We start from the raw sequence: 57,671 nt of genomic DNA on the forward strand, positions 1-57,671 counted from the left end.
GCTGACCCCTTTGCGGTACAATTCTTCTATGTACTGATGCGCGTTGCGCCGCGGGCTAACCAATGAAATAAACAAAGATGTTTCGGGGAAGCTGAGCTTCCGGCTGTCCAATAAAAGATGGTCAATTTCAGAAAATCCGGTCTCTTGCAACAATTCCCCTTTCAAAGTCTTGTTGATACTTGCTGCGTTATACACGTTTATCAGGTTTGAATAATCACTTAACTGCTGCAAAATTGCTGTTTGCGCAGCTTTTTACTTCACGTCTGCTTCGGTAATTCTTTTTTCTGATGATAGAGAGAATAGAGGATAGAACCTCCAAGGCATAGTACAATCACTATCAACGATACATATACCGGTATTTGAATATCATGCTTGTGCAGGAAATATTCTGCCAGCATTTTCAGTCCAATAAAAACCAGGACAATGGCAATACCCTGGGGCAGATAATCAAATTTATCAACCGCTCCCCTCAGTAAAAAGAACAGGGACCTGAGTCCCAAAACCGCAAATATGTTAGAGGTATATACTACCATCGGATCCCGTGAAATAGCAAATACAGCCGGGATAGAATCTACCGCAAATAGGATATCTGTTATTGCCAGCATCACTACAACCAGTGATAACGTGGTGAGATAAGCCTTATTATGTTTACGGATCAGGAACCTGCCCTTAGGCTCTTCCATGGTTACCCGCATGTATTTGTTCATAAAACGGTAAATCACATTTTCTTCCGGTTTAAATTCATTATCCTCTTTCGTGATAAACATTTTAATACCGGTATAAATGAGAAAAGCACCAAAAATGTATAAAACCCATTCAAATTTTTCTATAAGCGCAATCCCCAGCCAGATAAATATGGCCCTGAAAATGATCGCCATCAGGATACCTATGAGTAACACCCGGGAATAATACTCTTCTTTTATTTTAAAAAAACTAAAGATGAGTACAAACACAAAGATATTATCTATCGACAGGGATTTCTCCATCAGGTATGCGCTCAAAAAGCTGATGGCCGGTTCTGCGCCGTCTTCCAGCCACATGAACCCAAAAAAGAGCATAGATAAAACTACCCAGAAAATGCTTTGCCAGAGCGCTGTTTTTAAACTTGTTTTTGTATTCTTCCTGCTAAAAAAGCCAAGATCAAATACAACCGCCAGGATGATCACAATAAAAAATACCAGATATGTTATCTCTGTTTTTCCCACGTGATTGCATTTTGTGAGCAGCAAAGATAGGAAAACGGCGGCTAGGTTTCCGGTTTAAGCTGGCCTTTTCCTCTAAGCAGATGCTGCAGTAAGCTCTGTAATACAGCGCCTTACAGCATTTCAGGCTATTCAGTAAATTTACGTTGCCGTATAAACTGGAATACCATGGCAAATAGTAAAACCAGTCCTACCGGCACCAGGAAACAGATCACCTGCCATTTGGTCTTTTCCTGTCTCACCTTCTCCCCATCCAGCAAACGCAGTGTCAGCTCCTTGTTCCGGGCTTCCATGATACCGCTGTTTCCGCAGAGATATTCCAGGCAGTTGAGAAAAAATTCCTTATTGGCGAAGGCAAAGCCCGGGTTAAATTCATTGATGCCCATTTGCAGCGGTCCTTCTTTACGCGATACTGCATTGGCAATTACGTCGCCATCACTTACTACAATCATTTTGTTGATAGTATCGGCAGATTCCCTGAAAGGCTGTCCGGATGCATGAAACAACTGGCTTACGGCTTCGGGGTTTTCCCTGTTGCGGAACAGCGACGTGAATTTACCTTCCAGCAGTACAGCTGCAGGCAGGTAACGTTGCCGGTAGTCGCGCGGGTTAGGCTGTGTTTTTACAATATCCCAGCTTACCTGCGCCGGCAGCCGTGTGGTACGGCTGTTCCTGGAAGTGGTAAGCAGTATGGTTTTACGGATGGCGTCGTTTTTTATAGTATCGATGGAACTTGCAAAGCGGCTCAGTACCATATCCAGGTTCTTTACTATGGGATGCGCTTTGGTGGGCATCAGCATAGGAAAATATGGGAAAGGCATGGGCTGTATCTGTGGCCGGTTGCCCACATTGCCCACTACCAGTGGTACCACATCGCTCTGCAGATCCAATACGAGGTCCTGGTTAATACGTACGCCATAGCGGAACAGAAGGTCTTCCAGGTTCAGTCCCCAGTCCATGGCAAAAAATTCAGGATGCTCATGCAAACTGTCCATACTGGCGCTGGATTCATCGATAAACCACAGCACTTTACCCCCATTCATCACGTATTGATCTATCTTAAACTTATCTGCATCAGAAAAGGCGCCGGCAGGTTTCGCAAACAGGATCACATCAAAATCGCGGGGAATATAGGAAGCGGCCTGCAGGGTAAGGGTATCCAGGCCATAATTGGTTTGCAGGGTGCTGAGAGCATCGTATACTTCGGCTCCAAGCGATTCGCCATGGCCAAGCATATAGCCTACCAGTGGTTTTTCTTTTTCCTGCAGTTTGTGGATTGCATAGGCAAACTGGTATTCCAGCAAGGCTTCCGAGCTGTTCATGGTTTGCATGGGATCCTGTCCGCCCTGGTTTTTCAGGAGATTTATTCCCAATGTTTTGCCTTTGTAATGTACCAGTGCGCCCGGAAAGATAAGTTTCTCCGCAAAGCCGTCGTTGGCTTCCTGCTGTACTTTCATATTAAAAGGCATGATACCCTGGGCGGTGAGTTCGCCGAGGAACTTCATGCGTGCGGAATCCGAAAGGCCCTGCCCGGGATTCACAAAGGTGAACCGGAGATTTTGCCTGCCGTATTCTCTGAATTCTTCCAGCAGTTCGGAGGTTGACTGTGCCAGTTGCCGGAAGCTGGCCGGGTAATCACCTTTAAGGAATACCTCGATTTCCACCGGGCTGTCCAGTTTGCGCAGCATTTGCCGGGTGCTGGCGGTGAGCGTATAACGCTTTTCCGCTGTCAGATCCCATCTGCCGTGAAAATAGGCTGCTGCTATATTAATGCCCGTGAGTACCAGTATTACTGCTATTGCACGTTGTATGTATTTTTTTCGTGTAACCATGTTATTTAGTAAGAACGGTTGTTAACCGTTTTGCCAGAGTTTTCTTTGGAGGGATAATTTAGTGAGATAAAGCATCAGGCCTATAATGCTGATAAAGTAAACAATATCGCGGCTATCAATTACGCCGCGGCTGATAGAGGTATAATGGAATTTGATCCCCGCCATCTGCAGATAGTAATCGGCGCCGCCGCTAAAGGCCGGTATTTTGCTTATTGCATCAAAGCCGTTATACAGTATAAAGCAGGTAAACAATGCAATGAGAAAAGCGATCATGGCATTGTTGGTGAGGGATGACGACCAGATGCCTGTGGCGGTGAATGCGGCTCCCAGCAGCAACAGGCCTATGTAAGAGCCGGCGATACCACCGGTATCGAGCTGCTGGTTATCTACACTTAATTGTTTTATCGCGAAATAGTAAATGATGGTGGGAAGCAGGGAAATGGCCACAATAAGCAGGCTGCCCCAGAATTTACCCATTACAATCTGCCAGCCGGTAAGTGGTTTTGTGCTCAGTAATTCCATAGTACCGGTTTTGAATTCATCTGCGAAGCAACGCATGGTAATGGCAGGTATAAGCAGCAGGTAAATAAGCGGCGCCAGGTTGAACAGCGGATCCAGGTTGGCATACCCGGTATCCAGCAGGCTGGTTTCCGGGAAAACGAACAACATTAATCCATTCGCCAGTAAAAACAGTATGATGGCCACATAGCCGGTAACACTGCTGAAAAACTGGTTGATCTCTTTCTTAAAGACGGCTAGCATGAACAGTTTGTAAGGATTAGGATATTAGTAAAGATACAAATATAGGGTAAACGCTATTACCTTGCCGCCTATTGTACGGAGGCGCCGGAGTGCCTGTATCCTTTACGTGTACATGGGGTAAAAGTGAGCTTAAAGTACTCCATCCTTGTACATTTCCCAGATGGGGCTTACTTTTCTCAGTTCATTTACCGATTCGGTAATGGTTTGGATGGTAAAATCGATTTGTTCCTCCGTGGTGAACCGTCCGAGGCCAAAGCGGAGCGACGCATGGGCGAGATCGTCGCTAAGCCCCATTGCCTTCAGAACGTAGCTGGGTTCCATGGAGGCGGAGGTGCAGGCCGATCCGGAGGAGACTGCAATCTTTTTATTAAAGCCCATCATGAGGGTTTCGCTCTCCACATACTTAAACGACAGGTTAGAGGTATGTGGCAGGCGTTGGAGGGGGGTGCCGTTTAAAAAGGTTTGTTCTATTGTCAGCAGGGCTTTTTCCAGCCTGTTCCTCATGGGAAGGATACGTTGGGCATCCGCTTCCATTTCCTCCAGGCATAGCTCGCAGGCTTTTCCCAGTCCTACAATGCCGGGCACATTCAGGGTACCCGAGCGCATGCCTCTTTCATGACCGCCTCCATCGATTTGCGCATTGAGCTTTACCCGGGGAGAGCGCCGGCGAACATATAAAGCGCCCGTTCCTTTAGGCCCGTACATTTTATGGGCGCTGAGGGTGAGCAGATCTATGCCGTCGTTGTTTACATCTACCGGGATTTTTCCGGTTGCCTGGGTGGCATCCGTCATGAACAGCACGCCGTGTTTCCGGGCAATATCACTGATAGCGCGCACCGGGTGAATAACCCCGGTTTCATTATTAGCGTACATCAGGCTTATCAGGATGGTTTGGGGCGTAATAGCAGCTTCCAGTTGCTGAAGGTCAATAAGCCCCTCATGGTTTACCGGGAGCCAGGTAACATGTGCGCCCAGTTTTTCCAGGTGTTTGCAGGTATCCACTACTGCTTTATGTTCGGTAATGGCAGTTATGATATGATTGCCTTTACCGCTATACACTTCGTATACGCCTTTAATAGCCAGGTTAACGGCTTCTGTAGCGCCGGAGGTAAAAATAATTTCTTTAGGTTCGGCGCCAATCAGCCTGGCCACCTGTTCCCGGGCATTATCTACTGCTTCCTCTGCCGCCCACCCCAGCGGATGGCTCCGGCTGGCGGCATTGCCAAACATCTCCGTGAAATAGGGTAACATAGCAGCTACCACTCTGGGATCGCAGGGTGTAGTGGCATTATTATCAAGATAAACGGGCAACTGCAGCATATCTTTCTGTTTATATTAAGGTCCGGGCCAAACAAAATTACAACATAAGTTCTATTTTTACCGGGTTAAGCTATTCCGGAAAGTCGGTACGGATACCGGGTTCCGCGCATCTATAAATAATTGTAAACATGCTCAGGGTAGAACATATAGGCATTGCCGTTAAGGAATTATCTGTATCCATTCCATTATTTGAAAAACTGCTGAACGCCTCTTGTTATAAGCAGGAGGTGGTAGACAGTGAACAGGTACAGACCGCTTTCTTCCGGCAGGGGGAAACCAAAATAGAATTGCTGGAAGCCACCGGACCAGATAGCGTTATCGCAAAGTTCCTGGAAAACAAAGGTGAAGGAATGCATCACATCGCATTCGAGGTGGAAGATATCCAGGCAGAAATGAAACGGTTGCAACAGGAAGGTTTCGTTTTATTACAGGAAACACCCAAAAAGGGAGCTGATAATAAGCTGATCTGTTTCCTGCATCCTAGGCATAGTAACGGGGTTTTGATCGAAATATGCCAGGATATCAAGTAAGCATTTACTTATATATTTAAAATATAAATAATAATATTTTTTTTAATTTTTTTTCCATTTTAGCAATCCAAAGGAAATTCTGATCCGTAAGTAATATCAAACACCCCGGAAAGAAGGGCCCAAAATGTTAAGACCAAAAATATTTTTTATAAATTTTTGAACAAATACATTTTCCATAACGTTATCTCATTATACACAAATAGACAGAACATCAATACTCAAAATATTACAAAACTTAGGCTTTATAGGTTACTAGCGGTTTAAGTTTTTATGATTACTCTAAAGTTGGCATAGGTTATGAACACCTGCGGGTTTTTTAGCTTGCAGGTCTTTTTTTTTAGCCACTTCTTCCACTAAGGGTAGATTCATTTCAAAATATAAGGGAATTACTTCGGGCAGGATAGGTCTTTCTTGCTTACTTAACGCTCAATGAGTTCAATAAATTGTGTATCGCATATTTGTCTTGGAACACTGATTACGGTGATTTTGATGATTACGCTGATGTTATTTTGAATTTTCTGTAATAATTAAGGGAGATATATGCGACATCTTGTACTGCCCCCTAAAAGTTAGACACTTTTAGGGGGCATTTTTTATGGATAAACGCAGGAAATACAGTTTTGAGCAAAAATTAGCAATTGTGAGGGCAGTTTGGAATGATCATCAGTCCGTTAGTTCAGTGGCCAGACGTTATGGATGTAGTCGTTTTTGTATCCAACAATGGCTTGAGCATTATCGAATCGCAGGTAAAGCAAGCCTAAAGTTGCAGGTTGGTTTAAAGGTGTACACGAGTAGATTCAGGGTCAAAGTAGTTGAGGAAATTTTAAATAAGCCCTTATCTTTGATGGAGGCCAGCGCTATTTTCGGTATCTCAAGTGCTCCTACCATCTATAACTGGTTATGTATATACAAGCGTGAGGGCCGCCAGGGATTACTAATGGTGGGAAGTGGTCAAAAGAAACAACCCATGAAACGTAAAACATCGAAAGTAGATCAGAACTTAACAACTGAACAACAAGAATTAGCAGCCCTGAAAGCGGAAAATGAATGGCTGCGCACCGAAAATGCGTACCTAAAAAAGTTGGATGCCTTAATGAAGGAAGAACAAGCTCAAAACAAAAAGAAAAAAGAGCAAAAGCCATCAGGGAATTAAGGCGCGATTACAACCAGGATCTGCTTTTAAAAGCAGCAGGGATGGCAAGAAGTACATTTTACTATTATCAGAAAACGCGACAAGACAAAAGAACAAATCTAAAAACTCAAATCCTGCAGATTTATCATCATCATCAAGGCAGATATGGCTATAGACGAATTATGCTGGCTGTAAGAAAACAAGGCATCATTGTTAACCATAAAACTGTACTGCGAATCATGAGAGAATTGGGGATTAAGTCATTGGTAAAAGTAAAGAAGTACAAATCCTATAAAGGGGAACTTGGTAAAATAGCCCCCAATCTGCTACAACGTAATTTTTATGCTGCCAAGCCCAATCAGAAATGGGTAACAGATGTAACGGAGTTTAGTGTAGGAGGGGAAAAATTGTATTTATCACCAATCATGGACTTATATAACGGTGAAATAATCAGCTATACATTGGATAGACATTCCAGAGGTAATCAGACTGTAGAAATGCTAAAGAATGCCTTGACTAAGCTGCCAAAAAAAACAAAATTAATCATTCACTCTGATCAGGGATGGCAATACCAAATGAAGGCCTGGCAACGATTATTTAAGGGCAATAAAATCAGGCAAAGTATGTCTAGAAAAGGGAATTGCCTCGATAATGCAGCTATGGAAGGCTTCTTTTCAATATTGAAGTCAGAGTTGTTTTATCTGAAAAAATATGATTCCATAATTACACTGGAAAAGGATATTCGAGAATATATAGAATATTATAATAATGATAGAATCAAATTAAAACTAAACGGCTTGAGTCCAATACAATATCGAACTCAAGCCGCCTAATCAAAAAAAGTCTAAACTTTGGGGTGCAGTACAATCTATTCGCCTATATCTCCCTTCTTATTTAAAATAACATCAGCGTAATCATCAAAATCACCGTAATCAGTGTTCCAAGACAAAATACGCGTTAGTTAAACATATACCGGATACCCAGTTGCCCCTGCCACCTTGAAATAGTGCCGGTATTATCCCTCCATGAATTGGTGAGCGGAATCTGGTTTGCTGCATCCAGGTAAGGGAAAGAATAAGCGGCTGCCGCAGTAGCATTGCCGGAGGCGTCCCTGTATTGTCCTTCATATTTCAAGAATGAAGGCTGGTTCGGTATTTTAGAAATTCCCCAGCGTTTATTGAGGAAGTTTCCAAAGTTGATGATATCAAAACTGATACGCAGGGTATGTTTGGTTTTTTCCTTGCCGCTGAAAACAAAGATATCCTGGGTTATATTCAGGTCCATACGTTTTGCGAATGGCAGCACCACTGCGTTACGTTCTGCATATTCACCCCGGTGGCTGCTCAGGTAATTATCCTGTTTGATGAAATTGTCGAGCTGGTTCCAGATGATATCTGTAGTACGTTTGTCCGCATTGGTTGCAGGATTGTAGGTTTTATCGCCATAACCTACAGGTACCAGTTTGATATCATTCCGGGTTTTAGGAACATAGATCAGGTCGTTGTTGCCACCGGAAGCATCATTGTTCACATCACCATTGTAGGTGTAGGAAGTGGTGCTGTAAAGACCGTTAACACTTGGCGCCGCTTCATATACCACCCCTACAGAAGTGGCGAAATGTTTGGCCCAGGTAAAGCGGTAGGTAGCAGCAGCAATGATACGGTGAGGCATATAGTAATTGGAATAACCCAGTACATTGGCATTAGGATCGCCGGCTACGGGGCGGTCGCGCCAGTTGCTCTGTGCAATGGTACCACCATCATTTACGCTACGGGCCTTACTGTATGTATAGGCTGCGCTGAGGTAAAGATTGGGCAGGTTCTTCTGTAACTGGATAGTAGCAAAATAAGAATAGCCTTTATTGGTATTCCGCATCAGGATGGCATCGCTGATGTTAGGGTTGCTCAGGCTGTTTCCTGCGTATATTTTGGAGGAGTTATAGCGCGTGCGGTGGTCCGGGGTGCTATCCAGCTGGAACCCTGCAGCAGGAAGGTTCACGTTCTGGAAATATACGGCGTTGATATCCTTGGAATAATTGAATTCCAGGGTACCAATTACGCCCCATGGCAACTGGCGGTCTACCGCCAGGGTTGCTTTCAGCACCTGCGGATATTTGAAGTTCCTATCGGTAACGGCTATATTATATTGATAAGATAGCTGGCTGCCACCTTTGTAAGCATTGGGATCAGGATTGAAGGGATAGGGAATAACAGGCGTAGAGGCACTTGTTTGTGCTACAAATGATCCAAACTGTACGCCGTTGTTTCCTGCCTGGTTACTCAGCCATACTGCGGGAGGCGGTCCTGCAAATAAACCGGCGCCTCCACGGAGCTGCGTTTTACCGTCATGGGTAACATCCCAGTTAAAGCCAACTCTTGGTGATAAGAGCGGTGTTGTTTTTGGCGCCTGGCCAACATCTATCTTCACACCATCTCTGAAAGTGAGCGCAGCAAGGGAGTCATTTTTATCAAATGTGCTGCCTATAACAGGAACGTCTATACGCAATCCATAGGTAAAGGTAAAGAAGTTGGTAACGCTCCATTTATCCTGGATAAATGCGCCCAGCTCCAGCATGTTGATCTTGGCGTAAGGGAAGGATTTATCTTTGGTAGTAGCATATGACACCGTATAACGTACCGCGTTTGCCAGTCCGTTGTTTGCGCTGGCATAAAAATCCGAGAGTGTATTAAAGCGGTAGTTACCATTATAGTTAGGCGCGAAACCATTCAGGAATGTTTTATAATAGTTTTGCGTTCCTATAGTGATCTCATGTTTTCCTTTGTACATGGTGAAGATATCAGACAGCTGGTATACATCGGTATTGAGCTTGTTGTTATAGGTAAACGGCTCATAACCGAAGGCGGTATAGCTGGCGCCCTGCCCGTTCATAATATCTACGAGCGGGAAGTTGCTTTGTGACAAGGCATTCCTGAAATCGCGCATAGCGGAGTAACCGATCTGCAGTTTGTTGGATGCACGGTTACCGATACGGGTATTCAGCTCGGCAATAAAGATGTTGAAATTATTGTTGATAGTATAGCCGCTTCCGCTGAAAGGAAGACCGGTAGCGCTGGGCTGACGGCCGCTTCCTACAGCGCCGCCACCAGGTGCTCCGCTGTTGCTGGCGGGAATATCTTTAAATGATTTCAGGTAGCTGTATTTGAAGGTAAATGTGTTGTGATCATTTACGTTCCAGTCGACCTTAAAAGTTACTTTATCACTTTGCGTACGGTAACTATAATTCTGATAATCGCCCGGGTCGTATCCATATTTGCTTATCAGGAATTGTTTCAGCGCATCCAGTGTATCTGCTACTGCCTGTGATACGTTGCCGCCGGCCACGCCCCCGGGTTTGTTGGCTACAAGGCTGGTTGCCGGCGCTTTGATCCTTTCCTGCTCGGCACTTACAAAGAAGAACAGTTTGTTGGGAATGATAGCTCCGCCCACGTTGAAGCCGCGCAGGTTATAATTGAAATCGGGTTTAGGTACGGTGGCATTGCCTACCTTAAGGCCCTGTAACCCCGGTGTTTGAATATATGTATAAACAGCTCCTTTGAAAGTATTGGTACCGCTTTTGGTAACGCTGTTGATCCCCGCACCGGAGAAGCCTCCCTGCCTTACATCGTAAGGGGATACGTTTACCTGGATCTGTTCCAGGGCTTCCAGGCTGATGGGCTGTGAGGCTGTTTGCGAACCCAGTGTGGGCTGCAAACCGAATGAGTTGTTGAAGTTGGCGCCGTCAACAGTAATGTTGTTCAGCTGGTTGCTTCTGCCACCGATGTTAAGGCCATTGGCGGAAGGGGTAAGCTTCGTAAAGTCCTGCATAGACCTGCTGATAGTAGGCAGGCGATCCATTTGTGAACGGGTAATCACTTCCTGGCTGCCAGTGCGGGCCCGGTTGATCACTTTATTCTGGGCCACAGAGGTGACTACTATTTCCGTAAGGCTGCTGGTGCTGGATTGCAGGTTAATGTCTGTTTTGAAATCCTGACCGAGCGAGAGGAAAATATTGTCGCGCTTTTCGTCTTTAAAGCCAATGTAGGAAACAGACAAGGTATAAGGGCCGCCTACACGGAGGTTAGGCAGGTTATAACGGCCGTCTTTACGTGAAACGGTGTTATATTTTGTGCCGGTGGGCACATGGGTGGCTGTAATACTTGCGCTGGGAACAGGCCCTTCTTTACTTAAAATAATACCCGCTATATCAGCGGTTGTTTCCTGGGCAAACAGGGCAGCAGGGATTATCAGTACGCAACAAAGCATACTAATGAGGTAGCGCCAGATTTTTTTGTGCATTGCGATTCAGATTTTGGTAAAGTTCAAATGACAGATTGAAGTATTAAAAATAATACAATTATGAAATCGTTAACAAATATTTTAATGATTCCTTTCCGCCAGCTGAATCGCCTTGTTATCAGGCCAGCACCTTTTCCATGCCGGTACTCCTGGAGCCTTTGATAAGGATGTGCGTATCCTGATACTGCTGTTGCTGCAGCCATTTCCCGGCTTCTGCCGCATTTTCCAGGAAAATATAAGGGTGTGTTACTTTTCTGAAATCGCCGCCAACCAATACTACCGCTTCCCAGTGTGTGCGTTCCAGTAAGCTCACCAGTTCCTGGTGCTCTTTTACGCTGTCTGTTCCGAGCTCCATCATAGCGCCCAGCAGCAATACTTTTTTATTGGCCTGGATGCCGGCAAAATTTTCGATAGCAGCTTTCATACTGGAGGGATTGGCGTTATAAGCGTCCATGATAATGGTGTTGCTTCCCTGTTGTATTACCTGTGAGCGGTTATTGGAAGGGGTATAACGCGCAATGGCCGGCGCAATGGCCGTTTCAGGCACGTTGAAGTGGCTGGCTACTGCTACAGCTGCCATTACATTGGGGAAGTTGTAGGCGCCTACCAGTTGTGTTTGAATAAACCCAACCTGGCTGCTGCCCCGTACCTGCACAGCCAGGAAAGCGGTGTCGGTAATGGCTTCGCCTGTGAAATCCGCCTCACTGCTGCCGTAGGTAATGATGTGAGGGATACCTTTCGCCATTTCAAGCAGGTAGCCATAATCATTGCATACGAATACGGTTCCGTTGTTGGCACGCAAAAAATCATACAATTCCCCTTTGGCTTTTTTAACGCCTTCCTCGCCGCCAAAGCCTTCCAGGTGCGCCTTCCCGATATTGGTGATAATACCGTGGGTCGGCAGGGCAATTTCACAATACGCCGCAATTTCTTTCTGGTGATTGGCGCCCATTTCTATTACCGCTATTTCCACATCGGGAAGTATACTTAAAATAGTAAGGGGCACACCGATATGGTTATTGAGATTGCCAACGGTGGCGTATGTTTTTAGGCCGGCCGACAGTGCAGCACTAACCAGTTCTTTCGTAGTGGTTTTACCGTTAGTACCTGTAATGGCAAGAAAGGGGATGCTCAACTGTTTGCGGTGATGCAAAGCCAGCTGCTGCAGGGCGGTGAGGGCATCTTCTACCAGCATCATCCTGTCGGGCACCGTAAAATAAGCCGCTTCATCTACTACTGCAAAGGCGGCCCCCATTTCCAGCGCCCGGGCTGCAAATTCATTACCATTGAAGTTACCGCCTTTCAGCGCAAAGAAAATATCATTGGCCTTCAGCTTACGGGTATCTGTTTGTATGGAGCGGTGTTGCTCATAGATGCTGTATAGTTGTTCAATATTCACGGTCAGATCTTATTTGATACAAAAATAAGTGGTTAATCATGTAATATAGCAGAATTTTATGTGCCTTTGAAAGCAACCTATTCTATCATTATCCCGTATAAGCCAACAGGAATCAAATTTGAAAGACCTATGACAAGGATCAAGCTTTTTTTTATGGCCTGCCTGCTGCTGGCTGCCTGTAAAAATGAACAGGCCCCCGCGCCGGTAAGCGGAGGTGTAGACTGTGACGCAGCCCATATCACAACAGCCACCGTTTTTGCTATTATCCAGGCTAACTGTACCAGCCGTGGCTGTCATCCGGGCGGCAATGCCCCTGCGCTGGCAGATTTTTCCACGGAGGCAAAACTGAAAACGTTTATCAACGCCAATCGTACTGTTTTTGAAGCGCGCGTTACCGGCCCACAGGCGGATATGCCGCAATCAATGTCTTTTCCCGCGCTCAGCCAGGGTATAAAGGACTCAATCGCTTGCTGGATCGCCAAAGGACTCCCGGATCAATAACCTAAAAAAAGATAAACATGAAATACTTATTGCTTTTTGCAGTTGCCGTGCTATCAGCAGCTACTGCATCTGCACAGGATGTTTACTCCTGCAAAAACACCCGTTTATCATTTTTTTCGTCTTCTCCGCTGGAAGACATAGAAGCGAAAACAGATAAAGGCGCCTCCGCACTTAATACAAAAACGAAGGAAGTTTTTTTCAAAGTACCTATCAGCTCTTTCCAGTTTAGGAAAAAGCTGATGCAGGAACACTTTAATGAAAATTATCTCGAAAGCGATAAATACCCTTTCGCAGAGTTCAAAGGGAAAATTAACGAATCGCCGGAGCTCAGTAAAGACGGCACTTACCCGGTAACGGTTACGGGCACACTGAACATCCACGGGGTAGAAAAAAGCTACACCGCCAAGGGCACTATTACCACGCAGGGCACCACAATTACGGTTGCTTCCACCTTTAATGTACGTGTAGCCGATCACGGTATAAAAATACCGTCGCTGGTAGTGCAGAATGTGGCGGAAGTGGTAGCTGTTACCGTTAATGCGATTTATACACCTTACAGTAAATAATACATCACTCCATGAAGTATATATCAACCATTTTATTATGCTGTGTCTTTTCGGTTTATGCACATGCACAGAGCCTCGACAAGCTTTTTGATTCTACGGCAACCGGTCATACCAAAGTGAGGGATACTTATAAAAGTACCCGCATTGTACAGGGGCAGTCTACCGAAATGCTGCGTAAGCACGAACTCGATTTCCGCGTTACACACCGCTTTGGCGATGCCGGTGGTGAATTTGGAGGTACCAAAACATTTTTTGGCACCGACAATTCCACTGATATCCGTATTGCTTTTGAGTATGGTATCAGCGACAACCTGATGGTGGGTATCAGCAGAAGCAAGGGCAGCGGGGATTTACAGCAATTGTATGAAGGACTGGTGAAGTACCGTTTCCTGCAGCAAACAACCGATAACCACGTACCGGTATCACTGGCGGTTTTTGGTAATGCGGTGATCAGCGGGATGCCTTCCGCCACGGACAAAACGTCGGCCGCCTATTTTGAAGACGGTGCGGACCGCCTCATGTATGTAGCCCAGGCCCTTATATCAAGGAAATTTGGCGACAGGTTATCACTAACCCTGGCCCCTACCTACGTACACCGCAACCATGTGGCCTATATGGACATGAACAACATGTTTGCCCTGGGCGGCGCCGGCAGGCTGAAGCTCAGCAAAAGAATAGGTATCCTGGCCGAATATTATTACCCGTTCCGTTCGCAGGAGAGCAAAGACTACTTTAAATCCGCAAAAGGCATTTCTTTTTATAACCCGCTGGGCGTCGGCCTGGAAATAGAAACAGGCGGCCACGTATTCAGCATTACTTTTACCAATTCCACTGCCATCCAGGAAAGCCAGTTCATTCCTGAAACCACTACTTCCTGGTTACAGGGGCAATTCCGGTGGGGTTTCAATATTTCCCGTAGATTTACGTTATTCGGGAAGAAAGATTGGAAAAAATAAAATGCCGCATACGTGAAAATTCATGGTTAGCCAAAATAGCCGCCCGCTTTATGCGGGTGCAGTCTGTAGCCATGGTCCTGGGACGCACCATACACCTGCATGGAGCGTCCCGGGAACGCTTTTTAGCGGATACAGCCTGGATGCGGCATGAAGCTTGTCATATCAAACAATACCAGCATCTGGGCTTTTTTGGTTTTTTATGGAGATATCTGTCTGAATACCTGCGCAGAGGCTACTATAACAATACTTTAGAGGTGGCTGCCAGGGCTTCAGAGGAGGATCCGGACATCCTCAGCGATATTGAAATAGTCTAAAGAATCGTTAAAGTCAGAATTTTTCCAGCCGCTGGTTTTATTTTTCTTATTTTTACGTTAAAGGTTGATTTTATGGTTAAGAAGGTAACAGAGGGCATCACCATCAGCGTGGAGACATTCTACCAGCCGGATTATTCAAATCCTATTGGAAGCGAATTCATGTTTGCTTACCGTATTACCATTGAAAACAACAATATTTTCCCCATCAAACTGCTTCGCCGTCACTGGTACATTATTGATTCCAATGGCACACACCGTGAAGTAGAGGGAGAAGGTGTTGTAGGTGTTCAACCACTGCTGGCGCCAGGTGAAACTTACCAGTACGTCTCGGGATCCAATCTCCGGACTGAGATCGGCAAGATGTACGGTACTTATCAAATGGAAAACCAACTGGACAAGAAAATACTGGAAGTAAAAATTCCCGAATTCCAGATGGTTGTTCCCTTTAAGCTGAACTAATTCCCCGTATTCGTTTAACCTGTAACTCTCTGTTCTCAGGGCCTGTACTTCGAGGCTTTGAAGATCTCTGTCACGTTTTTGGATTCCATTAATTGCTGCAAGGTCATATCCTTGTGCTCACTCATATACTTTTTTATGATCTGCCAGCCCACAAAATTGGCAATTTTACCCGGGGCGCCCTCGGGCATTCCCTGTGTAGACGGCCCATCGCCCACAAAATGATTGATCTGCTGCCAGTCGCTGGAGTATACGAGGTTATTTTGCACAAAAAACTGCCAGATCATCCGCTCGTTTTCCCGGCACCAGTCCAGCTGGCTTTTCGTATAGCCCAGTTTGATAGTATCCGGTGTTTCCGGTAATACCTTATCCAGGAAATATTGCTGTTTCCCTGCTTCCATCATCTGTTCCAGCAGGTTACCGTTTTTACGCGCCGGCGGATACAGCTGCTGCTGGATCACCTGCATACAATTGGTGGTAATATACTGGGGGGCAAAGCGATGAATCATATAATCCGGGTAGTCGGGGATCTGGGCATAGGGAGGAAAGTCTTCTCCCATATACATATCCAGCCCAATACCCAGGATAGAGTCTACTGTGATAGCGCCGTAGTTGGCGATACCGGAAATAAAAGTGACCACCCTGGGCGGATGAAAAGATGGAATGTAGTATTTGATATACCGGAAGCATTGCTCCAGGTCCGCTTTCAGAGTGGAGTTGCTGCCGTATTTCGCCGCCACTGATTTTTCCAGTTGCCGGAAATCGGGAGTGGTTAAAAACAGGTGCAGTTGTTGCTGTACTGCTGCGTTGCTGTCGGAATAGGCGCCCAGGTTCAGGATATCCGTAATATACAGGGGCAGGAACACAGGGTATTCGGCATGCAGCTTTGCCAGTCCGGGTTGTATATTGTTGGTATCAATAGTGAACAGGGCCGAGTCGAAACGCGATAAACTAACGTTCATGGCTATATGACTTACATCCGGCGCTTTATTGCCGGAATTGCAGGCAACGGTACCCAGTAAGGCTACCACGCAACTTATCAGCAGGGTATATTTATTAATGTAACTTTGCATCGCTCTTAAAACTCATCTAAGGTAAAATTATTATTTACCTTGTATTATAAAAAATTAAGAATTAGCATCATCTATGAAGAAGATCATCTTTTTATTGGCGATAATAGGAGTAGCGAAAGCAGGAATGGCTCAATATGGCGGTAATTCTTTCAGGGATAAAGTGAAGCTTGGGTTCACCGTTAGCCCGATGGTTTCCATCCTGAAACCACAGGAATCGGGGGTAAACAGGAACAGCGCCAAAGCCGGGCTGAACTTCGGTCTGATGGCCGATTTTAAGCTGAATGAACAAGGCACTTACGCATTTTCCTCGGGGTTCCAGGTATTACTGGCCGGCAGTAAGCTGAAATATGATGCGGGTAAGGGTTTGAGCGATTATAAAGCCAATCCTGCTGAATATAATATGAAGCTTACCTATATAGAAATACCACTGGCATTGAAGCTAAAAACCGCTTCAGCCGATGAGGGTGGTGTTGGTTTCTGGGGCCAGTTTGGTACCTATCTCGATTTCCCTATAACCGGCCGTGCGGATGTAGTGTCAATGGGGCAAACCTATGATAAGGTGAACATCTTACCGGAAATGAACCGTATCAACATCGGAATGTTATTGGGAGCAGGAATAGAATACCCACTGGGCGCCAATCTTACCGGAACAGCCGGGATTACCTACCAGAACGGTTTTGTGGATGTGACCCGCAATGGCAAATGGGACGACGGGCGGGTAAATATGAACAGCTTTACGCTCCGGCTGGGCGTATTCTTTTAGTTTTGACCTGAATATCTTTTTATCATGAATATTATACTGGCACAGCAGAATTATCATATCGGCAATTTTGAAAAGAATATAGCGAAGATCATTGATGGCATTCATGCCGCAAAAGCCCAGGGGGCAGACCTGGTGGTGTTTTCAGAATTGTGCGTATGCGGTTATCCTCCCCGTGACTTCCTGGAATTTGAAGATTTTATTGCGCAGAGCTATCACGCGATAGACGTTATAAAAGCGCATACCAAAGATATTGCAGTATTGGTGGGCGGCCCGGCCCGCAACCCCCAGCGCGAAGGAAAAGACCTGTTTAACGCTGCCTGGTTTTTATATGGGGGAGAGGTAAAACAGGTGGTACATAAAACCCTGCTGCCTACCTACGATGTATTTGATGAGTACCGGTATTTTGAGCCATCTATCGAATGGAATGTTATCCCGTTTAAAGGAAAGAAGCTGGCGGTAACCATTTGTGAAGACATCTGGAACCTGGGAGATAATCCCCTGTACCGTGTTTGCCCGATGGACCAGCTGATTGCCCAGGAGCCGGATGTGATGATCAATCTCTCTGCGTCCCCGTTTGATTATGATCATGATGAAGACCGCAAAGAGATCATTCTTTCGAATGTACTGAAATACAAGATCCCGATGTATTACTGTAATACCGTGGGATCCCAGACGGAGATTGTGTTTGACGGAGGTTCTCTCATCTATGATGCGCAGGGTAACATTGTGAAGGAGCTTCCCTATTTTGAAGAAGCAATGGGTGGCATAGAGCTGGAAAAGCTTACCGGTAAGGATCTTCCACCGGTGAAGCCCGCCGTTTTTACGCCGCTCACTGAACTGGTGTTTGATCATAATATAGACAGGATCTACGATGCGCTGGTACTTGGTATTAAGGATTATTTCGGGAAGATGGGCTTTACAAAAGCCATCCTGGGATCTTCAGGCGGTATCGACAGCGCCGTAACACTGGCTATTGCCTGCGATGCGCTGGGTAAGGAAAACGTACGGGCTATCCTGATGCCTTCTCCCTACTCTACCAGTCACTCTGTAGATGATGCCGTAGCCTTGTCCAAAAACCTGGACAATCCCTATGATATTATCCGTATCAACAACATTTATGAAACCTTCCTGGACACGCTGGAACCTTATTTCAAAGGATTGCCCTTTAACGTGGCAGAGGAGAATACGCAGTCGCGCATACGTGGCAACCTGCTGATGGGACTATCCAACAAGTTTGGTTATATCCTGCTCAATACATCCAACAAAAGCGAACTATCCACCGGCTATGGTACCTTATACGGTGATATGGCAGGCGGATTGAGTGTTTTGGGAGATGTATACAAAATGCAGGTATATTCCCTGGCAAGGTATATCAACCGGGAGAAAGAGATCATACCGGTAAATATTATCGATAAGGCGCCTTCTGCAGAGCTGCGGCCGGATCAGAAAGACAGCGACAGCCTGCCGGATTATGCTATTCTCGACAGGATCCTGTACCAGTACATAGAGCGTCGCCAGGGGCCGCGTGAAATAGTAGCTCAGGGCTTTGATGCCGCTTTGGTTTCGCGGGCCTTAAAGATGGTGAACACCAATGAATACAAGAGAAATCAATTCTGCCCTATTATACGGGTCTCGTCCAAAGCCTTTGGTGTAGGCCGCAGAGTGCCCATTGTAGGGAAGTACCTGAGTTAAGCTATTTTAATATATTTGCAAAAATCTGATCATACAACATGTTACAAGTACCGTTTATACGTCAAAATAAAGAATTTGTTTTAGAGCGACTGGCATTTAAGAATTTCAAGGAACTGGAGGTAGTGGAAGAAGTGCTGGCACTGGACGACAAGCGTAAGAAATTAACCCTTGAATACGATGAAACACAGGCCCAGGTAAATAGTTTATCCAAAGAAATAGGTAAGCTGATGGCCCAGGGCAAAAAGGAAGAAGGAGAAGCGCAGCGCGCTGCTGTAGCGGCATTGAAAGACCGCCTCGGCCCTGTGAATGAAGAGCTGAACGCCACTGAAAAAGCATTGCAGGATGCCCTCGTAAAGCTTCCCAATCTCCCATCCGCCCAGGTGCCTGCGGGGAAAACACCGGAAGAAAACGTGGAAGTGCGCAAGGGAGGTAAAATTCCTGACCTGTATGCAGACGCTGTTCCTCACTGGGATTTAGCCAAACAGTACGACCTTATCGACTTTGAACTGGGTAACAAAATTACCGGCAGCGGCTTTCCTGTTTTCAAGAACAGGGGCGCCCGGTTACAACGCGCCCTGATACAGTATTTCCTGGATTACAATACCATCAATGGTTATACCGAGTATGCGCCGCCTTACCTGGTAAATGAAGCATCTGCCTATGGTACCGGTCAGCTGCCGGATAAAGAAGGCCAGATGTATCATGCCACGGCAGATAACTACTATCTCATCCCAACTGCAGAAGTACCGGTAACCAATATTTACCGCGATGAGATCCTGAAAGATACCGACCTGCCGGTGAAGATGACGGCTTATACGCCCTGTTTCCGCCGTGAAGCGGGTTCCTATGGTAAGGATGTGCGTGGGCTCAACCGTGTTCACCAGTTCGATAAAGTGGAAATTGTTCAGCTGGTACATCCCGATAAATCTTATGAGGCGCTGGATGAAATGGTAGCACATGTGGAAGCCCTGCTGAACCAGCTGGAGCTGCCTTACCGCATTCTTCGTTTATGCGCCGGCGATATGGGCTTTACATCCGCCATTACCTACGATTTCGAAGTATATAGCGCCGCCCAGCAGAAATGGCTGGAGGTGAGCTCTGTGAGTAACTTTGAAGCCTATCAAACCCACCGTATGAAAATACGGTTCAAGGAAAACAATGGTAAGCCGCAGTTATTGCATTCCCTGAATGGAAGCTCCCTGGCGTTGCCGCGCATTCTGGCCTGCCTGCTGGAAAACAACCAGACAGTTGAAGGCATAAGGATACCAACCGTGTTGCAGAGCTACTTCGGCAGCCACATGATATAACCTATTGGGGATAATCTTTTAACGGATGACGGGTTCGCGTAAAGATGCTCAGGGAATAATATCCGCTGACATCTGCCGCAAATCCGTCATTCGTCGTTTGGAATTCGTAATTTCCACTGCCAATGCTCCTTATGAAACATTTCCTGCCCACCGGCGACGAACTCATCATTCGTCCACCTGAACATAACGATGCAGCTGGTTTGCTGGCCAGTTTCCAGCGCCTGACGCGGGAAACAGACTACCTGCTCTTCACCCGCAGTGAGTCGATGGAGCTGGATATTGCTTCAGAAGAGGATTATATCCATTCTTATCTCGATAATCCAAATCAACTTTTGCTGGTGGCCGTAGTACAAGGCCAGATCATAGGTTCCATTAATGTGAACCATAGTGGTTTGCATAAAAAAGCACATACCGCAGAAATAGGCATTGCCGTGGAAAAGCAATGGAATAACATGGGCATCGGCCGCCGCCTGCTCACGGCCATGCTGCGCTGGGCTGAATCGCGCAGTAACCTGCGTATGGTATACCTGCATGTTTTTTCTACCAATGAAAAAGCGATGCAGCTGTACCGCAATTTTGGCTTTATGGAATGCGGGCGTCTGCCAAATGCTATTCTGCAAAAAAATGGTAGTTATGTAGACCTGGTAACCATGTACCTGGAGTTGAAACGCTAAACTCAAAGCCTTCATTTACTTTTGACAGGCCCCTCTTAAAAAAATAGTTATTATTGTCCGGTGACGGCATGAATGGGATCATAGATGCTTCCCGCATACTTCTCAGTTGCTTCGGAGTCGCCTATATGTAATACTCACCATATAGTCTTTATATAGTCCTCATACACTCTCCATACGGTAATCAGGCACTAATGATGCACTTTTAATGCTTAGTGCATGCATTCAGGATACTCAGGTCCAGAAATTGTTTTCCTCTGCCATTCCCACGAAATCCGGCAAAAAGCGGCAAAACCGGCGGATTGGTTTTGCCGCTTTTTGTCCTGATGGTAATTTAGCGGTAGACTTTATTTCAATCTGTGTACCGGTATCCTGTTGCAATTATCCGCAGAGCGGCACCTGAGCGCCTTCAGCGGCTGATATTGCGGATCAGGAGATTTCAGGAAATGTAAGCGAATTACTTATATCTTCTAAAATCCTTTAAAATCCAAAGTAATCAAATCAATGTAATCAGTTTAATCCAGAGTCAGATAGCTTCCGCTACAATCATTATAAAAAATTCTCCCGAATACAATTAAATTTAGGGTCTTAAATGAAGCAGTATGGACAGATATGACAGGCAAACGAGATTGGAAGGATTTGGCCCCGCAAAACAGGCATTACTGCAGCAGGCAAAAGTGCTGGTAATTGGCGCCGGCGGCCTCGGGGTGCCGGTATTACAATACCTCACCGCAATGGGGATCGGGACTATCGGCATCGTGGAACATGATGTTGTTTCCATCACCAACCTGCAGCGGCAGGTATTGTATACTACTGCAGATCAGGGTAAGCCCAAAATTGAACAGGCCGTAAAGCGGCTTCAGGAGCTGAACCCGGAAGTAACCCATATCCTGCACGATACCTGGCTCACCACTGATAATGCCCTGGAACTTTTCAGTAAATATGATGTAATTGTAGATGGTTCCGATAACTTCGGTACCCGTTACCTGGTGAATGATGCCTGTGTAATTACCGGCAAACCACTGGTGTATGGAGCTATCTATAAATACGAAGGGCAGCTGAGCGTATTCAATTACCAGGAAGGCGCCACTTACCGTTGTATTTTCCCTGAAGCACCGGAAAGCGGGGAAATGCTCAACTGTAATGACATTGGCGTGTTGGGTGTATTGCCTGGTATCATTGGATGTTATATGGCCAATGAAACCGTGAAAGTAATTACCGGTATAGGCACTCCGCTGCGCAACCAGTTGATGACGATTGACACCCTGAACAATACCCATCTAACTTTTAATATCACTCCGGTAGCGGCTAACCGGCAAATCACTGCCCTGCAGGAGAACTACCAGCAAACGGTTTGTGAACTGGAAGGGGTACAATCATTGTCTGTACAGCAGTTAAATGACTGGTTACAACGTGACCTGCCTTTTATGTTGCTGGATGTGAGAGAAGATGATGAATGGGAGATCTGCCATATCCCGAGATCCGTGCATATCCCCATGGGGCAGGTGTTACAGCAGGTAGCTGCCATCCCGGACGATGTGCCGGTGGCGGTGCTATGTCACCATGGTATGCGAAGCCGTGCAGTAGCGCAGCGGTTAACAGAATTAGGCTACAACCGCGTATACAACATAGAAGGCGGTATCCACGCCTGGGCCAGTGCTATTGATCACCAGATGCAAACTTATTAACCGTGATCACTGAGCTCTGTATCCTCTTTTTTATTGTGGCGCTGGCTTATTCAGCTGCCGGGTTCGGCGGTGGTTCCAGCTACCTCGCTATTTTATCGCTTCCTTTGTGGATGGTAGATTTCCAGCTGATGAAATCCACTGCTTTGTTATGTAATGTAGCCGTGGTGAGCGGAGGTGTTTATCATTTTTATAAAAGTGGCCACCTGCCTATAAAAAAGGCATGGCAGCTGTCGCTGGTAAGTGTGCCGCTGGCTTTTATAGGTAGCTACCTGCCCATGAAACAGGCTACATTTTTCCTGTTGCTGGGGCTTGCGCTTACATTGGCGGCGATATTGATGTGTTACCGTTTATTTTTCGAAAAAGAAGAGCCTATCATCCCCGCTGGTAAAGAAAATGGCATTGCCTATGGCATTATTGGCGGTGGCATAGGATTACTTTCCGGTATGACCGGTATTGGCGGTGGCATCTATCTTTCGCCGGTATTGCGGTTGGGCAGATATGATACAGCTAAAAACATTGCAGGATTAAGCAGCTTTTTTATTTTGGTAAATTCCATTGCAGGATTATGTGGCCAGGCCGCAAAGCATGCCATTGTGTTTGATGTGGGATTTGCCGGGCCTTTGCTGCTGGCGGTTATTGCTGGTGGCCAGATTGGCGCAAGGCTGAGCGCAAAAGTATTGAATCCGCGCTGGGTGGCAGGTGCAACGGCTTTGCTGATACTGTATGCTGGTGTGCAGATGTTACTGAAGTAGCGGCTGAGGAACCGGGAAATGCAAATGTTGGCATCAGCCCTGTGTGCACATGTTGCTGAACTATCCGCCTATCACCGACATGCTCTCCATATTTTCTTCCGTATGATGCTGCTCTGCTTCGAAGCCATCTGCAAAACGCGCGTGGATGGCAGATTGTATGGCTGGCAGGAGGAGATGCTGCCGGCCTTCTTCTCTCATTATCTCTTTTACATTCAACACATCATTACCATACAGGCATGTTTTCATACTACCGGTAGCGGATATACGAAGACGGTTACAGGTGCCGCAAAAAGTACGGCTGTAGGCAGGGATCACACCTATATTGCCTTTGTGGCCGGGAATATGATAGTTGAGCGAAGTAGAGTGGGGTGCATCCGCTATTTTTTGTAACGTATAGTCTTCCCCGATAGTAGCAAGAATTTTATGATAGTTCCATACAATCCCTGAAAACGTATGTCCCTGCCCGTTAAAAGGCATTTCTTCAATAAATCTTACTGATACTGCATTGTTGCGTGTAAGTTCAGTAAATGCGCTTAATTCATCGGTGTTCACATTTTCCATCACCACTGTATTGATCTTTACCTGCATATTGTGTAGCAGCAGGCTTTCCAGTGTATCCATCACGGCGGGGAACCGGTTGCGGCGGGTAATTTGAAGGAAGCGGCCGGCCTGTAATGTATCCAGGCTCAGGTTAATATGTGTGATCCCCAGTTGTTGCAATGCAGGGATATACGCCTGTGTTAATACGCCGTTGGTAGTGATGGCAATTTCCCGGATACCGGGAATCGCTTTTATTTTTTCCAGCAGGCTCATTAAACCAGGGCGGAGAAAGGGCTCTCCACCGGTGATCCTTATTTTGGAAATGCCTGCGCTGGCAAGTGTTTGCAGCAGGCGGAGAATTTCGTTATCAGTAAGTAATGCCTTGCGTTGCACAAAATGCATGTTTTCCGGCATGCAGTAGGTACAACGAAGGTTGCACCGGTCTGTTACCGACAGGCGTACGTAGTCTATGATACGATGATGTGCATCTGTGAGCATTGTTATCAGCAGTTTTTGCCGGCCATCGGATTATCGAATGCCTGGCTGTCGTCCTCGTTTCTGTCTGTAAGACATTTAAAATCTTTCTCCACCAGGATGGTTAGCTCCGAGCCATCGGCATTGGGCAGCACCAGTTCAAAGCCTACCTGGTCGGGTGCATACCAGGCAGCAAGACGGGAAACCGGGAGCAGCAGGTGTACGCCATCGCGCTCCATTTTTATAACAGGATCAGAAATATCCTTTCCCCGGAGGCAGAAATGAAGGGTACCGGCGCCTATATGCGTAATTGATTCCACTTTCCCGGTGTTTTCCAGGAGCTCTACATCTGCTTTATCCAGGCGGTATCTTATACTGTTGCCTCGTAACCTTATTTTCATAAAATTGATTTTCTGCCGTATTAAAATTACTACTTTATCGGGGCTATATTGTAGTTTTAACGAACAATTTACGGAGTATGGGTATATTATTGTTCGGAGCGGCCAAAGATATTGCCGGTGTACCGGTGCTTGACAAGCCGGAACATATTACAGATGTAGCCACCCTGAAGGCCTGGTTGTTCGAGGTATATCCTTCGTTGCAGCAGCTCAGGTCTGTGATGATAGCGGTAAACCGGACCTATGCAGCTGATACACAGGTAATAAGCAGCCAGGATGAGATTGCGGTGATCCCGCCGGTGAGTGGAGGCTGAGCATTGTTTTTAGTTTTAGTATTTAAAAGATGGAAATATTAATAGATATCAAAAATACCATTACCGTGCAGGAAGCGCTGGACTTCATCCATGCGCCGGAATGCGGAGGGGAAGTGATCTTTTCCGGTACCGTGCGTAATCACACCAGGCAACGGCCGGTATTGAAATTATTTTATGAGTGTTATGAGGCGATGGCTATTTCTGAAATGCAGAAGATAGCGGCGCAGGTAGCGGAAAAATGGGATATACAGCGCCTGGCCATGCTCCATGCGGTTGGAGATAAATATCCCGGCGATATTGCAGTGGTGATAGCGGTGGCTTCTGCCCACAGAGGGATCGCTTTTGACGCCTGTGAATTTGCGATAGATACCCTTAAAGAAACTGTTCCTATCTGGAAAAAGGAATTTTTTGCAGACGGGGAAATTGTTTAATACAGCTATTCAGCCGCTGGCCCGGACACATTTGTACCCTTACTGTTGGTTAACTATGCCAGGCCGGCTTATTTCTCCAGGTCTTTCAGTGCTTCCGCCTTTTCTTCGGGCGTATTGGCATTAAACTGTTCTGCTGCATACGGATTGTTGAAAAGCGCGATATCTGTATTCAACATGGTTTTGCGCGGGCAATTCTTCCCGGCATTTACATTTTCCTTCAATGAATTTAACCCCGCTGGTTCCCATATGGAGATAAGCGGTTCCGGCAGGTTATTTACCGGGCTTACAAAAGTGGTAGCTGCTTTACCGGCATCACGAGACGCGATGAGCAGTTCGAGGCTTTGTTTGCTGAGCAGGGGAAGGTCGCAGGCTATGACCAGCCAGGCGGTTTCCGGTTGCAGCGCATGTGCGCTCAGGAGCCCGGCAGACGGTCCTCCAAAGGGTGCTGAATCGGGTACCAGGTGCGGGTAACCCCCAAAATCAGCCTGCTGTTCTTTCCGGCAGGAAATATACACTTCCGGCAGCAGCGATTGCAATAAAGTAACGAGGTATTGCCATTGCGGCATACCATGATAGGGGATATTGCTTTTATCTTCCTGCATGCGGGTGCTGAAGCCGCCGCACAGCACCAGTCCTTTTAATGGCGCTTTATTAACGGGTATAGTCATGTTTACCGCCTGTTTTGCTGATGAGTTTTGTTTCGCGGATGATCATATCCTGGGTAAGGGCTTTGCACATATCATAAATGGTAAGTGCCGCCACGCTGGCGCCGGTGAGGGCTTCCATTTCCACGCCTGTTTTGCCGTTGGTTTTTACTGTACAACGGATCACCGCTTCCTCTTCTTCCAGGTGTATCTGCACATCGCAGCCATCCAGCAGCAAGGTATGGCAAAGCGGGATAAGCTCCGGCGTTTTTTTTGCTGCCATGATACCTGCAATGATAGCGGTTTGAAATACGCCACCCTTGCGGGTTTGAATATCCTGTCCGTGAAACTGGGCGCGTATCACCTGGGGCAGGTACACACGGCTCTCGGCAACGGCTATACGATAAGTATCGAGTTTGCCGCTGATGTCTACCATAGCAGGCTGGCCACTTTCGTTCAGGTGTGAAAAAGCATTACTTGATTCATTGGACATAAAATCATAAATTTAGACAAGTTCACTTTATACAAAAGTAATTCAAAATGATGTTGACTGTTGCTGCTGCATTTAAGGCTGTGATGCAAACTGTGCGGGACCTGGGTACCGAAACGGTGCCTTTTGAATCCGCTGCCGGCCGTATTTTGCGGGAGCCTGTACTGGCCGACAGGCCCTTTCCGCCATTCGACCGGGTAACTATGGATGGCATCGCTGTTAATTACGACAGCTTTGCCCGCGGTCAGCATATTTTTGGAGTGGAAGATATACAGGCTGCAGGCACACCGCAGCTGCAGCTTTCCAACACGGCCAACTGTATAGAAGTGATGACCGGCGCCGTGTTGCCGGAAATGACAGATACCGTTATCCAGTACGAACATCTTACACCTTCAGAGCATGAAGGATTTCGCCGTTTTACTGTGCATGGCGCCGTAAAAAAAGGACAGAACATTCATAAGAAAGGATCAGATGTAGATGCTGGCTCTGTACTGATAAAACCCGGAACGCTGATAGGCCCTGCGGAAGCCGGTGTATTGGCTACAGTGGGCCAAACTACGGTAGAAGTAAGCAAACTGCCCAGGGTAGCAGTGATTGCCACCGGAAATGAACTGGTAGCTGTACATGAAACACCGGAGCCTCACCAGGTGCGTATTTCCAATATTTACAGCCTGCTGGCATCGCTGGCTCAACTTGGCATCACAGCCCGTTATGTGCATTTACCGGATAACGAGGCGGAAATGAAGGACCAGCTTTTGCCCCTGTTGCGGGAAACAGACATATGGATCAGCTCAGGCGCTGTTAGTGCCGGCAAATATGATTTTCTGCCTGCAGTATTGGAACAGCTTGGCATGCAGCAGGTATTTCATAAAGTACAGCAGCGACCCGGGAAGCCTTTCCTGTTTGGCACTTTCAAGAACGGCCCTGTTGTGTTTGCCTTGCCGGGAAACCCGGTATCCGGATTCATGTGTTTTTACCGTTATGTGCACGCATGGATACAATCCGCTATGGGTGCGGCTTTGCCGGAGCCCTGTTACGCACAGTTATCGGAGAAGGTGATATTTGATGCGGCCCTGGAATATTATTTGCCGGTAAAATTGCAGTCGCAGCCCAACGGCATGCTCCTGGCTATTCCGCAGCCCTACCAGGGTTCAGGCGATCTGGCCAGTTTGCTGAAGGCAGACGCATTTTTAACCCTGCCGCTGGAGCAGGATGTTTTTGAAAAAGGAAGCAGTTACCAGGTATGGCGGTTCCGTTAAGCAAACGCTCCCGGTGATTTTCCTGCAATATGCCCCCTGACCGGTTAAACCCGTTCTGCATTTGATAGTCTCACTACAAATAAATGCTTATGGCTGAAGTTGCCCGTAAAATTCAGATGCAACATCTCGCCTGGCGCGCTGGCTTCGGAGAAACCCTCCCTGTGATCTCCCACTGGGAAAGCAAAAGGCGGGAAAAAATTGTGAATAAAGTACTTATCGGGCCTGCAAGAGCGTCAGTTACTTCTGTAGATGTGGTAGCAGCAGATGACCTTCCGGATTACAGGAAGCAGAAAACAATGACCCCTGAAGAAAAGAAGGCAGTGCGGAAAATGAATGACGAGGGCATTAAAGACCTGAATGTATCATGGGTAAATGCGATGGTACATAGTGAACATCCTCTCCGGGAAAAGATGAGCCTTTTCTGGCATGGTCATTTTGCCTGCCGTACACAAAATGTATTATTCAACCAGCAGTTGTTGTCGGTAGTTCGTGAAAACGCCCTGGGCAACTTTGGTGATCTGCTCAGCACAGTGTCCAAAAGCCCGGCCATGCTGCAATTTCTCAACAATCAACAGAACCGCAAACAACATCCCAATGAAAACTTTGCCCGTGAAGTAATGGAATTATTTACGATGGGAAGAGGCAATTATTCAGAACAGGATGTGAAGGAAGCTGCGAGAGCCTTTACAGGATGGGGCTTTGATGAAACAGGCACTTTTGTTTTCAGGGAAAAACAGCATGACGATGGCCTGAAAAATTTCCTGGGGAAACAAGGGAATTTTAATGGAGATGATGTCTTGAAAATATTATTGGAACAACGGCATACTGCCAGGTTTATTACCGCAAAAATATACCAGTACTTCGTATCAGAAACACCTAATGAGGAGCGTATTACGGCATTGTCGGAGAAGTTTTACCAGTGGGGCTATAACATCAAATCCCTGATGAAGGAAATATTTATGGCCGATTGGTTTTACGATTCAAATATTGTGGGTAACCGGATCAAATCGCCTGTGGAATTGCTGGCAGGCATCCGCAGAACCATACCCATGACCTTTGAAAAGGAAGAAGTGATGTTACTGTTCCAGCGGGTATTGGGGCAGTTGCTTTTTTATCCGCCCAATGTAGCAGGATGGCCCGGTGGGCGAAGCTGGATCGACAGTTCCAGCCTGATGTTCCGCCTGCGTGTGCCCCAGGTAATATTGTATTCCCAGGCCTTTAATGTAAAGCCTAAGGAACTGACACCTGAAATGGGTGATGGGGCTAATTATAAAATGACCCTTCAGATCAACGATTTCCTGAAACGGCAATTTGCGAAAAAAGTGAATGCCAAGGTAGACTGGGACCCTTATGTGGCCGGTTTTGAGAAGGTGCCGAGAGAGAAATTGGCCGATGAAATTGCCGGTGTTTTGTTACAGCAACCTGGTAATATAAGCCGGTCGTTGCTGGAGAAATATGCCGATAGCAGCAGCCGGGAAAACTATATTAAAACAGTCACCATTGATGTAATGAGTACACCGGAGTATCAATTGTGTTAAACTATTAACCGCTAAAAGTAATGCTATGCTGATTCTCAACAGGCGCCGTTTTTTACAGGTAGGCTCACTGGCTTCTGCGGCGATGATGATGCCAAAGTTCCTGAAGGCGCTGGAAAGAGGCCATCTGGTGCCTTCGGGTAACAAAGTGCTGGTGATCATTCAATTATCTGGCGGTAATGATGGATTGAACACCGTTATTCCTTACCGTAATGATATTTACTATAAAGCCCGTCCTGCGCTGGGAATAAAAAGGGAGGCTGCGCTTTCCCTGAATGATGAACTGGGGATCCACCCGGCATTGAAAGGCTTAAAGGCTTTATATGATAACGGGGCGCTGGGTATCCTGAATAACGTAGGTTACCCTAACCCCGACCGGTCACATTTCCGCTCTATGGATATCTGGCATTCTGCAAGCCAGTCGGATGAATACTGGTCCGACGGCTGGATAGGCCGTTACCTTGATGCCCAATGCAAGGGATGTGATAAACCTACACAGGCCCTGGAAATAGATGATACCCTGAGCCTGGCCTTAAAAGGCGACAACGACAAAGGGCTTGCAATGACCGATCCGGCAAGGCTTTACGGCACCAGCAATGATAAATATTTTGCGGAGCTATTAAAGCAGCATACCAGTGGAAACGATCATCATAATAATGCGGATTACCTGTATAAAACGATGGGTGAAACCATTTCTTCTGCAGCCTATATCCAGCAACAGTTTAAAACATACAAATCTTCTGCTCCTTACCCCAATACAGAGCTGGGTAGGAACCTGCGAACCATTGCCAACCTGGTAATGTCGGATATCAACACGAAAGTATATTATGTATCGCATGGGAGTTTTGATACCCATGTAAACCAGCAGGACCAGCAGGCCCGCCTGTTTGGTCAGCTGAGCGATGCGCTGACCGTGTTTACAGATGATCTGAAGAACAATCATCGTTTTGAAGATGTGGTAGTGATGACCTTTTCTGAATTTGGGAGAAGAGTTAGTCAGAATGCCAGCGGAGGCACGGATCATGGCACGGCCAATAACATGTTCCTGGTAGGTGGAGGATTGAAACAGCCGGGACTTATCAACAGCGGCCCTGACCTGCTTAACCTGAAAGACGGGGACCTGCAATACCAGGTAGATTTCAAAAGCGTATATGCCACACTGTTATCCAGCTGGCTGGGCGCCGATGATAAGGCGATATTGAAGGCGGAGTACCCGCATTTGTCTTTTGTATAACGCGGAATTTGTCTTGGGACACTGATTATGATGATTATGATGATTAGTTTGATTTTATTTTTTTAAGAAGAATAATTAAGGGAGATATAAGCGGATCTATGTCGCTTTTTATCTCCCTTAATATTTATAAAATCCAAAATAATCATCATAATCATCATAATCAGTGTCCCAAGACAATCGCCGAAGGCGATTACTGCCCCTGCTGAGTTACACTCGCCCTGAAGGCACCGTCTTTTGTGATGCGTGGCCCGCCAACGCCGGTGGCATCTTTCAGCGTGCCGGAAAAAGTGCCTTCCACTGCCTGGTTGTCTATGCTTGTAATGGTAATAACGAAATCAGTGCTGCCTGCTGAAGTAAGATTAGTATAGTAGGTGCTGTTCAGGGAAATGAGCATACCATTTCCTTTTTGAGTGGCAGCATACACACCTGGTTTAAATGGCATGGATGCAGTGGCCAATGTAAAAGTAATTACATCGCCATTGTAACTCTGACCGGTGATTTCCATAGTAGGATAATCATTGTCCGGGTTTTCATCCGTTAAATTGGGCAAGGTAATAATGCCCTTTGGATTTTCTGAAAGATAAACCCTGTTATCCAGCTTCAATGATATAAATCTGCGTTGGCGGCTATCGTTTTTGTCCTTGTCGCAGGAAGTGCCCAGTAAAACAATGGCGCTGAGCAATACGGTAACTAATATGCGCATAGGTTATATTATAATCTGTTTTAATTAATTCGCGGCTAAATTAAACATTTAAAAAACAAAAAACGGATGCCGGTAAAGGATTGTTACACCCGGTTACCGGCATCGGTATGATCATTAAAAGTTGGATCTAGGCTTTGCGGGCGGTACGGTACAGGTACCAGCCCATAAACGCAAAAAAGGCGCATCCTATTATATAGTATCCACCCTGCCCGATGATATTTGTTAGCAGTTGTTGATTATTCAGTTTGGCAAGGATCACAGCCGACCAGTCGAAACCCGCCAGGATGGCTATAATCACGCCGGCTACTGCCCCTCCGGCCACAAGGCCCGTGGCAAAGAGATTGCCCTTACCCAGCTCTTCTTCTTCCGGGGATATTTTTTTGTTGGCTTTCTTTTGCCGATGATCAACCACTCCACGGATAGCGCCACCAACAAAGATGGGCAAAGTTGTGGATAATGGAAGATAGGCGCCTACCGCGAAGGAAAGCGAATTAACGCCGCACAGTTCCATGGTAACAGCGAGGAACACGCCTACCAGTACAAACTGCCAGTCGAGGTTAAATGAAAGAATTCCCTTAGCCAGTGTAGCCATGAGCGTACCCTGCGGGGCAGGATAATATGCGCTGCCGATTGCATGTTCGGTAACGCCATGCGCTATCATATCTGCCGTAGGCTTATCCAGGAACTTTACAGTTAAACCAATTACCACGGAAGAAACAATGGCCCCGATGAACAATGCTATCTGCTGGTACATGGGGGTAGCGCCTACGATGTAGCCTGATTTCAGGTCCTGGGAGGTACCGCCGGCATTTGCAGCGGCAATACAGATCATACCTCCTACTACCAGCGCCATGGGCTCATACACTTTACCGGTCCAGCCAACAGCAATAAACACCAGGCAGGTGCCCATGAGCGTAGCGATGGTCATACCGGAAATGGGATTATTGGAAGAGCCGATAAGGCCTACAATGCGGCTGGATACGGTAACGAAAAATGCGCCGAATACTACCACGAGCAAACCTACCAGTAGTTTTTTACCGATGGAATCGCCGGGGAGCTGCGGCAGGAAGGCCATAAGCAGGATGAGCGCAATACTGCCAAACAGTACTACTTTCAGACTGAGGTCCTTTTCTGTTCTTGGTACATTTCCTTTTGCATCTGCATTGGCGGGGCCATCTTTGATGGCGCCCAGGCTTCCTTTGAAAGAGGAAATGATAGTGGGGATCGTTTTTAACAGGGTAATGAAACCGCCTGCCGCTACGGCGCCCGCGCCTATTTGTCTTACGTAGGCATAATACACTGCAGAAGAATAATCGGAGAAGGTATGTGTAAGCGGGTTCCAGTCGCCCTGCCCGCCTGGTGTTTGCAGGTTGGCGAGGTAGCCTATTTTCACCAGTTGTGTAGCGATCATATCAGGCGGCAGCAATGATGCCAGTAAAGGAATGAGCGCCAGCCAGCTAAGCACGCCGCCGGCTACCAGTACTCCGGCAATGCGAGGGCCGATAATATAGCCTACACCCATATACTCCGGTGTGATATCGGCACTGATCTTGGCGGAAGGGAAAAATTTGCTGGCCTGTTTGGTCATGTATTCCGGCGTTTCGGCAATTACATGCAGGATCTTTTGCAGGATGGCATAGGCAAAAGCAAAGCCCAGGCCATAGAAGGCGGTTTTGGCAAAGTCGCCGCCCTTCTCCCCGGCTATTAAAACATCGCCACAGGCGGTACCTTCCGGGTAGGGCAGGGTTTTATGTTCTTTTACGATCAGCGATTTTCTTAACGGGATCATCATAAGGGTGCCGAGGATACCGCCGAAAATGGCCAGGATGAGTATAGTGAAATAGTTGAAGAATTGTGCGCCGCCGCCATCGCTCAGGAACAGGAAGCCCGGCAGTGTGAATACCACTCCGGCGGCTATTGATTCGCCGGCAGACCCGGTAGTTTGGATAATGTTGTTTTCCAGGATGGTGGTATTGAAGAATTTTCTTCCCAGTGTAATAGCGATAACGGCGATGGGGATAGATGCAGAAACGGTAAGACCCGCTTTCAGCGCCAGGTACACAGTGGCGGCGCCGAAGATGATGCCGAATACGCAGCCAAGCAAAATAGATTTCAGCGTAAATTCTTTCATTTGTACGCCGGGTAGAACAAAGGGTTTGAAGTTGTTATCGGGCATAAGATTGTTTATGGATTACAGGTAGAGATGTTATAATGAATGAATTTACTTTTAAAAAAGGAAAGGAGGAAAGTTATCCGCTTTCCTCCTTTCCTTTTTATAATAATATTGACTACCGGACACCGTGCATCCATTTTTTCAGGAAGCTGGTAGAGAGGAACAGTAGTATGGCAGCGCCTCCCGGCAGGATCACAAACACCATGAAAAACTCATAGAGGTTGTGGATGGTGAAACCTGCGAAGGTAGGGTAATGTGTAGCCAGTTTAAGCTCCTGTAATTTATCCAGTTGCTGCGCAGTGGCAGTGATGGTGCCATCGAGAATGCCTTTCAGGTCGATACCGTTCTGCGAAGCGAGCTGATATTTATCCAGTGTGGGTGGCAACAGTGCTCCCAGGGTACCGGCCAGTGCATAACCGGCGGCATTGGCGAGGAACCATACTCCCATAAGCAGGGAGGAGAAACGGTGAGGCGCCAGCTTGGCTACCAGCGAGAGCCCGATGGGCGACAGGCACAATTCGCCAAGCGTATGGAAAAGGTACATCAGGATCAGCCAGCTAACACCAAGTTTTTCGTTGGGGCCGAGGCTCTTCATTTGCAGGGCGATGATAAAGAACCCGAATGCCAGTAATGCCAGCCCGATGGATTGTTTCATGGGAGAGATAGGCTCCAGGTTACGCTGTTGTAATTTGAGCCATAACCAGCTGAAAGGCAATGCAAATACGATGATGAAGATAGAGTTGGCGTTTTGAACGAAGGAAGGAGGCATATCCCAGCCGAAGAGGCGGCGATCTGTCTGATAATCAGCTACAAAGGTAAGGGAGGAACCAGCTTGTTCAAAGCAGGCCCAGAAGAAGATAACGAAGAAGGCCACGAAATAGATAACGGTGATTTGTTGTCTTTCTACTTTGGTAATGGATTTATCGGTAAGGATCAATACAGCAAGACTGATACCGGCTGCATATATAAATGGATACACCCATGATTTGATTGGGTTGGGATCGAGCGACAGGAAGTGGATACCGAAGAAGAGGACTACCATTAAAACGAGGACACCGATAATGGCGCCGGTAGTAAATTTGGCTTTATCGGCTTCGCCGGTGGCAGTAAGAGTTTTGGAGAAATCCGGTTTACCGCCGATGGCTTCACCGTTGGGTTTTATTACGTATTTATCTTTCAGGAAGAAAAACAGGATAGTTCCTGTGAACATGGCTATGCTGGCAGCAAGGAATCCCCATTTGAAAGCGCTGACCATTCTTACACCGTCTACTTTTACGTCGCCAAGGATGGGGCAGATGAGCATACCCAGGAAGGCGCCCATGTTGATGCCCATATAAAAGATGGTGAAGGCAGAATCGAGGCGGCCATCGTTTTTGGGGTAAAGCTGGCCCACCATAGAAGATATGTTGGGTTTAAAAAAGCCGTTGCCCATAATAATTATGAAGAGGGCGAGCCAAACGATCATTTTGGCTGTGTCCACGTTGGTGGCATAGAGAATGGCGCTGAGCACCATGAGCAGCTGCCCTACGCCCATTATAAAACCACCTAATATAATACAGTTCCTGTTACCGAGATACCTGTCGGAGATGTATCCTCCCAGCATGGGGGTAAGATAGCATAAGCCAAGAAAGCCGCCATAGATGATAGAGGAATCTGCTTCTGAGAAAGCCAGCGCATTTACCAGGAAGAGCGTTAGCAACGCCCGCATGCCATAAAAATTGAAGCGTTCCCACATTTCCGTGGCAAATAATACTGAGAGCCCCTTAGGGTGGCCCTTCTGCGAGGCAATAGGGGACTCTTGTGCAACAGTAGTTTGCATCATAAATTGGTTAGTTTTAGCAATAGTTGTTTAGATTTCGTGAACCTTTAAATGTGGCAAGTTAAATAAAATCGTTAATCTCCGTAAAAAAATGGTATAAATGCTCATTTTTTGCGGTTTTTTGATCTTTCTTTGCACTTTCTTTCGCATCTGCATTTATTAGGCAATTCATATGAACATACTATTACTTGGAAGTGGTGGCCGGGAACACGCACTGGCCCTTAAAATGTCACAAAGTACCCTTTGCGGTCAGTTATTTATTGCACCGGGTAATGCCGGTACCGCTCAATGCGGCACGAACGTTAACATGGGTGTAAGTGAATTTGAAAAGATAAAGACCTTTTGCCTGGATAATGCGATAGACATGGTGGTGCCCGGATCTGAAGAAGCCCTGGTAAACGGGATCTATGATTTCTTTCAGAATGATCCCCTGCTGCAGCATATCCCTGTACTGGGCCCTTCAAAGCAAGGCGCACAGCTGGAAGGGAGTAAGGCTTACGCCAAGCTGTTTATGGAAAGGAATAATATTCCCACTGCTGCCTACCGGGAATTTAATGAGCAGAATTATGAAGAGGGCCTGGCCTATCTTCAACAGCACTCCTTACCAATTGTGTTAAAGGCCGATGGCCTGGCGGCAGGTAAAGGCGTGGTAATAGCGGCTTCCTATGAAGAAGCGGCAGAAGAATTTGAGCAGATGATCCGTTCCGCGAAGTTCGGAGATGCCAGTAAAACCGTGGTAGTAGAGCAATTTCTTACCGGCATTGAGCTGTCTGTATTCGCAATTACGGATGGCCACACTTATAAGATATTACCTGAAGCAAAGGATTATAAAAGAATCGGTGAAGGCGACCTTGGGCTGAATACAGGTGGTATGGGAGCGGTATCTCCCGTGCCGTTTGCAGATGCCGCATTTATGAAAAAGGTGGAAGATGAAGTGATCCGGCCCACTATAGCGGGCCTTTCCAGGGAAGGCATTGTGTATCATGGCTTTGTCTTTTTTGGCCTGATTAATGTAGAAGGTTCGCCTTTTGTAATTGAATATAACTGCCGTATGGGCGATCCGGAAACGGAAGTGGTGATGCCACGTTTGAAGAATGATGCACTGGAACTGTTCAGTGCGGTGATGACCGGCAAACTGAGCGGGCAAACCATATACGCAGACGAGCGTGCAGCAGCTACGGTAATGCTGGTATCGAAAGGGTATCCTGAAGCATATGAAAAGAATAAGGTGATCAATGGTATCCCCGCGCCTACCCGCGATCAGGTGGTGTTTCATGCCGGTACCCGTCAGGAAGGCGATGAGGTGCTGACCAATGGCGGCCGTGTATTGGCTATTACTTCACTGGCATCAGACCTGACCATGGCACTGGCACATTCTATACAAACAGCGGAGCAGATCACATTTGACGGCAAGGTATACCGCCGGGATATCGGTTATGAATTCATTTAACCGTTGACCGGGATTCATTTACAGTGGGGAGGACTGGTACAGGACAATTGAAAAGCGGGACTTGTAAAGGCACAATTTTAGGCAGCAGGAACAATTAAAACGGGGTTATCCCGTTCATCTGGTCGGAGCATAAAGAGAGCTGTTACTATGCCGTTTATACAACAAATAACTTTTTTTAATATTTAGCTGTATTATTGCAAGAATATCCATTTTTTGCATCGTATATTCGTTGGAATTATTCATTTTTGCATTCTAATTTTTGACCGTATCAACAATGGGATTTTTTAATTTTTTAACGCAGGAAATCGCGATTGATCTTGGTACAGCGAACACGCTGATAATTCATAATGACCAGGTGGTAGTGGACGAGCCTTCCATTGTAGCGATAGAACGGGCTAGTGGCAAAATTGTGGCAGTAGGAAAAAAGGCCATGATGATGCACGAAAAAACACACGAATATCTTCGTACTATACGTCCCCTGAAAGATGGCGTGATAGCGGACTTTAATGCCGCTGAAGGAATGATCAGGGAACTCATAAAAATGATCTACCCCAAGAAACCTTTATTTGCACCCAGCTGGCGCATGGTGATCTGCATTCCTTCCAGTATTACGGAAGTGGAAAAGAGAGCAGTGCGTGACTCCGCTGAGCAGGCAGGGGCGAAAGAGGTATACCTGATCCATGAGCCTATGGCAGCCGCACTCGGTATTGGTATCGATGTGGAAGAGCCGGTAGGTAACATGATCATTGACATAGGCGGTGGTACTACCGGTATCTCCGTAATTGCACTGGCAGGTATTGTGTGCGACCAGAGTATCCGTATTGCCGGTGATGAATTTACTGCTGATATCATGGAAGCCCTGCGCCGTTATCATAGCCTCCTGATCGGTGAAAGAACAGCAGAACAGATCAAGATCCATATCGGATCTGCCCTGAAAGAACTGGACAACCCACCGGATGATATTCCTGTTAACGGAAGGGATCTGGTAACCGGTATTCCCAAACAGATCATGGTATCTTACCAGGAAATTGCGGAAGCCCTTGATAAATCTATCTTTAAGATCGAAGAAGCCATCCTGAAAGCGCTGGAAACAACGCCTCCTGAGCTGGCATCAGATATTTACCGCAGAGGTTTATACCTGACCGGCGGCGGAGCCCTGCTGCGTGGCCTGGATAAACGTCTTACCCAAAAAATTAAACTGCCGGTACATGTAGCGGACGATCCTTTACGTGCGGTGGTTAGAGGTACTGGTATTGCCTTGAAGCATGTAGGCAAGTATCCGTTCCTGATGCAATAAAACCATTTGTGATCCGGATATGTTGTTATTCATCCTGTGGGAAGGAAGAACAATGTATCCGGATAACCAAATCCTAAAATAGTGCGCGCTTGTGCGAAATCTAATCATTTTCTTTAGGCGATATTTTAACTTCTTCTTATTTCTGCTGCTGGAAGTGATTTGTATGGTACTGGTGTTCCAGCATAACAACTTTCAGCGCGCCGCCTATCTCAGTTCCGCTAATGACATCAGCGGGAAATTATATGATAAGTATAATAATGTCCAATATTACTTTCATCTGAAGTCGACCAACGACAGCCTGGTGAATGAGAACATGCGCCTGCACAATATGCTCCGTACCAGTTACGACAGCATGATTACCACCAACGGGATCAAAACAGATACCGTTCGCCAATACAGCGATGATACTGCACACCGTGTTATTGGCACACAGATCCGGCGGTATGAGTACTTCTCCGCTAAAGTGATCAACAACTCCATCAATAAGCCTGTTAACTATATTACTATTCACCGCGGCAGCCTGCAGGGGATCCGCCCCAACATGGGCGTTATCAGCAGCAGCGGCGTGGTGGGCGTAGTGAGAAGCGTGAGCGATAACTACGCAGTAGTGCTGTCTATGCTCTCCAAATCCAATTCCGTATCCATCAGCGCCCGCCTGGGACAGGGAAAGGAAATGGGCTCCGTACACTGGGATGGCGAAGATGCCGGTTATGCCCTGCTGAAAGATGTGCCGAAAAGCGCCAAGATACATAAGGGAGATACTGTAGTGACCAGCGGTTTCTCGGCCCTGTTCCCTGAAAACATCCCGATCGGCTATGTAGAAAGCATTGCCGTAGGAGATAAGGCCAGCACTTCGTTTACTATCCGGTTAAAATTGGCTACCAATTTCTTTAACCTGCAATATGTGTACGTGATAGAAAACCTGCTGAAAGAAGAACAACAACGATTGGAAGATTCAACGTATAAGTTGATTAAATGAGTATACTGTTAAGAAATATAATCCGCTTTGTGCTCCTGCTGCTGATTCAGGTGTTCGTGCTCAATGAAATATTGCTGCACCAGCTGGTGAGCCCCTATCTTTATATGCTGTTTGTACTGGCGCTGCCATTTAACCTGCCACGCCCGGTGCTGATGCTCCTGGGTTTGCTGATGGGACTTTCGCTGGATATGTTTATGAATACACCGGGCATGCATGCAGCCGCCTGCGTGTTCATTGCTTATCTGCGCCCGTTTATTATAAATATCCTATCGCCCCAGGGAGGTTTTGAAACTACCCAGAAAACGCCTTCGATGACCAGTATGGGCGTGTCCCAGTTTCTCATCTATGCTGCTATCCTGGTATTCCTGCACCATACACTTTTCTTCATACTGGAAGTATTTGGTATGGGCAACCCGTTATACCTGGTGATGAAGATCGTCTTTTCAACACTGGCCAGTCTTTTCCTGATTGTGCTATATGAACTGCTGTTCTTCTCAAAAAAATAGTAGCTGCTTTTTACGTAGGTTTGTAACTTAAAATAATTCCGTCCTTAATAGCATGTCAGTATTCAATCAGCCCAGGAAAAGAGTAATACAGCTGATCATACTTGGGATGGTGGTACTGATCATCACCAGGTTATTCTTTCTCCAGGTAGTGGAAAAGAAATACGCCAAGCTGGCGGATGCCAATGCCGTGCTTCGTAAGGTCATTTACCCAAGCCGTGGTATCATCTACGACCGGCAGAACCGCAGCATCCTTGGCAACGATGTATTGTATGACCTGGTGGTTACGCCTGCCAGTGTAAAAAGCATTGATACCGGTTATCTCTGTAATATTTTAAAAATAGATAAAGAAGAATTCAGAAAACGGATCGTTACCGCCATTATTAAAAACGGGCGTGTAAGACAATCGGTTTTTGCTCCTCTCCTGGCCCCGGAAATATTCGGGCAACTACAGGAAAGCATGTACCTTTTCCAGCCCGGCTTTGAACTGGTACCCCGGCAAATACGCTCCTACCCTTATTCAGCAGCAGCTAATATCCTGGGATATATCGCGGAAATTTCCCCCGCCATGTTAAAGGACACTGCTAATTACGGGTTGTATAACTCCGGTGACTACCTCGGATTCACGGGACTTGAAAAAACCTATGAAACGGTGCTCATGGGACAGCGTGGGATACAATACCTGATCAAAGATAATCTCAACAGGCCACAGGGATCCTATGAGAACGGGGAATTTGACAGTGCGGCGGTAGCCGGCAGGAACCTGCGCCTCTCCCTGGATATTGAACTGCAGGTGCTTGGTGAAAAATTAATGAAAGGCAAATCGGGCAGTATTGTAGCCATCGATCCGCAAACAGGCGGTATCCTGGCTATGGTAAGCGGCCCCAGCTTCGACCCCAACCTGCTTACCGGTCCTTACCGGAGCGCCAACTTCAGCAAACTGTATACAGATACTACCAAGCCGCTGTTTAACCGTGCTATCCAGGCTACTTATCCGCCCGGATCTACGTTTAAACCGATGATTGCACTGGTGGGGCTGGATGAAGGGGTGATCACCCCCAGTTTTGGTTACCCCTGCGGTGGCGCCTATTACGGTTGTTCGCGGCCTATCAAGTGCGAGCACCATGATGCAGGGCACGCAGCCAACCTGCGGCTGGCTTTATCGCATTCCTGTAACTCCTATTTTTCGCACGTATACCGCCTGAGTGTGGATGCCGGTAAATTCGGAGGTATCAAGGTAGGCGGTATGCAGAAATGGGCCGATTATATGAACAGCTTCGGCTTTGGTCATAAAGTGGGAATAGACATTCCCAGTGAAGGCCGGGGACTGGTGCCGGATAAGAAATATTATGATGCCAGGTACAAAGGCAGCTGGAACTCCTGTACTTCTGTGTTCTTAGGGATCGGACAGGGGGAACTGCTGTTAACACCGCTGCAAATGGCAAATGCCATGTGTATTGTGGCTAACCGTGGCTCTTACTATATCCCGCATTTTGTGGCAAGCATCGACAACGACAATACCCATCTCCTGGACAAATACAAACAAAAGCACGAGGTGGCTCATATCTCTGATACTGCCTACAGTGCGGTTATTCATGGTATGACGGATGTGGTGGAAAGCGGTACCGGCCGTATTGCACAAATTGAAGGGATTACTATCGGTGGTAAAACAGGTACCGCAGAAAATTATGGGATAGTGAATGGAGTAAGAACAAAATTGAAGAACCACGCGGTATTTGTGGCCTTTGCCCCTGCGGAGAAAGCTCGTATAGCCATAGCCGTGATCGTGGAGAACTCCGGTTTCGGTGCAAAGTATGCAGCGCCTATTGCCAGTTTGATGATGGAGAAATACCTGAAAGACAGTATCTCCACCAAACGTCAGCCACTGTTGAAATCAGTGATGGAAACAGTAACAATAGATCAGGCCATGCTGGCAAAATCGCACCTTGACTCATTGAATCAGAACGCAGTTATTAAAAAGAATAAGCCTTAACCAATCATCGAATAAACCGATTAATCAATAATGAACCGCTCGCAAGCCAAACTGACACAAGGGATTGACTGGCCAATAGTTGGCCTGTACCTGGCATTGGTGATCATAGGCATCATGTCCATTTTTGCTGCGGAATACCGGGGGGATGATAGCGTGTGGCAGGATATCCTGCATCCGAATAAAAACTATTCAAGGCAGCTCATCTGGTTTGGTGTGTCGATTGTGCTGGCGGCTATTATATGGCTAACGGACAGTAAGTTCTTTACCGCTACAGCCAACCTCATGTATGCGGGCGGGCTATTGTTGCTGCTGCTCGTGCTGGGGATAGGTAAAGACGTAAAAGGATCGCATTCCTGGCTGGTGATCGGCGGATTCCAGTTCCAGCCTGCGGAACTGACCAAACTCTGCACCAACCTGGCGCTTGCCAAGTACCTGTCGTCGCAGGAAACGGATTTCACGAAACTACGATCGAGGCTGATAGCTGCTGCACTGGCCTTGATACCGGCGGGTATTATCATTTTGCAGGACGAAACAGGATTGGCGCTGGTATATTTTTCCTTCTTCCTGGTAATGTTTCGGGAAGGATTGCCCGGCGTGCTGCTGGTAATTGCCTTTTCGGGAATTGTGCTGGTATTGTCGGCCCTGCTGGTAGACCGAACGGTGCTCTTTATTATTTTCACGGTCATCACCGCGCTTGTCATATATTTTATGCGGCGCGAAATAAAACGAAAGCGATCGAAGCTGGCGCTGATACTGGGTATTTATGCCTTCTGCGGGCTTTTTGTAATGTTCGTGGTTCCTTTTGTATTTACCAAAGTGCTGAAGGATTACCAGGTACGCCGTATTGAGGTGATGCTGGGCAAGGAGAATGATCCTAAAGCCACCTATAATACCAGGCAGAGTATGATTGCCATCGGCTCCGGTGGTTTCTGGGGAAAAGGATACCTGAAGGGCACCCAAACCCGTTACGATTTCGTACCTGAGCAAAGCACCGACTTCATTTTTTGCACAATAGGGGAAGATTTCGGCTTTTTCGGCAGCGTTATTTTCCTGGGGATATATGTAGCCCTGCTTTTCCGGATCATTTTTGTGGCGGAGCGACAGCGATCGACCTTTACGCGCGTTTATGCATACGGAGTAGCCAGTATTATCTTTTTCCACCTGGCCATTAATATTGCCATGACCATAGGATTGGCGCCGGTAATCGGTATCCCGTTGCCATTGGTGAGTTATGGAGGGTCTTCCCTGATGACGTTTACTATGCTGATATTTATATTGCTCCGGTTGGATGCCGACCGCCAGATGGTGTTAAGATAGTATCTTTGCAAAATGGCACGTATCATTCCATTATCAGAAGGGTCATTTACCGTTGACGGGACCAAGAAGTTTTTTCCTTTTAAGCTGGGCACAGATAGCATGCAGGACCGCCCGCATGGTTCGTTGCTGGTGGAAATACAGCCGTTCCTGGTAATTACCGACCATGATTATATTTTATTCGACACCGGGTTGGGGTTCCGTAACCCTGATGGTGTATTGCAGATCCATCAACACCTGGTAGACAATGGCATTAATCCAATGGAGATTACCAAAGTATTGATGAGCCATTTGCATAAAGACCATTCCGGCGGCGTTTCTTCCGAGGATCCGATCACGGGGGAACGTACACTCAATTTTCCCGGCGCTACCTATTATGTGAACAACGAGGAAATGCTCTACGCTGTGGAACATTCCGGCAAATCCTATCTCTCCGAAGATATTATGCTGTTACAACAGCGCGATAACGTTGTATTCACTACCGGTAATGGTACTATAGACGGGTATATTCATTATGAAGTAACTGGTGGCCACTGCCCTTATCACCAGGTATTCCTGGTGGATGACGGGGAGGGTAAAATATTTTTCGGGGGAGATGTGGCGCCGCAGATATCCCAGATGAAAAGCCGGTTTGCAGCCAAATATGATTATGACGGCAAACGTAGTATGGAGCTTCGCCAGGAATTCCTGGAGCGTGGTAAACAGGAAGGCTGGACTTTCCTCTTTTATCATGATACCAAAGAGCCTTTTGTGAAGTTTGTCTGACTCAGGATTACGCTGATTACTTTGATTTGATCACTTTGGATTTTAAAGGATTCGGGGAGATAATAAGATGTATACGCCGTTTGACAGCTTGTCGCTTGCAGGACAGCATACCATCAAAACGTGGGAACAACAGGGCCGGAGCTGGGCATCGTACAGTGTTTACCGTCAACAGGCGTCCCATGAGCTTTATATTCCGCAAACGGTGCTCAACCTGGTGATAGAGGGCGAGAAAAGAATGTACGATGGCAGGCAGGTACATTACCTGCAGGCCGGCGATGTGATGGTAATTCCGGCCGGCAGCCTGCTCTGCTCTGAGATATTGCCTCCCCGGCAACAATACGGCAGCATTAACCTGGTGATCCCCGATGAGATGATCCTGGCATCGCTTAAAAAGAAGGACAATAAAAACAATACTCCCGGACGGGCATTAACTACGCTCCCGGCTGGTGGCCACTGGCGCCACTTCACCTGGTCACTTTTGCGCCGGTTTAAAAATGGAAGCCTTTCCTCCCCTGGTTATCATGAGATTATTTCAGAGGCACTTCATCTTATTTCCGGTAATGAAGCAATCAGCGCAATGCTTGCCAAATCCGCTATGTACCCCCTTCCCGACGTGATGGAGAAGCTAAGCACCGGTATCGCAGAAGTACGTTTACTGGAAGAGATGGCGGCAATGGGGCATATGAGCACCGCTACACTGAAACGCCGTTTCCGGGATATTTATCACAGTTCTCCCATGCATTGGGTGCTGGAAAAGCGGCTGCAGATGGCTGGTTTCCTGCTGCGCACTACTGAGCAGCCGATCCCGGAAATAGCCTATAGCACCGGGTTTGAAGATGTGACCCATTTTTACCGGCAGTTCCGCCGCTGTTTTAAAGTAACCCCGTTGCAATGGCGTAAAATGGAAACTGATCTTTTCAGCAAATAGTAGTATCCGCCGGCGACTTATATTGTGAGAAAAAAGCAATGGAAAGTCTTACCCACATTGGTGAAGCCTGGGTGCAGGCCTGGAACTCCCATAACCTCGATGAAATAATGTCGCATTACGATGATGATATTATTTTTTATTCTCCCTTAATTAAAAAGATCAATAACGATCCTACGGGCCGTATCCAGGGAAAGGAGCAGCTGCGCGCTTATTTTAACAGAGGGCTGGAAGCTTATCCTGATCTGCATTTTGAGCTGTATCATATCCTGGAGGGAGTGAACTCTATAGTGCTTTATTACAAAAGCATCAACGATAAATTAAGTGCGGAGCTGATGGTGATTAATGAGAAAGGGTTGGTGATTGAAGTAAGGGCGCATTATAAATAAGTAGTGGAATTGAATTGCGGGAGCGGGCTCCCGTAATTCTTCCTATGGCCTTCTTCTCGGGCCTTGTCCCATACGGTTCATGCGTTGGGTATTGAGATGGTTAACCATAATAGTCCGGAACTCTCTTTCGCTTTTAAACACCATACCTGCTTTCCTGCCGGGCAGCACCCGCTGAAATTCTGTACTGTAGCGGGATTTAATATCCAGCAACCGTTTTTCGTACTTCAGTTCCTTATCCATATTTCTCCGGGCGGCGTCATCGGCGTTATCGGAAGCGGTTTTTTCCAGGTCTCTTTTCTGATGGCGTTCTGCTATCAATTGTTCTACTTCATGGGTGTAGTTATTATAAACCGGCCAGAATTTCTGGGCTTCCTCGGGAGTGAGGTTTAGTTTCTGGGACAGGTACTGGATTTGAATGGCTTTTATTTTTTCAGCTGCACTTTCGGACGCGGTTTGCTGTGCATTGCTCACCCCGGGTTGGGTGAGGAGCACAAACATTGTAATCCATATAAAATAAAAACGTTTCATCATTGTTTTTCAGGTAACACTTCCTTTGATAAATCGGTCCGTTGCAGGTATTTTTCTATAGCTTCCAGTGGAACTGCTTCATTCAGCTGGCTTTGCACCGGGGTTGTTTCCACGGAAGTTGCAAAGAAAGCATCATTATCAAAGGGATCGGTGTGGGTTTGCAGGTAATTAACAATATCCTGGTCATCCAGGGCTTCCAGCTGTTTTTCTATATTGTTATGATGGTTGTTGTTATTGATGACGAACAGAAGGGCGCTGCCGCCGATAAACGCGGTAAGGCATGCGGCCACGGTCCATTTCAGCCATGTAGCGGTGCGGTTCCTGTGTACTGTTCGTAGTGAGTTTGGTGTACCGGGATACTCTGCCCGAAGGGATTCAAAATAGCCGTCGGGAACTGTAAAAGGTGTCGCTTTGGGTATTGCTGCCAGGAAGGGGGAAAGGGTTTCCAGCTCTTCATTTACAGCAATAAAGTCCGGCTGCTTTTCCTCTGTTTGGATCCGTTGCAGGATGGCTTTGGGCAGTTCTTCAAAATAACCGGTCGGAATGGTGACCGGGTGGCTGGGAACAGCAGGCATTGTATTGCGCAGGTCTTCCAGTTGAATTTGCTGCATGATAACGGCGGGAAGATGTTCAAAATAGTCTGCAGGTACCGTAAACGGTACATCTGCAGGCCAGTTGACGCCCGGAGCTATCTGCATTAATTCGTCTGATATGTAAGTTTGCCTGTTCATATTTACTGTTTTTTAGACAGGAAACGGTATTAATAGTTTAATGTGATTTTAATGTTTTGGTAAAATTCTTTAAAAATTACTTAAAATAAATATTTGTAAAATTTATGTTCAGCCGTTGCGGATGAACTCCTCGATTTTCTTAACAGCATGATGATAAGAGGCTTTCAGCGCGCCTTCCGAGGTATCCAGCACTTTGCTCATTTCTTCGTAGGGCATTTCATCATAATAGCGCAAATTAAATACGAGCCGTTGTTTATCAGGTAAACTGAGGATGGCCCGTTGCAGTTTCCATTCCAGTTTGTTGGGATCAAACTGTGGGTCTGCCCTGAGTTTATTGCTTAAGCCGGTTTCCACTTCAGACAGGGAAACGGATGTTTTACGTTTCTGTTGTTCCAGGAAAGTGAGACTTTCATTGGTGGCTATTTTATAGAGCCAGGTATACAATTGTGCATCTTCCCGGAAGTTTTCCAGGTTTTTCCACACTTTAATAAAAACGTTTTGCAGCACATCATTGGCATCGTCATGATCCATTACCATCCTGCGGATATGCCAGTAAAGCCTTTCCTGGTACTTTTGGATAATAAGGGTAAACCCTTTTTCCTTTGTATCAGGTGCGCGGTATAATGCCAATAGTGATTTATCGTCCTGTGAAACGGCCATAGGTTAAATGGTTCTAACAGGTTTTAGTTCATTGAATATAAATAAAAACCCGTTCATGAGACGCGGAGAATGGCAAAAGGTTTAATGCGGATTTTGTCTTGGAACACTGATTACGCTGATTTTGATGATTAGTTTGATTTTATTCTTTGGATTTTATAAAAGATTAAGGGAGATACAAGCGGATCGCTTTTATCTCCCTTAATTATAATTATCGCTAAAAAATAGAATCAAACTAATCATCAAAATCAGCGTAATCAGTGTTCCAAGACAATCGCCGTAGGCGATCGGCTTAGGCTTGTTTCTTACGCTGCATGGCTTTTTCTGCTGCTGCAACGATATGGTCTGCATCGAGGCCGTATTTTTTCAGCAGGTCCAGGGGTTTACCGCTTTCGCCAAAGGTATCGTTGGTACCAACATATTCAATGGGAACGGGTATATGGCGGGCGGCCACCTGTGCGATGCTGTCGCCCAGGCCACCGAGTACGTTATGTTCTTCAGCTGTAACGGCGCAACCTGTTTTCTTCAGGGAAGCGATCACGGCAGCCTCGTCCAGTGGTTTAATAGTGTGGATGTTGATGATTTCCACGCTGTAGCCTTTTTCTTCCAGCACTTTACCGGCTTCGATGGCAATCCAGACCAGGTGGCCGCAGGCGAATAAGGTAATATCGGTTCCTTCGTGGAGGATCTGGGCTTTACCCACTTCAAATTTCTGGTCTTCAGGGGTAAAGTTGGGCCATTTCGGGCGACCGAAGCGGAGATATACAGGTCCTTCGTAGTCGGCTATAGCAATGGTAGCTGCTTTGGTCTGATTGAAATCGCAGGGTACGATAACGGTCATTCCGGGAAGCATTTTCATCATGCCTATATCTTCCAGGATCTGGTGGGTAGCGCCATCTTCACCCAGGGTAAGACCTGCGTGGGAAGCGCATATTTTTACGTTCTTGTTGGAATAAGCAACAGACTGACGGATCTGGTCGTACACTCTTCCTGTAGAGAAGTTAGCGAAGGTGGTGGTGTATGGTATTTTACCGCCGATAGTTAATCCTGCAGCGATGCCGATCATATTGGCTTCTGCTATCCCTACCTGTACAAAGCGGTCAGGAAATTCTTTAATAAATGCGTTGAGTTTCATGGAGCCCAGCAGATCTGCTGTCAGGGCAACTACATTCGGGTTTTTACGGCCAACTTCCAGTATGCCTTCGCCAAACCCACCGCGGGTTTCTTTTTCATTTAGTGGTTGAATATCTTTTACCATTGTGGTCTTTTTAAAATTGAAGCGTAAATGTAAACATTAAAAAACGAGGATCCTAGTTGCTCAGTACTTTATTACGCAGGCTCACTTCCCATTGCCAGGCGGTGCGCATACTGTCTTCAATACCGATTTTGGGTTCCCAGTTCAGCTTTTCCTTTGCTTTACTGTTATTGGCGTAGATGGCAATCACATCTCCTTCCCTGCGGGGGCCGGTGGTGTAGTTTAATTTAATACCTGAAATTTTTTCGAATGCCTTGATGGCTTCCAGTACGGTAACACCGTTGCCGGTGCCCAGGTTAAACACTTCGCAGTTGCTGGCATTCCGGTGTTCCAGGAGATACTGGAGTGCTTTGGTGTGAGCAGCAGCAATATCCATTACATGGATATAGTCGCGTACACAGGAACCGTCGCGGGTATCATAATCAGTACCAAACACGGTCATTTTAGGGATTTTCCCGATGGCGGTTTGAGTGATTACAGGAACCAGGTTGTCTGGTTTTCCCAGGGGTAGTTCACCAATGAGGGCAGACTCATGTGCGCCTACGGGGTTAAAGTAACGAAGCAGGATAGAATTGGTTTCATTTACCCGGCTATAGTCTTCAATGATCTGTTCGCCTATCTGCTTGGTGCGTGCGTAGGGCGACTGTGCCTCTCCGAGAGGGGTTTCTTCCACTACCGGCAATGCTTTGGTATTACCGTAAACCGAGCAGGAGGAAGAGAATACAAGGTTGGGGATATTGTATTCTTTCACGCATTTCAACACATTGATCAGCGAGGTGAGATTATTCTGAAAGTACATCAGGGGCTCGTTTACGGATTCTCCCACTGCTTTCAGGGCTGCAAAATGGATAACGCCAACGATATCCCGGTTTTCATGAAATACCGCGTTGGTGTCTTCCAGGTTACAAAGGTCTACTTTGTAATTGCGTACCTTTTTTCCGGTAATTTTCTCTATACCATCTAATAATTGGGTGGTGCTTCTGATATTACTATCTACAGATACCACGTCAAAACCATTATTGATCAGATCTACAATAGTATGCGCGCCTATATAGCCACAACCACCCGTAACAAGAACCTTCATGATATTTCAGATTTACGTTTATTTGATATTTCAGAAAACTTTTTGATTGAGCACTGTTTCAAGGTATGCTCCGTAGCCGCTTTTCAGCAAAGGTTTGGCCAGCTCCTTTAATTGGCCGGCGGTAATAAACCCTTTGCGGTAGGCAATTTCTTCGATGCAGGCTACTTTTATTCCCTGTCTTTGTTCTATTACCTGTACAAACTGTGAGGCCTGCATCAGCGAGTCGAAGGTGCCTGTATCCAGCCAGGCTGTTCCGCGTGGTAATATAGAAACTTTTAATTTTCCGCGCCGTAAATATTCTTTGTTTACGTCGGTGATTTCGTATTCACCGCGGGGGCTGGGTTGCAGGTTTTTAGCGATTTCCACTACTTCATTATCGTAAAAATAGAGCCCGGGTACAGCGAAATTGGATTTCGGATGTGTGGGTTTTTCTTCGATAGATACCACCTTCATTTCTGCATCGAATTCCACTACGCCATATCTCTCGGGATCGGATACCTGGTAAGCATATACGATTCCGCCTTCGGGGTTGGTGTTATGTGCCAGTTGCGTGCCGAGGCCGGCGCCATAAAAGATATTATCCCCCAATACGAGCGCTACGCTGTCTTTGCCGATAAACTCTTCCCCTATCACAAAAGCCTGGGCCAGGCCATTTGGGGTTGGTTGTTCAGCATAGCTGAGATTCAGCCCCAGCTGTTGCCCGTCACCGAAAAGCCGCTGAAAGGACGGCAGGTCATGTGGGGTAGAGATAATCAGGATATCCTTAATGCCCGCCAGCATTAAAGTAGACAGAGGGTAATAGATCATTGGTTTGTCATATACCGGCATTATCTGCTTGCTGATAGCGTACGTGATGGGGTGCAGCCGTGTGCCGGAGCCGCCGGCCAGGATAATTCCTTTCATTTACAAGATCAATTTTTGATGGTCACTAACTTGTCTCTCTTTTTAGAAGAAAAACCGCACAAAAATAGCGGCTCTCTTTCAATTGGCGTCTTTTTTTTATAAAAAAAGCTCTCCGGCGGTTGCGGGAGAGCTTTTAAGTATGTTGCAGGTCCACTTTTTAAATGAACAGGTTTACGATAAAATAGGTAACTGCAGCCAATAGCCCGCTGATAGGAATGGTTAAAACCCAGGCCCACAGAAGGGATACGGTAACACCCCAACGAACGGCAGATAACCTTTTGGTAGCGCCCACACCCATGATAGCACCCGTAATAACGTGGGTGGTACTGGCCGGAATGCCCAGATGCTCCGTAAGGAAGAGGGTAACGGCGCCGGAGGTTTCGGCAGCCACGCCTTCCAGCGGGGTTACCTTGGTGATACGTGTACCCATGGTTTTTACGATCTTCCAGCCGCCGCTCATGGTTCCCAGCGCAATACAGGTAAAGCATGCCAGAGGCACCCAGTCGGGCATTGCCTTGAGGGTGGGAATATACCCGGCAGATACCATTGCAGCAGAGATGATACCCATTACTTTCTGGGCATCGTTACTGCCGTGACCAAGGCTCAGTGCCGCGGAAGAGGCCAGCTGCAGGCGTTTGAACCAGCTTTCTGCCCGGTAGGGATTTGCCTTCCGGCAAACATTGACAATGATGAGTGTTATAACAAAGGCCACCACCATACCTATGAGAGGGGCCAGTACAATAAAGTACACGGTAGGCAATACCTTGTGGAAATTGATTACATCAATATTGCCACCGGAAGCAGTAACCGCTGCGCCAATAAAACCACCTATCAATGTATGGGAGGAACTGGAGGGAATACCCAGCCACCAAGTAAAGAGGTTCCAGGTGATGGCTGCTACCAGGCCGCAAAGGATCACCTTCAGCGTGATAAACTGCTCAAATACAGAATTGGCTACGGAATTCGCTACTTTAAATTCACCGATGTAATATTTGGCCACAAAAAAGGCCACAAAGTTGAATACTGCGGCCCAGAGCACTGCCTGAAAAGGAGTCAGTACCTTGGTCGACACAATAGTGGCTATAGAGTTGGCGGCATCATGGAAACCATTGATATAATCAAAAATGAATGCCAGTATGATAATAATTACTAGTAAAGTCATGACATCAGGAGAATTAGGCGTTCAGAACTGTAATCCCCTTTATCAGGAGTACTTGATAATAATGGTTTCTATTACGTTGGCGCAGTCTTCGCACTTGTCGGTAGCGATTTCCAGCGCCTGGTAGATTTCACGCATTTTAATCAGTTCTGCCGCATTCTGCTCTGTATCAAACAGGTCGGCGATGGCCATGTCGTAGATGTCATCAGCGTGGTTTTCCAGGCTGTTAATTTTTACGCAGGCATCTGTAATGATGCGCATATTCTGCATATTGCGCAGTTCAGGGATAGCTTTTGCAAGTTCCAGCACCCCAAGGTGGATCAGTTCTGCCAGTTTGCGGATGCTTTCGTTGATGTAATGTACTTTATAGAGGTCCATTCTTTTGGCGGAGCCGTGGATATAATCTGCTACGTCGTCCAGTGTAGCCGCCAGGTAGTGAATGTCTTCACGGTCAAACGGGGTGATAAAATTCTGTCCGAGCTCTACAAATATGCGGTGTGTATAATCGTCGTTTTTGTGTTCCAGGCGTTCTATCAGGTGTACTTTATCCTTTCTCACAGCCAGATCCGTGGTTGCCACCAGCTCATTGAGCACGGTTGCCATCTCTACCAGATTGGAAGCTACGTCTTCAAACAAAGAATAAAATACCCGGTCTTTCGGCATGAATAGTTTAACAAAAGAATTGAAGCCTCCCATACAGTTTGTGTTTAAAATTTGCCGCAAAAATAGCTTTCAGAATCTATCCCAGCCAGTAAAAAACGTGAATTAATAATTCCTTAACACTGGATTAATATAAAAGTAATATAGCGATTTTTCCTTTGTATTGAAAATTATACTCATAAACAGGCTGCCTACAACCTGTACATACATACCTATAATGTCGGATAAACGCCCATTAGATATCGCTGTAATTTCAGATGTTCATCTGGGGATTTACGGCTGCCACGCCAAAGAACTGGTTCAATACCTGGATAGCATTGACCCGCGGATACTGGTACTGAACGGGGATATTATTGATATCTGGCAATTCAGTAAACGTTATTTCCCAAAGGCGCATACCAAAGTGATCCGGAAGATCCTGAAAATGATCGGGAAGGGTACGGAAGTATATTACCTGACCGGCAACCATGATGAGGCGCTCCGTAAATATGCGGGCTTTGAGCTGGGAAATTTTACGATCGATAATAAGCTGGTGCTGGAAGTAGATGGCAAACGGCATTGGTTCTTTCACGGCGATGTATACGATGTGACCATGAAAAACTCCAAATGGCTTGCCAAGCTGGGAGGCAAAGGATATGATCTGTTGATTATCCTCAACCGGCTGGTGAACCATGTCCTGGAAAGTATGGGCAGGGAAAAGATGTCTTTTTCCAAAAAAGTAAAACAGGGAGTAAAATCGGCCGTAAAATTCATCTCTGATTTTGAACAAACCGTTGCCGAAATAGCTGCGGATAAAGAGTTCGATGTAGTATGCTGCGGGCATATTCACCAGCCCCTGATCAAGGAAATGCAGGCAGGAGGCAGAACGATCACTTACCTGAATTCCGGAGATTGGGTAGAGAGTCTTACCTCCCTTGAATATAATAACCAGCAATGGACCCTGTACCAGCATCCTGTTACCCGGAAAGGCGCTGTGCTGGCGGAAGACGATGATGATGGGCTCGACTGGGATGCTACCCGTATTATTACTTTCCCCGGCTCCTGATATTTTCTTCCTATTATTGCATTTAAATATTTTAAATATATTTATATTTAAAATATTATTTTCACAAAATCATAACAAGTGCTTAATATTAAATTAAAAGTAGACTACTAAGTTTGCCAGAGAAATAATTAAGTGTGACGATAGTGGCACATTTAAATAAGCAAGAAAAACAGCTAGATGAAAGTATTGAAGTTACATCCTTTAATGACTATCTCCCTATTGCAGATGCAGATCCAGCGTTTGCTCTTTTGTAACGTGGCCGTGTATGTGCGCAACTCGCTTGCCAATACCTTTGATACATTAAAAGATGCCGGTTTTGAAGAGGACGTCCTGGTAGAGTTTCCGATCGATGAAACCCTGAGCCTGCGGGAGTTTGAAGAAGAAGTGGAAGAACGTTTTAATTTTTCACTGGAGTTGTGCAATAAAGACAACAAACCCTTCATGAACAAAAGCCAGCATTTATTTCAGATCGCCTGTCCGGCATCAGACTGGAAAATGGAGCGTGATTACCAACTGGATATTTCTCTCGATATGCTTAAAAATAATAATCGTCAGTCGCCGCAACAAAATATGTGGTAATCCTTCTCTTAGTTAACCCTGGTTATCCCTTCCTTCTATATTATAATACTGTCAGCGATCTCCTGAAAAGCTTTTTATCAATTAACATTCTGGTAATGCCCCGTTAACACTGCGGTAATGTAGTGCCAATAGTTTTGCCATCAATATTAAAACGGGCTTAAAACCGTATTAAAATCTGATTAAAAAGTTATTGTGAAAAAACTATCTTCTGTACTTATCTGGGCACTATTGCTGTGCTGCTCCTTTGCCAATGCCTCCTTTGCAGCTGATCCGGCTAAAATTACCGGTAAAGTAACCGACAAAAAAACAGGTGAAGCTATTATCGGGTTAACCGTGGTGGTAGCGGGTACAGGTAAAGGCGCGGTAACAGATGTAGATGGAAGGTACCAGATACTGGTAGATCCTGGTACCTATACCCTCGAGTTCAAATTCATGGGGTATCAGACAAAATCAGTATCTGAAGTAATAGTGAGCACCGGCAAACCCACCTATCTTGATATTGTGATGGAAGAACGCAGCTCTAAAAGCCTGAAAGAAGTGGTGATCACCGGAACTGCAAAACAGGAAACTATCAATTCGCTGCTTACCCTGCAAAAAAATACCAATACAGTAGCGCAAGTGGTATCTGCAGAAGCTATCCGCAAATCACCGGACAGAAATACCGGGGAAGTATTGAAAAGAGTATCCGGCGCGTCTTTACAGGAAGGTAAATACCTGGTTGTACGCGGGCTTGCCGACAGGTATAACCAGGCTACTGTAAACGGCGCCCTGTTGTCAAGCACAGAACCCGACAGAAAAACATTTTCATTTGACCTGTTCCCTTCTAATATTGTTGAAAATATTGTAATTAATAAAGCAGCAGTACCTGAATTGCCCGCAGAATTTGCAGGTGGCCTCGTACAGGTAAATACAAAAGATATTCCTTCCGAAAACTTCCTGACAGTATTGGCCGGTACAGGCTTCAATACCATGTCGGCAGGGAAGGATTTTTACACTTATAAAGGTGGCAACAGGGATTGGCTCGGCATAGACGATGGCACAAGGAAAATGCCATCTGTTTTTCCATCTTCCAAAACGGGTTATGATCAGCTGCCAACCGCAGATAAAATTGCCGTATCCAAATCATTCCCTGATATCTGGTCGGTGAATACGAAAAACACGCCGCTTAATTCCAGCTTCCAGATTGCCGGAGGTATCAATAAAGGAAAAGAGGGCAATCGTTTTGGCGCGGTATTGTCGCTGAGCTATAACCGCAACAACCGGAATTTTGAAACTTATCGTACCGACTTTGATAACGATGGCTCAAGGATCTATAATTATAATGATAAAAAATCCACGCAGAATGTATTGTGGGGCGGGCTGGCCAACTTATCCTATCAGTTCGGCAAGAATAAGATCAGTTTTAAAAACCTGTATAGTGTGAATTCTACCGTGGCAACCACGGTGAGAAATGGTAACGATATTCCTTCCGAAACAGATGTACGCGCTTATGAGCTGGGCTTCAACAGCAACCGCATTTACACTTCACAGTTATCCGGCGAACATTTCTGGGAAAAGGCGAAAGTGAAAATCAAATGGAACGGCAGTTACACCAATATGAAACAGGACATACCGGATCTGCGCCGCTTAGGTTATAACAGCAGTGCCGGCAAGGACGATTTCTATGCCAATATATCTTCCGGTGGCTCCGCTACCCTTACCGGTTCCGGCCGTTTCTATTCCAAACTGAATGATAATATTTACGGTGGCATCCTGGATCTGAGCAGGTTTGTAAAGATCGGAGGCAGGCAACAACAGATAAAAGCAGGTTACCTGGTTCAGAGCAAGGAACGCAGCTTTACCCCGCGGGCGTTGGGTTATACTCTTTTTGACGCCAGCGATCCTTACGCACATGACCTGGTGCGTTTGACCCCTGATAAAATATTTGCGCCTGAGAATTTTACCGACCGTTTATTGCGGATGGATGAAATTACCAATACACCGGATGCTTATGGCGCCAAAGGTTTGCTCAATGCAGGATACCTGCAATTCGACAACAGTATCTATGACAACTGGCGCCTGGTATGGGGTGTAAGAGTGGAAAATTTTGACCAGTCAATTAAGTATAATCAGAATGGACCGCAGAATAACAAAACTACGGTAACAGACATCCTGCCCTCTTTGAACCTTACTTACCTGCTGAATGCCAAAACCAATATCCGCTTCAGTGCATCCCAGACCGTTATCCGGCCGGAGTTTCGTGAACAGGCACCATTTGCCTTCTACAACTTTGACCTGATGGCCACTGAATCAGGTAACTCCAACCTGAAAAGAAGCAAAGTGACCAACGTGGATTTGCGCTATGAGCTGTATCCCCGCTCCGGAGAGGTATTAACCATTGCAGGCTTTTATAAGCACTTTGATTCTCCTATTGAAAGATTCTATAACAGTGGCGCAGGCTCTGTAGGGTTAACCTACCTGAACGCTCCAAAGGCCAACAGTGCCGGGGCGGAACTGGAGTTCAGGAAGAATCTTGATTTCCTTAATCCAAATAATGCTGCATTCTGGCACTCATTTACCGTGTTTTCCAATGTTGCCTATATCTATAATAAAGTTTCCTTTGAAAAGGATAAGGTGCTGAAAGACCGGCCTATGCAGGGCCAATCGCCCTACGTAGTGAATGTTGGATTACAGTTTGAAAAAGAAAGCACCGGTACTGTAGCAAACGTATTGTTTAACCGCATTGGCAGAAGAATTTTCATTGTAGGTAACGACACCGAACCCGATGTATATGAAGCGCCAAGATCCTTACTGGACTTCATGGTGTCTCAAAAAGTTTTCCGTAAAGGAGAAATTAAGCTGACTGTAAGCGATATCCTGAACCAGTCGGCCAACTTCTACCAGGACAACAACGACAATGGCAAGTATGATAAAACATCAGACTTTCTGAGAATAAGTACCAAAGGCGGTACTAACGTGAATCTTTCTTTCTCTTACAAATTCTGATAAAGAGAGGATTAATAATAAGGAATAATAGATTTTAAAAACTGCATTTAATTTCAATCCATCTGACATGAAAAAAATTCTGTTTCCTGTAATGTTCTTAGCTGTGATCATGGCTTCATCCTGTGGTAAAGACGATGATCCTACTACTCCGCCGCCAACGCAGAATGTAGACATGACGAAAGCTACAATTGAAAGAACCAGCAATAACAGTGAGTTTAAGGAAGCGCCTGAAACACTGCCAAAACAGATCACAACCAACACTGTTTTGAAAACCGGTAAAACTTACCTGCTGACTGATTTCACTTTTGTATTGAATGGTGCAACTATTAAAATAGAGCCAGGTGTAACCATTAAAGGATCTAAGTCTCCAAATAAAGGTGCGCTGATCATTACCAGGAATGGTAAGATTGATGCACAAGGTACAGCTGCTGCTCCGATCGTGTTTACGTCAAACCAGGCTACGCCTAACAGCGGCGACTGGGGTGGTCTTATCCTGCTGGGTAACGCACCAAACAATGGCGCTAAAGATGGCGTTGCCGGTTTACAGGCCGTTGAAGGCGGTGTAAATGAAACTGCTACCGGTTACGGTTTACATGGCGGAACCAAGGCCGATGATAATTCAGGTATACTGAAATATGTAAGGATAGAATATCCTGGTATTGCCTTCGCAGTAAATGATGAGATCAATGGTGTTACTTTTGGTAGCGTTGGTTCCGGTACAACCGTTGACTATGTTCAGGTAAGCTATTCAGGTGATGATTCTTTTGAATGGTTTGGTGGTACAGTGAACTGCAAACACCTGATCTCCTACCGTGCTACCGATGACGATTTCGATACAGATAACGGTTTCTCCGGAAAGATCCAGTTTGGCCTGGTACTGCGTGACGCAGCGATCGCTGATTTTGGTCCAAGCGGTGCTTCCAACGGTTTTGAGTCTGATAACGATGCAGATGGTACTACCAAAACTCCGCAGACTTCCGCTATCTTCAGCAACATGACCATTGTTGGTCCTTATGCTAATGCTACTGCAGCTACTACTGCTGCTCCTTATAAAAGAGGTGCGCATATCAGAAGGAACAGTAAAATATCCATATTCAACTCTGTATTTGTAGGATGGCCTGTTGGCTTGTTCCTGGATGGTGCACTGACAGAAGCCAGCGCAACTTCCAATGCACTTGAGTATAAAAATAACACGATTGCAGGTTGTCCGCTGGTAGTAGCTCCTGGCACTGCAACGTTTAATT

55 protein-coding genes (2 of these 55 running past the window's edge) are annotated in these 57,671 nt (G+C 46.3%); 32 read left to right on the forward strand and 23 right to left on the reverse strand.

All coding sequences use genetic code 11. The features are described 5' to 3' along the window. The 5 genes from ABIE50_RS05420 to ABIE50_RS05440 form a co-directional block, all read right to left on the reverse strand. On the reverse strand, positions 1-195 hold the 5' end (the start) of the coding sequence (locus ABIE50_RS05420; protein WP_209855116.1) for a bifunctional UDP-N-acetylmuramoyl-tripeptide:D-alanyl-D-alanine ligase/alanine racemase. Its footprint begins 2,310 nt before the window's first position; 195 of the gene's 2,505 nt are visible here — the first part of the coding sequence; its start codon is at positions 193-195; its stop codon lies beyond the left edge, outside the window. Between the two features lie 62 nt (positions 196-257). After that, the gene (locus ABIE50_RS05425; protein ID WP_142684101.1) at positions 258-1,205 is read right to left on the reverse strand and encodes a TerC/Alx family metal homeostasis membrane protein; all 948 of its coding nucleotides are present in this window, start codon (positions 1,203-1,205) and stop codon (positions 258-260) included. A gap of 125 nt (positions 1,206-1,330) precedes the next feature. After that, a complete protein-coding gene (gene gldG, locus ABIE50_RS05430) occupies positions 1,331-3,034 on the reverse strand; it encodes a gliding motility-associated ABC transporter substrate-binding protein GldG (RefSeq protein ID WP_209855114.1) in 1,704 nt (567 codons plus the stop codon). 21 nt (positions 3,035-3,055) lie between these two features. Beyond that, positions 3,056-3,796, reverse strand: a complete 741-nt coding sequence (gldF, locus tag ABIE50_RS05435) for a gliding motility-associated ABC transporter permease subunit GldF (protein WP_209855112.1) — start codon at positions 3,794-3,796, stop codon at positions 3,056-3,058. Positions 3,797-3,925: 129 nt separating this feature from the next. Beyond that, complete coding sequence (locus ABIE50_RS05440; RefSeq protein ID WP_502913905.1) at positions 3,926-5,116, reverse strand: IscS subfamily cysteine desulfurase; 1,191 nt, start codon at positions 5,114-5,116, stop codon at positions 3,926-3,928. A gap of 128 nt (positions 5,117-5,244) precedes the next feature. Here ABIE50_RS05440 and mce point away from each other — a divergent pair, with 128 nt between their 5' ends. The 3 genes from mce to ABIE50_RS05455 all read left to right on the forward strand — a co-directional run bounded on the left by mce (position 5,245) and on the right by ABIE50_RS05455 (position 7,611). Continuing rightward, positions 5,245-5,646 (forward strand): methylmalonyl-CoA epimerase, encoded by a 402-nt coding sequence (gene mce, locus ABIE50_RS05445; protein ID WP_209855110.1) that lies wholly within the window; start codon positions 5,245-5,247, stop codon positions 5,644-5,646. 595 nt (positions 5,647-6,241) lie between these two features. Further along, the gene (locus ABIE50_RS05450; RefSeq protein WP_209867496.1) at positions 6,242-6,799 is read left to right on the forward strand and encodes a helix-turn-helix domain-containing protein; all 558 of its coding nucleotides are present in this window, start codon (positions 6,242-6,244) and stop codon (positions 6,797-6,799) included. Further along, a complete protein-coding gene (locus tag ABIE50_RS05455; RefSeq protein ID WP_209867494.1) occupies positions 6,694-7,611 on the forward strand; it encodes an IS3 family transposase in 918 nt (305 codons plus the stop codon). The genes ABIE50_RS05450 and ABIE50_RS05455 overlap by 106 nt, the downstream gene beginning before the upstream one ends. A 124-nt stretch (positions 7,612-7,735) precedes the next feature. On the opposite strand, the gene ABIE50_RS05460 is transcribed toward ABIE50_RS05455, so the two are convergent. Next, positions 7,736-11,074 carry a TonB-dependent receptor gene (locus tag ABIE50_RS05460; protein WP_354027881.1) on the reverse strand — a complete coding sequence of 1,113 codons (3,339 nt, stop codon included), beginning with the start codon at positions 11,072-11,074 and terminating at the stop codon, positions 7,736-7,738. A 118-nt stretch (positions 11,075-11,192) separates the two neighbouring features. After that, a complete protein-coding gene (locus ABIE50_RS05465; RefSeq protein WP_209867201.1) occupies positions 11,193-12,473 on the reverse strand; it encodes a UDP-N-acetylmuramoyl-tripeptide--D-alanyl-D-alanine ligase in 1,281 nt (426 codons plus the stop codon). 129 nt (positions 12,474-12,602) lie between these two features. Between ABIE50_RS05465 and ABIE50_RS05470 the strand changes: the two genes are divergently transcribed. The 5 genes from ABIE50_RS05470 to apaG all read left to right on the forward strand — a co-directional run bounded on the left by ABIE50_RS05470 (position 12,603) and on the right by apaG (position 15,269). Then, positions 12,603-12,974, forward strand: a complete 372-nt coding sequence (locus ABIE50_RS05470) for a hypothetical protein (protein ID WP_142684096.1) — start codon at positions 12,603-12,605, stop codon at positions 12,972-12,974. A 17-nt stretch (positions 12,975-12,991) separates the two neighbouring features. After that, entirely contained in the window at positions 12,992-13,540 is a 549-nt protein-coding gene (locus ABIE50_RS05475) for a YceI family protein (protein ID WP_209867199.1), read from the forward strand. 11 nt (positions 13,541-13,551) lie between these two features. Then, on the forward strand, positions 13,552-14,496 hold the full coding sequence (locus ABIE50_RS05480) for a DUF5777 family beta-barrel protein (protein WP_209867197.1): 945 nt from the start codon (positions 13,552-13,554) through the stop codon (positions 14,494-14,496). Between the two features lie 50 nt (positions 14,497-14,546). Next, complete coding sequence (locus ABIE50_RS05485) at positions 14,547-14,810, forward strand: DUF4157 domain-containing protein (RefSeq protein ID WP_354027882.1); 264 nt, start codon at positions 14,547-14,549, stop codon at positions 14,808-14,810. 72 nt (positions 14,811-14,882) lie between these two features. Beyond that, the gene (apaG, locus tag ABIE50_RS05490) at positions 14,883-15,269 is read left to right on the forward strand and encodes a Co2+/Mg2+ efflux facilitator ApaG/CorD (RefSeq protein WP_079469727.1); all 387 of its coding nucleotides are present in this window, start codon (positions 14,883-14,885) and stop codon (positions 15,267-15,269) included. Positions 15,270-15,304: 35 nt separating this feature from the next. Here the strand turns inward: apaG and gldB are convergent, their stop codons facing one another. Continuing rightward, positions 15,305-16,339 carry a gliding motility lipoprotein GldB gene (gene gldB, locus ABIE50_RS05495; protein WP_209867194.1) on the reverse strand — a complete coding sequence of 345 codons (1,035 nt, stop codon included), beginning with the start codon at positions 16,337-16,339 and terminating at the stop codon, positions 15,305-15,307. A gap of 73 nt (positions 16,340-16,412) precedes the next feature. Here gldB and ABIE50_RS05500 point away from each other — a divergent pair, with 73 nt between their 5' ends. The 6 genes from ABIE50_RS05500 (at position 16,413) to ABIE50_RS05525 (ending at position 23,212) form a co-directional block, all read left to right on the forward strand. Then, positions 16,413-17,102: a porin family protein gene (locus ABIE50_RS05500; RefSeq protein WP_209867192.1), complete on the forward strand. Its 690-nt coding sequence runs from the start codon at positions 16,413-16,415 to the stop codon at positions 17,100-17,102. A 24-nt stretch (positions 17,103-17,126) separates the two neighbouring features. Beyond that, positions 17,127-18,794, forward strand: coding sequence for an NAD+ synthase (locus ABIE50_RS05505; protein ID WP_209867190.1), 1,668 nt, complete (start codon positions 17,127-17,129; stop codon positions 18,792-18,794). Positions 18,795-18,832: 38 nt separating this feature from the next. Then, entirely contained in the window at positions 18,833-20,101 is a 1,269-nt protein-coding gene (gene serS, locus ABIE50_RS05510) for a serine--tRNA ligase (RefSeq protein ID WP_209867189.1), read from the forward strand. Positions 20,102-20,232: 131 nt separating this feature from the next. Beyond that, positions 20,233-20,775 carry a GNAT family N-acetyltransferase gene (locus tag ABIE50_RS05515; protein ID WP_209867187.1) on the forward strand — a complete coding sequence of 181 codons (543 nt, stop codon included), beginning with the start codon at positions 20,233-20,235 and terminating at the stop codon, positions 20,773-20,775. Between the two features lie 599 nt (positions 20,776-21,374). Beyond that, on the forward strand, positions 21,375-22,460 hold the full coding sequence (locus ABIE50_RS05520; RefSeq protein WP_209867185.1) for a ThiF family adenylyltransferase: 1,086 nt from the start codon (positions 21,375-21,377) through the stop codon (positions 22,458-22,460). Between the two features lie 2 nt (positions 22,461-22,462). Beyond that, entirely contained in the window at positions 22,463-23,212 is a 750-nt protein-coding gene (locus ABIE50_RS05525) for a sulfite exporter TauE/SafE family protein (RefSeq protein ID WP_209867183.1), read from the forward strand. Between the two features lie 60 nt (positions 23,213-23,272). Here ABIE50_RS05525 and moaA read toward each other — a convergent pair whose 3' ends face one another. Both moaA and ABIE50_RS05535 read right to left on the reverse strand, forming a co-directional pair. Further along, a complete protein-coding gene (moaA, locus tag ABIE50_RS05530) occupies positions 23,273-24,250 on the reverse strand; it encodes a GTP 3',8-cyclase MoaA (protein WP_209867181.1) in 978 nt (325 codons plus the stop codon). A 5-nt stretch (positions 24,251-24,255) separates the two neighbouring features. Next, the gene (locus ABIE50_RS05535) at positions 24,256-24,627 is read right to left on the reverse strand and encodes a DUF7009 family protein (RefSeq protein ID WP_209867179.1); all 372 of its coding nucleotides are present in this window, start codon (positions 24,625-24,627) and stop codon (positions 24,256-24,258) included. A gap of 77 nt (positions 24,628-24,704) precedes the next feature. Here ABIE50_RS05535 and moaD point away from each other — a divergent pair, with 77 nt between their 5' ends. Together moaD and ABIE50_RS05545 are read left to right on the forward strand one after the other, a co-directional pair. After that, positions 24,705-24,938, forward strand: coding sequence for a molybdopterin converting factor subunit 1 (gene moaD, locus ABIE50_RS05540; RefSeq protein ID WP_209867177.1), 234 nt, complete (start codon positions 24,705-24,707; stop codon positions 24,936-24,938). 29 nt (positions 24,939-24,967) lie between these two features. Continuing rightward, positions 24,968-25,369: a molybdenum cofactor biosynthesis protein MoaE gene (locus ABIE50_RS05545; RefSeq protein ID WP_209867175.1), complete on the forward strand. Its 402-nt coding sequence runs from the start codon at positions 24,968-24,970 to the stop codon at positions 25,367-25,369. A gap of 68 nt (positions 25,370-25,437) precedes the next feature. Here ABIE50_RS05545 and mobA read toward each other — a convergent pair whose 3' ends face one another. Both mobA and moaC read right to left on the reverse strand, forming a co-directional pair. Then, positions 25,438-26,037, reverse strand: a complete 600-nt coding sequence (gene mobA, locus ABIE50_RS05550) for a molybdenum cofactor guanylyltransferase (RefSeq protein ID WP_209867173.1) — start codon at positions 26,035-26,037, stop codon at positions 25,438-25,440. Further along, positions 26,021-26,506, reverse strand: coding sequence for a cyclic pyranopterin monophosphate synthase MoaC (moaC, locus tag ABIE50_RS05555; protein ID WP_209867171.1), 486 nt, complete (start codon positions 26,504-26,506; stop codon positions 26,021-26,023). The genes mobA and moaC overlap by 17 nt, the downstream gene beginning before the upstream one ends. A gap of 47 nt (positions 26,507-26,553) precedes the next feature. Here moaC and ABIE50_RS05560 point away from each other — a divergent pair, with 47 nt between their 5' ends. From ABIE50_RS05560 to ABIE50_RS05570, 3 genes are all read left to right on the forward strand, one after another. Further along, complete coding sequence (locus ABIE50_RS05560; protein WP_209867169.1) at positions 26,554-27,762, forward strand: molybdopterin molybdotransferase MoeA; 1,209 nt, start codon at positions 26,554-26,556, stop codon at positions 27,760-27,762. Between the two features lie 89 nt (positions 27,763-27,851). Beyond that, a complete protein-coding gene (locus ABIE50_RS05565; RefSeq protein ID WP_354027883.1) occupies positions 27,852-29,300 on the forward strand; it encodes a DUF1800 domain-containing protein in 1,449 nt (482 codons plus the stop codon). A gap of 25 nt (positions 29,301-29,325) precedes the next feature. Then, positions 29,326-30,531 carry a DUF1501 domain-containing protein gene (locus tag ABIE50_RS05570; RefSeq protein WP_209867167.1) on the forward strand — a complete coding sequence of 402 codons (1,206 nt, stop codon included), beginning with the start codon at positions 29,326-29,328 and terminating at the stop codon, positions 30,529-30,531. Positions 30,532-30,721: 190 nt separating this feature from the next. On the opposite strand, the gene ABIE50_RS05575 is transcribed toward ABIE50_RS05570, so the two are convergent. From ABIE50_RS05575 to ABIE50_RS05585, 3 genes are all read right to left on the reverse strand, one after another. Continuing rightward, a complete protein-coding gene (locus ABIE50_RS05575; protein ID WP_209867166.1) occupies positions 30,722-31,234 on the reverse strand; it encodes a hypothetical protein in 513 nt (170 codons plus the stop codon). Positions 31,235-31,361: 127 nt separating this feature from the next. Beyond that, positions 31,362-33,410, reverse strand: coding sequence for an OPT family oligopeptide transporter (locus ABIE50_RS05580; RefSeq protein WP_209867164.1), 2,049 nt, complete (start codon positions 33,408-33,410; stop codon positions 31,362-31,364). 112 nt (positions 33,411-33,522) lie between these two features. Beyond that, complete coding sequence (locus tag ABIE50_RS05585) at positions 33,523-35,229, reverse strand: peptide MFS transporter (RefSeq protein WP_209867162.1); 1,707 nt, start codon at positions 35,227-35,229, stop codon at positions 33,523-33,525. Positions 35,230-35,398: 169 nt separating this feature from the next. On the opposite strand from ABIE50_RS05585, the gene purD reads away from it, so the two are divergent. The 9 genes from purD (at position 35,399) to ABIE50_RS05630 (ending at position 44,841) form a co-directional block, all read left to right on the forward strand. After that, positions 35,399-36,676, forward strand: a complete 1,278-nt coding sequence (gene purD / locus ABIE50_RS05590) for a phosphoribosylamine--glycine ligase (RefSeq protein WP_209867160.1) — start codon at positions 35,399-35,401, stop codon at positions 36,674-36,676. Between the two features lie 274 nt (positions 36,677-36,950). After that, on the forward strand, positions 36,951-37,973 hold the full coding sequence (locus ABIE50_RS05595) for a rod shape-determining protein (RefSeq protein ID WP_106527013.1): 1,023 nt from the start codon (positions 36,951-36,953) through the stop codon (positions 37,971-37,973). 91 nt (positions 37,974-38,064) lie between these two features. Continuing rightward, entirely contained in the window at positions 38,065-38,952 is an 888-nt protein-coding gene (gene mreC, locus ABIE50_RS05600) for a rod shape-determining protein MreC (RefSeq protein ID WP_209867159.1), read from the forward strand. Further along, positions 38,949-39,458 (forward strand): rod shape-determining protein MreD, encoded by a 510-nt coding sequence (locus ABIE50_RS05605; protein WP_142684073.1) that lies wholly within the window; start codon positions 38,949-38,951, stop codon positions 39,456-39,458. Before mreC ends, ABIE50_RS05605 begins: the two co-directional genes overlap by 4 nt. A 52-nt stretch (positions 39,459-39,510) precedes the next feature. Then, complete coding sequence (mrdA, locus tag ABIE50_RS05610; RefSeq protein ID WP_209867157.1) at positions 39,511-41,448, forward strand: penicillin-binding protein 2; 1,938 nt, start codon at positions 39,511-39,513, stop codon at positions 41,446-41,448. A gap of 30 nt (positions 41,449-41,478) precedes the next feature. Beyond that, on the forward strand, positions 41,479-42,765 hold the full coding sequence (rodA, locus tag ABIE50_RS05615) for a rod shape-determining protein RodA (RefSeq protein WP_142684071.1): 1,287 nt from the start codon (positions 41,479-41,481) through the stop codon (positions 42,763-42,765). A gap of 12 nt (positions 42,766-42,777) precedes the next feature. Next, positions 42,778-43,527 carry an MBL fold metallo-hydrolase gene (locus ABIE50_RS05620; protein WP_354027884.1) on the forward strand — a complete coding sequence of 250 codons (750 nt, stop codon included), beginning with the start codon at positions 42,778-42,780 and terminating at the stop codon, positions 43,525-43,527. 67 nt (positions 43,528-43,594) lie between these two features. After that, positions 43,595-44,455 (forward strand): AraC family transcriptional regulator, encoded by an 861-nt coding sequence (locus ABIE50_RS05625; protein ID WP_209867155.1) that lies wholly within the window; start codon positions 43,595-43,597, stop codon positions 44,453-44,455. A 38-nt stretch (positions 44,456-44,493) separates the two neighbouring features. Further along, positions 44,494-44,841 carry a nuclear transport factor 2 family protein gene (locus ABIE50_RS05630; protein ID WP_209867153.1) on the forward strand — a complete coding sequence of 116 codons (348 nt, stop codon included), beginning with the start codon at positions 44,494-44,496 and terminating at the stop codon, positions 44,839-44,841. 42 nt (positions 44,842-44,883) lie between these two features. Here ABIE50_RS05630 and ABIE50_RS05635 read toward each other — a convergent pair whose 3' ends face one another. From ABIE50_RS05635 to ABIE50_RS05670, 8 genes are all read right to left on the reverse strand, one after another. Then, the gene (locus ABIE50_RS05635; RefSeq protein ID WP_209867151.1) at positions 44,884-45,372 is read right to left on the reverse strand and encodes a hypothetical protein; all 489 of its coding nucleotides are present in this window, start codon (positions 45,370-45,372) and stop codon (positions 44,884-44,886) included. Continuing rightward, positions 45,369-46,100, reverse strand: a complete 732-nt coding sequence (locus ABIE50_RS05640; RefSeq protein ID WP_209867150.1) for a hypothetical protein — start codon at positions 46,098-46,100, stop codon at positions 45,369-45,371. The genes ABIE50_RS05635 and ABIE50_RS05640 overlap by 4 nt, the downstream gene beginning before the upstream one ends. Before the next feature lie 108 nt (positions 46,101-46,208). Further along, positions 46,209-46,760 (reverse strand): RNA polymerase sigma factor, encoded by a 552-nt coding sequence (locus ABIE50_RS05645; RefSeq protein ID WP_142684066.1) that lies wholly within the window; start codon positions 46,758-46,760, stop codon positions 46,209-46,211. Positions 46,761-47,049: 289 nt separating this feature from the next. Next, positions 47,050-48,015 (reverse strand): transketolase family protein, encoded by a 966-nt coding sequence (locus ABIE50_RS05650; RefSeq protein WP_209867148.1) that lies wholly within the window; start codon positions 48,013-48,015, stop codon positions 47,050-47,052. 52 nt (positions 48,016-48,067) lie between these two features. Then, positions 48,068-49,096, reverse strand: a complete 1,029-nt coding sequence (gene galE, locus ABIE50_RS05655) for a UDP-glucose 4-epimerase GalE (protein ID WP_354027885.1) — start codon at positions 49,094-49,096, stop codon at positions 48,068-48,070. A gap of 30 nt (positions 49,097-49,126) precedes the next feature. Then, positions 49,127-49,999, reverse strand: a complete 873-nt coding sequence (gene rfbA / locus ABIE50_RS05660; RefSeq protein WP_209867146.1) for a glucose-1-phosphate thymidylyltransferase RfbA — start codon at positions 49,997-49,999, stop codon at positions 49,127-49,129. A gap of 157 nt (positions 50,000-50,156) precedes the next feature. Continuing rightward, entirely contained in the window at positions 50,157-51,161 is a 1,005-nt protein-coding gene (locus ABIE50_RS05665; protein ID WP_142684062.1) for an inorganic phosphate transporter, read from the reverse strand. A gap of 42 nt (positions 51,162-51,203) precedes the next feature. After that, the gene (locus ABIE50_RS05670) at positions 51,204-51,854 is read right to left on the reverse strand and encodes a DUF47 domain-containing protein (protein ID WP_142684061.1); all 651 of its coding nucleotides are present in this window, start codon (positions 51,852-51,854) and stop codon (positions 51,204-51,206) included. A 181-nt stretch (positions 51,855-52,035) separates the two neighbouring features. Between ABIE50_RS05670 and ABIE50_RS05675 the strand changes: the two genes are divergently transcribed. The 4 genes from ABIE50_RS05675 to ABIE50_RS05690 form a co-directional block, all read left to right on the forward strand. Continuing rightward, complete coding sequence (locus ABIE50_RS05675; RefSeq protein ID WP_209867145.1) at positions 52,036-52,863, forward strand: UDP-2,3-diacylglucosamine diphosphatase; 828 nt, start codon at positions 52,036-52,038, stop codon at positions 52,861-52,863. Positions 52,864-53,040: 177 nt separating this feature from the next. After that, positions 53,041-53,442: a hypothetical protein gene (locus tag ABIE50_RS05680; RefSeq protein ID WP_209867143.1), complete on the forward strand. Its 402-nt coding sequence runs from the start codon at positions 53,041-53,043 to the stop codon at positions 53,440-53,442. A 192-nt stretch (positions 53,443-53,634) separates the two neighbouring features. Next, positions 53,635-56,427 (forward strand): TonB-dependent receptor, encoded by a 2,793-nt coding sequence (locus ABIE50_RS05685; RefSeq protein WP_209867141.1) that lies wholly within the window; start codon positions 53,635-53,637, stop codon positions 56,425-56,427. 67 nt (positions 56,428-56,494) lie between these two features. Further along, on the forward strand, positions 56,495-57,671 hold the 5' portion of the coding sequence (locus ABIE50_RS05690; RefSeq protein ID WP_142684057.1) for a beta-helix domain-containing protein. 248 nt of this gene lie beyond the right edge of the window; the window shows 1,177 of its 1,425 coding nt (coding positions 1-1,177); its start codon is at positions 56,495-56,497; its stop codon lies off the right edge, out of view.

This window comes from Chitinophaga sp. OAE865, from assembly GCF_040546735.1.
In the GTDB taxonomy this organism is placed as follows: domain Bacteria; phylum Bacteroidota; class Bacteroidia; order Chitinophagales; family Chitinophagaceae; genus Chitinophaga; species Chitinophaga polysaccharea_A.

Bases quoted from the DNA above. Each gene is read 5' to 3' on its own strand.
- gldG (WP_209855114.1), bottom strand. From the start codon at position 3,034: ATGGTTACACGAAAAAAATACATACAACGTGCAATAGCAGTAATACTG.
- gldF (WP_209855112.1), bottom strand. From the start codon at position 3,796: ATGCTAGCCGTCTTTAAGAAAGAGATCAACCAGTTTTTCAGCAGTGTT.
- ABIE50_RS05440 (WP_502913905.1), bottom strand. From the start codon at position 5,116: ATGCTGCAGTTGCCCGTTTATCTTGATAATAATGCCACTACACCCTGC.
- mce (WP_209855110.1), top strand. From the start codon at position 5,245: ATGCTCAGGGTAGAACATATAGGCATTGCCGTTAAGGAATTATCTGTA.
- ABIE50_RS05450 (WP_209867496.1), top strand. From the start codon at position 6,242: ATGGATAAACGCAGGAAATACAGTTTTGAGCAAAAATTAGCAATTGTG.
- ABIE50_RS05455 (WP_209867494.1), top strand. From the start codon at position 6,694: ATGGCTGCGCACCGAAAATGCGTACCTAAAAAAGTTGGATGCCTTAAT.
- ABIE50_RS05460 (WP_354027881.1), bottom strand. From the start codon at position 11,074: ATGCACAAAAAAATCTGGCGCTACCTCATTAGTATGCTTTGTTGCGTA.
- ABIE50_RS05470 (WP_142684096.1), top strand. From the start codon at position 12,603: ATGACAAGGATCAAGCTTTTTTTTATGGCCTGCCTGCTGCTGGCTGCC.
- ABIE50_RS05475 (WP_209867199.1), top strand. From the start codon at position 12,992: ATGAAATACTTATTGCTTTTTGCAGTTGCCGTGCTATCAGCAGCTACT.
- ABIE50_RS05480 (WP_209867197.1), top strand. From the start codon at position 13,552: ATGAAGTATATATCAACCATTTTATTATGCTGTGTCTTTTCGGTTTAT.
- ABIE50_RS05485 (WP_354027882.1), top strand. From the start codon at position 14,547: ATGCGGGTGCAGTCTGTAGCCATGGTCCTGGGACGCACCATACACCTG.
- apaG (WP_079469727.1), top strand. From the start codon at position 14,883: ATGGTTAAGAAGGTAACAGAGGGCATCACCATCAGCGTGGAGACATTC.
- gldB (WP_209867194.1), bottom strand. From the start codon at position 16,339: ATGCAAAGTTACATTAATAAATATACCCTGCTGATAAGTTGCGTGGTA.
- ABIE50_RS05500 (WP_209867192.1), top strand. From the start codon at position 16,413: ATGAAGAAGATCATCTTTTTATTGGCGATAATAGGAGTAGCGAAAGCA.
- ABIE50_RS05505 (WP_209867190.1), top strand. From the start codon at position 17,127: ATGAATATTATACTGGCACAGCAGAATTATCATATCGGCAATTTTGAA.
- serS (WP_209867189.1), top strand. From the start codon at position 18,833: ATGTTACAAGTACCGTTTATACGTCAAAATAAAGAATTTGTTTTAGAG.
- ABIE50_RS05515 (WP_209867187.1), top strand. From the start codon at position 20,233: ATGAAACATTTCCTGCCCACCGGCGACGAACTCATCATTCGTCCACCT.
- ABIE50_RS05520 (WP_209867185.1), top strand. From the start codon at position 21,375: ATGGACAGATATGACAGGCAAACGAGATTGGAAGGATTTGGCCCCGCA.
- moaA (WP_209867181.1), bottom strand. From the start codon at position 24,250: ATGCTCACAGATGCACATCATCGTATCATAGACTACGTACGCCTGTCG.
- ABIE50_RS05535 (WP_209867179.1), bottom strand. From the start codon at position 24,627: ATGAAAATAAGGTTACGAGGCAACAGTATAAGATACCGCCTGGATAAA.
- moaD (WP_209867177.1), top strand. From the start codon at position 24,705: ATGGGTATATTATTGTTCGGAGCGGCCAAAGATATTGCCGGTGTACCG.
- ABIE50_RS05545 (WP_209867175.1), top strand. From the start codon at position 24,968: ATGGAAATATTAATAGATATCAAAAATACCATTACCGTGCAGGAAGCG.
- mobA (WP_209867173.1), bottom strand. From the start codon at position 26,037: ATGACTATACCCGTTAATAAAGCGCCATTAAAAGGACTGGTGCTGTGC.
- moaC (WP_209867171.1), bottom strand. From the start codon at position 26,506: ATGTCCAATGAATCAAGTAATGCTTTTTCACACCTGAACGAAAGTGGC.
- ABIE50_RS05560 (WP_209867169.1), top strand. From the start codon at position 26,554: ATGATGTTGACTGTTGCTGCTGCATTTAAGGCTGTGATGCAAACTGTG.
- ABIE50_RS05565 (WP_354027883.1), top strand. From the start codon at position 27,852: ATGGCTGAAGTTGCCCGTAAAATTCAGATGCAACATCTCGCCTGGCGC.
- ABIE50_RS05570 (WP_209867167.1), top strand. From the start codon at position 29,326: ATGCTGATTCTCAACAGGCGCCGTTTTTTACAGGTAGGCTCACTGGCT.
- ABIE50_RS05575 (WP_209867166.1), bottom strand. From the start codon at position 31,234: ATGCGCATATTAGTTACCGTATTGCTCAGCGCCATTGTTTTACTGGGC.
- ABIE50_RS05580 (WP_209867164.1), bottom strand. From the start codon at position 33,410: ATGCCCGATAACAACTTCAAACCCTTTGTTCTACCCGGCGTACAAATG.
- ABIE50_RS05585 (WP_209867162.1), bottom strand. From the start codon at position 35,229: ATGATGCAAACTACTGTTGCACAAGAGTCCCCTATTGCCTCGCAGAAG.
- purD (WP_209867160.1), top strand. From the start codon at position 35,399: ATGAACATACTATTACTTGGAAGTGGTGGCCGGGAACACGCACTGGCC.
- ABIE50_RS05595 (WP_106527013.1), top strand. From the start codon at position 36,951: ATGGGATTTTTTAATTTTTTAACGCAGGAAATCGCGATTGATCTTGGT.
- ABIE50_RS05605 (WP_142684073.1), top strand. From the start codon at position 38,949: ATGAGTATACTGTTAAGAAATATAATCCGCTTTGTGCTCCTGCTGCTG.
- mrdA (WP_209867157.1), top strand. From the start codon at position 39,511: ATGTCAGTATTCAATCAGCCCAGGAAAAGAGTAATACAGCTGATCATA.
- rodA (WP_142684071.1), top strand. From the start codon at position 41,479: ATGAACCGCTCGCAAGCCAAACTGACACAAGGGATTGACTGGCCAATA.
- ABIE50_RS05620 (WP_354027884.1), top strand. From the start codon at position 42,778: ATGGCACGTATCATTCCATTATCAGAAGGGTCATTTACCGTTGACGGG.
- ABIE50_RS05625 (WP_209867155.1), top strand. From the start codon at position 43,595: ATGTATACGCCGTTTGACAGCTTGTCGCTTGCAGGACAGCATACCATC.
- ABIE50_RS05630 (WP_209867153.1), top strand. From the start codon at position 44,494: ATGGAAAGTCTTACCCACATTGGTGAAGCCTGGGTGCAGGCCTGGAAC.
- ABIE50_RS05635 (WP_209867151.1), bottom strand. From the start codon at position 45,372: ATGATGAAACGTTTTTATTTTATATGGATTACAATGTTTGTGCTCCTC.
- ABIE50_RS05640 (WP_209867150.1), bottom strand. From the start codon at position 46,100: ATGAACAGGCAAACTTACATATCAGACGAATTAATGCAGATAGCTCCG.
- ABIE50_RS05645 (WP_142684066.1), bottom strand. From the start codon at position 46,760: ATGGCCGTTTCACAGGACGATAAATCACTATTGGCATTATACCGCGCA.
- ABIE50_RS05650 (WP_209867148.1), bottom strand. From the start codon at position 48,015: ATGGTAAAAGATATTCAACCACTAAATGAAAAAGAAACCCGCGGTGGG.
- galE (WP_354027885.1), bottom strand. From the start codon at position 49,096: ATGAAGGTTCTTGTTACGGGTGGTTGTGGCTATATAGGCGCGCATACT.
- rfbA (WP_209867146.1), bottom strand. From the start codon at position 49,999: ATGAAAGGAATTATCCTGGCCGGCGGCTCCGGCACACGGCTGCACCCC.
- ABIE50_RS05665 (WP_142684062.1), bottom strand. From the start codon at position 51,161: ATGACTTTACTAGTAATTATTATCATACTGGCATTCATTTTTGATTAT.
- ABIE50_RS05670 (WP_142684061.1), bottom strand. From the start codon at position 51,854: ATGGGAGGCTTCAATTCTTTTGTTAAACTATTCATGCCGAAAGACCGG.
- ABIE50_RS05675 (WP_209867145.1), top strand. From the start codon at position 52,036: ATGTCGGATAAACGCCCATTAGATATCGCTGTAATTTCAGATGTTCAT.
- ABIE50_RS05680 (WP_209867143.1), top strand. From the start codon at position 53,041: ATGAAAGTATTGAAGTTACATCCTTTAATGACTATCTCCCTATTGCAG.